Source organism: Escherichia sp. E4930, from assembly GCF_005845405.1.
Lineage (GTDB): Bacteria > Pseudomonadota > Gammaproteobacteria > Enterobacterales > Enterobacteriaceae > Escherichia.
The window spans coordinates 114359-171723 of record NZ_VCDZ01000001.1 but is presented as its reverse complement, the minus strand read 5'-3'; the positions used below and the strand labels follow the sequence as shown (position 1 = coordinate 171723).

Here is a 57365-nt window from a genome sequence, read left to right as displayed (position 1 = left end):
TGCATTAATGACTGTTTCCATCGCCTGCTTTTCTAATTCGCTGCGTTGGATACGTTTATTTGCTAATGCTGTACGCAGCACACCAGCGATGACGATGTGTTTTGGCTCCTGGCCCAGGTCACGCATCTCCAACACCACTTTCCCTACCACTCTGCACATTTCGCGGTACAGTTCATCATCTTTTGTCCGGTTGCCCATTATTAACACCCATTTATCATGCCAGTTATCAGCATATATCAATCTCATCACTTAAACAAAAAACAAACAAAATCAAACAAATAACTCGATAAATTATTATAATTGCATCTGTTGTGTAACGAAGGTATGCACTCTGTCTTTACTCCTGTCATCCTCCGCCTTCCAGCCATCGCCTTCCCGTTGCGCAAACAGCGATGATTTTGCGTAATCTGCTATCGAGGACGTTAAATCTTTGATAACAGTTTATTGTGTATATGCATGAATGTTTTTGAAACGCTGTTTTTGTTTTCCTTTTTGATTAAATTCAGCGTATAATCCGCGCCAATTGACTCTTGAATGGTTTCAGCACTTTGGACTGTAGAACTCAACGACTCAAAAACAGGCACTCACGTTGGGCTGAGACACAAGCACACATTCCTCTGCACGCTTTTTCGATGTCACCTATCCTTAGAGCGAGGCACCATCACTTTCGTAATACCGGATTCGCTTTCCGGCAGTGCGCCCAGAAAGCAAGTTTCTCCTATCCTTCTCAACTTAAAGACTAAGACTGTCATGAAAAAGACCAAAATTGTTTGCACCATCGGCCCAAAAACCGAATCTGAAGAGATGTTAGCTAAAATGCTGGACGCGGGCATGAACGTCATGCGTCTGAACTTCTCTCATGGTGACTATGCAGAACACGGTCAGCGCATTCAGAACCTGCGCAACGTGATGAGCAAAACCGGTAAAACTGCCGCTATCCTGCTCGATACCAAAGGTCCGGAAATCCGCACCATGAAACTGGAAGGCGGTAACGACGTTTCCCTGAAAGCAGGCCAGACCTTTACTTTCACCACTGACAAATCTGTTATCGGCAACAGCGAAATGGTTGCGGTAACTTATGAAGGTTTCACCACCGACCTGTCCGTAGGCAACACCGTACTGGTTGACGATGGTCTGATCGGTATGGAAGTTACCGCTATCGAAGGTAACAAAGTTATCTGTAAAGTACTGAACAACGGTGACCTGGGCGAGAACAAAGGTGTGAACCTGCCAGGCGTTTCCATCGCCCTGCCGGCACTGGCAGAAAAAGACAAACAGGACCTGATCTTCGGTTGCGAACAAGGCGTAGACTTTGTTGCTGCTTCCTTTATCCGTAAACGTTCTGACGTTGTCGAAATCCGTGAGCACCTGAAAGCGCACGGCGGCGAAAACATCCAAATCATCTCCAAAATCGAAAACCAGGAAGGCCTCAATAACTTCGACGAAATCCTCGAAGCATCTGATGGCATCATGGTTGCACGTGGCGACCTGGGTGTAGAAATTCCGGTTGAAGAAGTTATCTTCGCCCAGAAGATGATGATCGAAAAATGTATCCGTGCACGTAAAGTCGTTATCACTGCGACCCAGATGCTGGATTCCATGATCAAAAACCCACGTCCGACTCGCGCAGAAGCCGGTGACGTAGCCAACGCCATCCTCGACGGCACCGACGCAGTAATGCTGTCTGGAGAATCCGCAAAAGGTAAATATCCGCTGGAAGCTGTTTCTATCATGGCGACCATCTGCGAACGTACCGACCGCGTGATGAACAGCCGTCTCGAGTTCAACAACGACAACCGTAAACTGCGTATCACCGAAGCGGTTTGCCGTGGCGCAGTTGAAACTGCTGAAAAACTGGATGCTCCGCTGATCGTCGTAGCGACCCAGGGCGGTAAATCTGCTCGTGCAGTACGTAAATACTTCCCGGATGCAACCATTCTGGCGCTGACCACCAACGAAAAAACGGCTCATCAGCTGGTACTGAGCAAAGGCGTTGTACCGCAGCTGGTTAAAGAAATTACCTCTACTGATGATTTCTACCGTCTGGGTAAAGAACTGGCGCTGCAGAGCGGTCTGGCGCACAAAGGCGACGTCGTAGTCATGGTTTCTGGCGCGCTGGTACCGAGCGGTACTACCAACACCGCATCTGTTCACGTCCTGTAATATTGCTTTTGTGAATTAATTTGTATATCGAAGCGCCCTGATGGGCGCTTTTTTTATTTAATCGATAACCAGAAGCAATAAAAAATCAAATCGGATTTCACTATATAATCTCACTTTATCTAAGATGAATCCGATGGAACCATCCTGTTTTCTCTCATTTTTTTTATCTAAAACCAAGCGTTCGATGTTTCTTTGAGCGAACGATCAAAAATAAGTGCCTTCCCATCAAAAAAATATTCTCAACATAAAAAACTTTGTGTAATACTTGTAACGCTACATGGAGATTAACTCAATCTAGAGGGTATTAATAATGAAAGCTACTAAACTGGTACTGGGCGCGGTAATCCTGGGTTCTACTCTGCTGGCAGGTTGCTCCAGCAACGCTAAAATCGATCAGCTGTCTTCTGACGTTCAGACTCTGAACGCTAAAGTTGACCAGCTGAGCAACGACGTGAACGCAATGCGTTCCGACGTTCAGGCTGCTAAAGATGACGCAGCTCGTGCTAACCAGCGTCTGGACAACATGGCTACTAAATACCGCAAGTAATAGTACCTGTGAAGTGAAAAATGGCGCACATTGTGCGCCATTTTTTTTGCCTGCTCATTACGCCTATTGCGTCGCGCGTAACATATTTCCTTGCTCTGGTTCACCATTCTGCGCTGACTCTACTGCAGACGCATTGCTGGCTACTGGAGTTGCTCCACTGCTTACCGCAACCGGATACCCTGCCCGACGATACAATGCTTTATCGACTAACTTCTGATCTACAGCCTTATTGTCTTTAAATTGCGTGAAGCCTGCAGGCAGTGCGTACGGCATTGTCTGAACGTTCTGCTGTTCTTCTGCCGATAGCGGTCGATGCACTTCAACATAACGCATCCCGTTCGGTTCTACAGAGTATTTTACCGGTTCGTTGATCACTCTTACCGGCGTTCCCGTTCTCACACTGGAGAACAGTGCTTTAATGTCCGGCGCGTTCATACGCATACAGCCTGAACTGACGCGCAAACCGACGCTGTCCGGCGCACTGGTGCCATGAATGAGGTATTCGCCGTTGCCGTGCGCCAGGCGCAGTGCGTAGCGTCCCAGAGGGTTATTCGGCCCGGCTGGAACAACTGGCGGTAATTTGATGCCTCGCTCCAGTGAACGCTGACGAATACCCGCCGTGGGCGTCCAGGTAGGATTGGGGATTTTCTGCCCTACCCGTGTTTCCATCACTGGCGTTTCCAGCCCCTGCAAGCCAATGCCTATCGGGTAGACCTGCACGATATTTTCTCCCGGCGGATAATAATAAAGACGCAGTTCCGCAAGGTTCACAATTATCCCCTGGCGCGGTGCATCAGGTAATAACAGTTGCGAAGGAATGGTTATTGTCGTGCCTGGTTTTGGCACCGGAGCAATTGTGTTATTGGCTTCAAGGATCAACATTGCCGCAGTATCAAAACGACGGGCAATAGCCTGAAGGTTTTTATCCCCCTCTTGCACCGTATAGGTTTGATTTTGCCCAACCAGTCGGCTTCCGGTTGGTGGGAGCGGGTAATCTACCGCCCAGGCTGCCTGAATGGCGCTGAAAGCGCCGATAAGAGTCAGTGTTAGTAAAGACGCGCGTTTCATTGTAAACCTCCTGTATTTGCCGGTGGCTCACGCTGAAACGACGGATGGCGCTTATGTTTACCTGAAACCGAAACACTCCTGTGCAGGCCAGTGTAAACATCGACCACCCGGCAAAGTGAGCCTACCGGATGAAAGCTGTTCCTTTAGTTTAGCTAAGTGCAGCGGCTTTGGCGCGAATTGCGCGAATCATCGCTTCCAGACCTTGTGAGCGTGATGGAGTGAGATGTTGGGTGAGCGCCATTTTTTCAAACCACGGACGCACATCGAAATGGACAATATCCTGCGGCGTCATTTGATCGTAGAGAATAAAAACGACCGCAATAAGCCCTTTCACAATGGCCGCATCGCTGTCGCCCTGCAATTCAATAATTCCCTGCGCATTCTGACGCATTACAATCCATACCTGACTCTGGCATCCCTGAATACTATTTTGCGGGCTTCTGTCTTCGTCGCCTAATTCCGGCAGACGCTGTCCCAGTTCAATAATGTAGAGATATTTCTCTTCCCAGTTGGTGCAGCGTAAAAAGTTACGCAGCAATTTTTCTTTATCCGGCAATACAGCCATAGAGCCTCCCTTTTACCCCAGTAGACGATGAATACGTTGCAATCCAGTTACCAGACGATCCACTTCTTCATGGGTGTTGTACATTGCCAGCGACGCCCGACACATCGCGGGTACGTTGTAATAGGCCATTAATGGCATTGCGCAGTGATGTCCGGTACGCACAGCAATACCGTAGTTATCAAGAAAACTGCCGACGTCATAGGCGTGGTGTTTACCGAGATTAAAGGCAATAACGCCAAGTCTGTCCGGCGGGCCATAGAGCGTAAGATCCGGCACCGCAGCCAACTGCGACAATGCGTAATGCATCAGATTTTGTTCATACTCGGCAATGTTGTTAAGCCCAAGCGCCGAAACATACTCCAGCGCCGCGCCAAGGCCAATAATACCTCCGGTATTGGGCGTACCGGCTTCAAACCGCCACGGCGCTTTGGTCCAGGTAGTGCCTTCACTCAGGCTGACGGTGGCAATCATAGAACCGCCACCTTCCCACGGCGGCATCTCCTGCAACAAGGCTTCTTTGACATACAGCACGCCAATGCCGGTGGGACCATACAGTTTATGCCCGGAGAAAACGTAGAAATCGCAATCCAGTGCCTGAACATCCACCGGATGATGCATCACCGCCTGAGCGCCATCCACCAGCACTATTGCGCCATGCTGGTGCGCAAGCGTGATCATCTCCGCCAGCGGATTTTCCGTCCCCAGCACGTTGGAGACATGGGTAATTGCCAGCAGGCGAGTTTTCTCGTCGAACAGATTGGGCAGTGTATCCAGTTGCAGTGTGCCGTCCGGGTTAAGCGGGATCACACGCAACTCTGCGCCAACACGCGCGCAAAGCATTTGCCAGGGAACAATATTGGCATGATGTTCCATTTGACTAATGATGATATTGTCGCCTGATCTCACGTTGCTGTTGCCCCAGCTATTGGCGACCAGATTGATTCCTTCCGTCGTGCCGCGGACAAACACCAGCTCTTCCGCCGAACGGGCATTAATAAACAGCGATGCCCGCTTGCGCACGTTCTCCATTTTCTCGGTCGCCTGGGCGCTTAAGGTATGAATACCGCGATGCACCGCCGCGTAGCCGTGACGATAAAACTCAGCCTCGGCGTCAATCACCTGGCTCGGTTTCTGCGCACTGGCGGCGCTGTCGAGATAAGCCAGTGGCAGACCGTTCACCTCACGCGAAAGCACCGGAAAGTCGGCCCGCACTTTGTCGACGGAAAAAGTCATCTTGCACCTCCCGGCAGCCGTTGACCGATTCGGGCCAGCACCTGCTGTTTGAGCCCATCATCACGCAATGCTTCCGTCAGTTCGGCGGCAAAGGCGTAGATAATCATCTGCTGGGCATCCTGTTGATTGATCCCGCGCGAACGCAGATAGAACATCTGTTCGTTATCAATACGCCCCACCGTCGCACCGTGGCTGCATTTCACATCATCAGCATAGATTTCCAGCTGTGGTTTGGTATCCACTTCCGCCAGTTTACCCATCAGCAGATTATTGTTGGTCATCTGGCCGTCAGTCTTGATGGCGTGCTGCGCGACGTTGATCAAACCGTTAAACACCGCGCGACCTTTGTCGCTGACGATAGTTTTGTGCAACTGGCGGCTATTACAAAAACCTTTATTGTGTTCCAGCCAGGTGCGGGTATCACACACTTCGTTTTTCACCGGCATCGCCAGGCTATTGATGCGCAGCGTGCTGTTTTCGCCATTGAGTTGCGTACTGGTGTTGTGTCGTAACACGGCGCCGCCAAGCAGGAAACTGTGGCTAAATGCCGTGGCATCGTCTGCCAGCAGCAAGTCATTATGCGCAAAGTGGTGGCTGACCGGGTTTTCAAACGCCAGCTTGATATGCTGCAAGTGGGCGTTCGCTGCGACGTTGATAGTGAACCGTGCGCCAGTGAAATGACGAGCATCATTAAGACTGACAAAATGTTCAATCACCGTTGCTTCGGCACCTTCCGCCAGATCCAGATGATGTCGGTAATGGGCAGTATTCACCTCTTCACCTGCCACGCCCTGGGTGATATGCATTAACAGCAATGGCTTTGCCGGCCGTTGACCGCGCTTCACGGCGATATGCGTCACGCTTTGTGCCAGGCTTTCCGTCAAATGCAGAAACACTTCCGCCTGAATAGCGTCGGGCAATCCCTGACGGTCGTCGTTAACGCTTACATCATACCCGCTGCCTTCAGTTGCATCGCTCAGCGCTGGCATGTAACGTCCATCGACAAACACCAACCGCACGGCGTCTAACGTTAACGCTAAGGCATCGCGTTGTTGCGGGGATATCTCACCCGCAATGCTGACAAACTGGCTATTGGTCAGCCCTTCCAGCGGCGTATATTTCCAGTGCTCATGTTTACGTGTCGGCAGCCCGGTACGCAGCAATTGTTGTAAATGCTGCTGTGCTTCTGGAGAACGTTTCGCCCCTTCAGCTTCAAACAAATGATGCCACTGTTGCAGCGCATTACTGCTGTTCGGTAAGCCAGCCATAACCCTGCTCCTCCAGTTGCTTGACCAACGTGAAATCACCGGATTTCACAATTCGCCCCTGATACAGAACATGGACGTAATCAGGCTTGATGTAGTCAAGAATGCGTTGGTAGTGCGTAACAATGATGAATGAACGCTTGCCGTCACGCAGCGAGTTCACGCCATCGGCGACCACCTTTAATGCGTCGATATCGAGCCCGGAGTCCGACTCATCAAGAATGCACAGTTCCGGTTCCAGCACCGCCATTTGCAAAATATCGTTGCGCTTTTTCTCACCACCAGAAAAACCAACGTTGACCGAACGCGTGAGTAAATCTTCCGGCATCTTCAGGAGAGCAATTTTTTCTTCCATCAAATCCTGAAAATCAAAGCGGTCGAGCGTTTCCTGGCCGCGATAGCTGCGCACCGCATTAAGTGCCGTTTGCAGGAAAAACTGGTTACTGACGCCGGGAATTTCCACCGGATACTGGAAGGCCATAAAAATGCCTTCACCTGCACGATCTTCCGGCGACAGCGCAAGCAAATCTTTGCCTTTAAACTCAACCGTGCCGCCCGTCACTTCATAATCTTCGCGCCCGGCAAGCGTTGCCGATAAGGTACTTTTACCCGAACCGTTTGGCCCCATAATGGCGTGAACTTCGCCGGGACGAACGTCGAGGCTTAATCCGCGCAGGATAGCTTTATCTTCCACGCTGACGTGTAAATCTTTAATACTTAACATGTTTATTCCTTATCCGACGCTGTGTTCAAGACTGATGGCGAGGAGTTTTTGTGCTTCAACGGCAAATTCCAGCGGCAGTTCCGAGAACACGTCTTTGCAGAAACCGTTAACAATCATCGAGATGGCGTCTTCTTCGCTGATCCCGCGTTGCAGGCAGTAAAACAGTTGATCTTCACCAATACGTGATGTCGTTGCCTCGTGCTCCAGTTGTGCGCTGTTATTGCGACATTCGACATACGGGAAGGTATGCGCCCCACAATTAGCGCCAATCAGCATTGAGTCGCACTGAGTGAAATTGCGCGCATTGGTCGCCGTCGGCATGATTTTCACTAATCCGCGATAACTGTTCTGACTATGTCCGGCAGAGATCCCTTTCGAGATAATGGTCGATTTGGTGTTTTTACCGATATGGATCATCTTGGTGCCGGTATCCGCTTGCTGATGACCGCTGGTCAGCGCTACTGAGTAAAACTCACCAATGGAGTTATCGCCGCGCAAAATGCAGCTGGGATATTTCCACGTAATCGCTGACCCGGTTTCTGATTGCGTCCATGACATTTTGCTGTTTTCGCCTTCGCACAAAGCACGCTTGGTGACGAAGTTGAGAATACCGCCGGTGTTGTTATCGCCAGGGAACCAGTTTTGTACCGTGGAATATTTCACCTCGGCGTTTTTATGGATGATGACTTCCACCACCGCCGCGTGTAACTGATAGCTGTCACGCACCGGAGCTGAACAGCCTTCAATGTAGCTGACGTAGCTGTCTTCATCGGCCACCAGAATGGTGCGCTCAAACTGCCCGGTTTTTTCCGCGTTAATGCGGAAATAGGTGGAGAGCTCCATCGGGCAGCGCACGCCTTTAGGCACATAAATAAACGTACCGTCAGAGGCCACTGCCGCATTAAGCGCGGCAAAGAAGTTGTCATTCCCGGGTACCACAGTGCCGAGATATTTCTTCACCAGTTCCGGGTGATCGTGAATCGCCTCGCCAAAGGAACAGAAGATAATTCCCTGCTCCGCCAGTTTTTCGCGATAAGTGGTGGCAACCGAAACAGAGTCGAAAATGGCATCCACCGCCACCTCTTTGCCTTCCCGCACGGGAACGCCTAGCTGCTCAAACGCCGCCTCCACCTCTTTACTTAAAAAGGCGTTCGCGCCAGTTTGCTGCACCGCGCCGGGTTCAGACGCGCAGTTGTCGTCACAATTACCGCACGATGGTGCCGAGTAGTAGCTGTAATCCTGATAATTCAGCTTGTCGTAGTGCGCTTTCAGCCAGTGCGGCTCTTCCATCTCCAGCCATGCGCGGTAGGCGTTGAGACGAAACTCCAGCATCCACTCCGGCTCATTACGCTTCGCCGAAATTGCGCGCACCACCTCTTCGTTTATCCCCTTTGCCAGCTCATCGGTGGCTAACTGGGTGAAGAATCCTTCTTTATAATTCAGCGGGCCGCCGGTCCAGGTTTTGACATCGTCAGTTGCTTCAGTATTACGAGACATAGTACCGCCTATACCCCAAAGCTTTCGCCACAGCCACATTCATTCTGGGCTTTCGGGTTGTGAAATTTGAATATCTGATTGAGTCCTTCGCGAACGAAATCGACTTCCGTGCCATCAATAAACGGCATCGCTTGCAGCGGGACGAACAGCTTCGCGCCGTCACGTTCAAACAGCAGATCATCTTTCTCTGGCTCGCTGACGCTGTCGAGCACATAGCCAAAGCCCGCGCAGCCTGTTTGTTTGACGCCTAAACGCACGCCAACCATGCCCGACTGCTTCGCGACTAACTCACGTATATGCGCCGCGGCTGCGGGTGTTAACGTTAAGCCTTGCCAGGCGAAATCCTGTGGATTAAACGTTCCTGAATGCATGTCCATCGATTTACCTCACTTCATCGCTTTCAGCGGATAACAGCATGTTAGTGATAATGATTATCAGTTCAACCCAGCAAACGCAGGGGCTTTAGCGTAAAACATGCTTTTTGCCTGTATTTAATAAGCATAGACCCTGATGAGAGGGTTAACAGGCATGCTAAGAATTAGGTATCTCATTGTTAGATAATGATTATTATCGAGTGGGTGTTAAGGCTGTGATGGAAAAGAAAAAGTTGTATCGAAAATGACTATTTAAGAGATAGGTAAAAAAGTGGCGAGTTCTGAAATAAGAAAACCCTTAAGTCTGTGCATCACAGGCTTAAGGGTTTCTACCCCATCCGGCGCTTATCTCCGGCACTCAAAGTGGCTTAGCTCTTGAAGGGGCGATAAGAATAATCTCATAAGACTGCGTCGCCGTTTTAACACAAACTGCGATTTGTATTATTTTTGAGCAATATCAGGCAGGTAACAACGGGAGGGCGGTCAGAAAATAATCGTCAGACCTGGACAGATGTTAATCCAGGTCGATGGGCGTTCAGACTATGTTCAGTAGGGATTAATGCACGCCCAGACGCCAGGCGAAGTAGATTTCTTCTTTCAGTTCCGTAGACGAAAGAGTAAGCAGATCAGCAAATTCAAGTTCTAGTTGTTTCAGACGCTTGAGATATTGAGCGGGTGAAAGATTGCTTTGGTCACGGCGTAAAAATTCGATAGCCAGCTGGGTGGGATTAAGTTGAGTAGACATAGCATCCTCGCTTTAGACAAGACCTGCACAGTATACCACCGTTTACTGCGCAGATAATAACCAAAAGCAATATGCATCACACTTTTCTGGTGACAACGTCACAAAATGGCGGTCGTCAATCGTGATGAACAACACAAACGCCCGTTTTCATCGAATATTTCGATCTGCCAGACCTGATGCCGTGAACCGAGATGCAGCGGTTTACAAACGCCGCGTACCCGCCCTTCTCGTGCTGAGCGAACATGGTTAGCATTGATTTCCAGGCCAACCACTTTTTGCTCACCTTCGGTACATAAATACCCGGCAACGGAACCAATACTTTCGGCCAGCACCACGGATGCACCTCCATGCAGTAACCCGAAAGGCTGCTTTGTCCGCGAGTCTACTGGCATTGTCGCTTCAAGGGTGTCATCACCAATATGTTCAAAGCGAATATCCAGCAACCCCACCATGTTTCCTTCACCCATAGCATTCAGTGCTTCCAGGGTGATTTTACGTTTCCAGATCATTTAATAATCTCCAGTAATGCCTGCACGGGATGGCGTACCCCCGTCCCTTCAACCCGTTTAACCTGGCTGCGGCAAGAATACCCGGTCGCCAGACAGCGATTACGCGGCAGACGCTGCATTGCCTGATGCCAGGATAACTCATAGATCCCGAGCGAGTTTTTATGGTTTTTCGCCTCATGTCCGTAAGTCCCTGCCATGCCGCAGCAACCCACGCTGACATTTTCCAGTTTCGCGCCAAAACGGGCAAATATCGCGGCCCATTGTGCTGGCGCCCCCGGCAAGGTGGTAACTTCAGTACAGTGACCAAAGAAATACCATGATTCACCGCTGACTGCTGTCACTGGCTGTGACTGAAGTGCGCTTGCCAGCCATTCATTCGCCAGTAAGACGTTAAACTCGCCACGCGCCTCGCCCAGAGCCAGTTTATATTCATCGCGATAACAGAGCACCAGCGCCGGATCGACCCCCACCATTGGCATCCCCAGTTTCGCCATACGGTTGAGAAAATCCGCCGTCTTTTTCGCCGTCTTCGCAAAACGATTAAGAAAGCCTTTGATATGCTGCGCTTTACCATTCGGTGAGAATGGCAACAGCACTGGCTGGAAACCTAATTTTTCGACCAGACGAACAAAATCCGCCACCACCTGCGCATCGTAATAACTGGTGAAAGGATCCTGCACTACCAGCACCGTGCGTGCTTTCTGTTCTGAACTGAGCGCTTCAAGCTGTTCCAGCGTCATGTTTGCCGAGCGATGCCCCACCATTTGTTGTTGCAGCGACGGCACTGAAAGCAGCGGCAAATCGACCATACCGATGTGTTTTTCCGAGAGTTTGCGCACCAGCGGCTGGTTAATGAAGAAGTTAAAAGTCTTTGGCGCACGCGCCATCAGCGGTGCGTAACTTTCGACCGTTGCCACCAGATGATCGCGCAATGGGCGTAGATAGCGCGTGTGATAGAGTTGCAGGAAACGAGAGCGAAACTCCGGTACGTCAATTTTGATCGGACACTGAGTCGAACACGCTTTACAGGCCAGGCAGCCCGACATCGCCTCTTTCACTTCGTGCGAGAAGTCATATTCGCCTTTATTTGCATGCCAGCTATTGCGCATACGGGCAATTAACGTGCGCAAGCTGACGCCAGACTCTGGTAGCTCTTGCTCCAGTTTTAGAGGGTCAACGCCGCGATCCGCCAGCAAACGTAACCATTCACGCACCAGTGTTGCACGCCCTTTCGGTGAATGAATGCGGTTCTGAGTTATCTTCATTGACGGACACATCGGGCTGCGGGCATCAAAGTTGAAGCACAAACCGTTGCCATTGCATTCCATAGCGCCGCGCCACTGCTGGCGTACCGCGATGGGGATTTGTCGGTCATACGTGCCACGCTTTACCGCGTCCACTTTCATCATTGGCGCGTCAATACCTTCTGGTGGGCAGATTTTCCCTGGATTTAGTCGGTTATGCGGATCAAACGCCGCTTTAACCTTGCGTAGCTCTGCGAAAAGCTCTTCACCGAAAAACGCCGGACTGTATTCGGCACGAAAACCTTTACCGTGCTCGCCCCATAACAAGCCACCGTATTTTGCAGTCAGCGCCACCACGTCATCAGAGATTTGCTTCATCAACATCTCTTGTTGCGGATCGCACATATCCAGCGCTGGACGGACGTGCAAAACACCAGCGTCGACGTGGCCAAACATGCCATAACTTAAACCGTGGCTGTCGAGCAGCGCGCGAAATTCAGCAATATAATCTGCCAGATGTTCCGGCGGCACGCAGGTATCTTCGGCAAATGGAATCGGTTTGGCTGCACCTTTGGCATTGCCGAGCAGGCCGACGGCTTTTTTGCGCATTGCATAAATACGCTCAACACCTGCCAGCTCACTGCACACCTGCCAGCCGATCACCCCTGCCTGCTGGCTGGCAATCAGTTCATCCAGCCGCGCACAGAGTGAATTTACCCGCTCGTCAATCAGCGCCTCATCATCTCCGGCAAATTCAACAATGTTCAGCCCGAGCATCTCTTTGTCTGGCACATTGGTAATCAGTTCGCTGACGGAATGCCAGACAATATCTTCCCGCGCCAGATTCAGCACTTTTGAGTCCACCGTCTCTACCGAAAGCGCACGCGCCTCAACCATAAACGGCGCATTACGTAGCGCGGAGTCAAAAGAGTCATATTTGACGTTCACCAGACGGCGCACTTTAGGCAAGCGCGTAATATCGAGCCGCGCTTCGGTAATAAAGGCCAGCGTCCCTTCTGATCCGGTCAGAATGCGCGTCAGGTCGAACTCGGTCATCTCATCGTTAAAGACATGACGCAGATCGTAACCGGTAAGAAAACGGTTAAGTTTGGGGAATTTGTCGATGATTAATTGGCGTTGCTGGCGGCAACGTTGATAGACAGTGTTGTAGATCCGCCCAATCGTGGTATTGGTTTTACCCAACGTTTCAGCAAGTTCGACAGGTAAAGGTTGCGTATCGAGAATATCGCCCCCCAACAACACCGCCCGCACGCCCAACACGTGATCTGACGTTTTGCCATAGACCAGCGATCCCTGACCTGATGCATCGGTATTGATCATCCCGCCGAGCGTTGCCCGGTTGCTGGTCGAAAGTTCTGGCGCAAAAAAGTAGCCAAATGGTTTCAGGTACTGATTGAGTTGGTCTTTTATCACCCCGGCCTCAACGCGCACCCAGCCCTCTTCAGGGTTAATTTCGATGATGCGGTTCATATGGCGGGACATATCAACAATAATCCCCTGGTTGAGCGCCTGACCGTTAGTGCCGGTACCGCCGCCGCGGGGGGTAAAGATCAGCGATGAATAGCGTTCCTGCGCGGCCAGACGGGCAATTAACGCCACATCTGCGGTTGAACGCGGAAATACCACCGCATCGGGGAGAAGTTGGTAAATACTGTTGTCGGTCGACATTGTCAGACGATCGGCATAACTTGTCGCCGTATCGCCGGTAAAACCTTGTTGCTCCAGCTCTTGCAAAAAATTAAGCACCAGTTGAACGACGCCGGGTGCCTGGGAAATCTGTGGAATCATTATAGTGACCCTTTCCTGCGGTCTGTGATGTAGGTCGATACACTGTTCTTTCAGGCTGCTGCAATAGCGCACTGAAAGGTGATGTTTGTTTACTCTATGGATTTCGAGTTGCAGGAAGGCGGCAAGCGAGTGAACTCCAGGAGCTTACAAAAGTAAGTGACTGGGGTGAACGAACGTAGCCGCTGCACATGCAACTTGAAATACGACGAGTAAATCGTTTGCGTGTTGCCTGAGTTGTTGTACCACATTTTTTTCTAACACGCCCATCAGAATTAAGGGCAGAATCGGCCTGTTAAAAACCGCTGAAATTGCTCATCATTATGCAGGTGAGTTTCGCGTGTTCACGTCGCGTCGACGATTTGACGCACAAAAAAGGTGAAAAGTAGTTATGGTAAATGTTCGTCAGCCCAGGGATGTCGCACAAATTCTGCTTTCGGTGCTGTTTTTAGCCATCATGATTGTGGCATGTCTGTGGATCGTTCAACCCTTTATTCTCGGCTTCGCATGGGCCGGTACGGTGGTTATCGCCACCTGGCCGGTATTGTTACGTTTGCAAAAGATCATGTTTGGCCGTCGCTCTCTCGCCGTTCTGGTAATGACGTTGCTCCTGGTGATGGTGTTTATCATCCCTATCGCCTTACTGGTTAACAGTATCGTCGACGGCAGTGGCCCGTTAATTAAGGCCATCTCCAGTGGAGATATGACATTACCGGATTTAGCGTGGCTTAATACCATTCCGGTGATTGGCGCGAAGCTGTACGCAGGCTGGCACAATTTGCTGGATATGGGCGGCACGGCAATTATGGCGAAAGTCCGTCCTTATATTGGCACCACCACCACCTGGTTCGTCGGGCAAGCCGCGCATATCGGGCGCTTTATGGTGCATTGTGCCTTGATGCTGCTCTTCAGCGCCCTATTGTACTGGCGCGGTGAACAGGTGGCGCAAGGTATTCGCCATTTTGCGACCCGTCTGGCTGGTGCTCGCGGTGATGCTGCTGTACTGCTGGCGGCGCAGGCTATCCGCGCAGTGGCGCTGGGCGTTGTGGTGACTGCGTTAGTGCAGGCAGTGCTTGGCGGTATCGGTCTGGCCGTTTCTGGTGTGCCTTACGCCACGCTGCTAACGGTATTAATGATCCTCTCCTGCCTCGTTCAGCTAGGTCCGCTGCCAGTGTTGATTCCGGCGATTATCTGGCTCTACTGGACCGGCGATACCACCTGGGGAACGGTATTGTTAGTGTGGAGCGGTGTGGTTGGCACTCTGGATAACGTCATCCGCCCAATGCTAATTCGCATGGGCGCAGATTTACCGCTGATTCTGATCCTCTCCGGGGTTATTGGTGGTTTGATTGCTTTCGGTATGATCGGTCTGTTTATTGGTCCGGTACTACTGGCTGTTTCCTGGCGTCTGTTTGCTGCGTGGGTTGAAGAAGTCCCGCCGCCGACTGACCAACCAGAGGAAATTCTCGAAGAGCTGGGCGAAATCGAGAAACCGAATAAGTAATTTCTCATCAGGCGGCTCTGCCGCCTGATTGTTAATCACTGCTAATTGATATTTCATTCCTCCAGTCCGTATTTTCCTGCTTACCGCCATTCAGCTGGCAGTATCTGTCGCAAATCCTTTACAGTTTTTAAACTAATGAGACGAATCTGATCGACGCAAAAAGTCCGTATGCCTACTATTAGCTCACGGTTATAAATCAACATATTGATTTATAAGCATGGAAATCCCCTGAGTGAAACAACGAATTGCTGTGTGTAGTCTTTGCCCATCTCCCACGATGGGCTTTTTTTTAACATTTTTTGCTTCATTACCCCGCCTCTCGTTCTTTCCAATAATGTTGCACAAGATACTGTGACTCTCTTCAAGCCGTAAGCAGGCTGATAATGTTATTTATATTTTATTCTTTTTTTCATGCAGCCATTACACGATGAACGCTTATGAACTCCAGGCACTACGCCATATTTTTGCCATGACCATTGATGAATGCGCGACCTGGATTGCCCTGACGGGCGACAGTGAAAGCTGGCAACAATGGGAGAAAGGAAAAACGGATATTCCTGACGAGATAGTTGAAAAACTGCTGGCAATGCGCCAGCAAAGAAAAAGGCATCTTCACGCCATCATAGAAAAAATAAACAACCGCATCGGCAACAACACCATGCGTTTTTTCCCCAATTTAATCGCATTTCAACATATCTACCCTGAAGGTAATTTTATTGACTGGAAGATTTACCAGTCTGTCGCAGCTGAATTATATGCGCACGATCTGGAACGCCTGTGTTGATATTTTAACGGGATACAACGGACGTCATGACAAAAATAATAAACGGATGCTGACATAACAACAGCAACTTTTTAAGCAATATTGCTAAGTAGATCTTATGAAAAATCCCTACCTCCCTACCGCGCTTGGGTTGTATCTCAATTACCTGGTGCATGGTATGGGTGTCATTTTGATGACTTTAAATATGGCCTCGCTGGAGACGCTCTGGCAGACCAATGCCGCAGGCGTTTCGATTGTTATTTCATCATTAGGTATAGGACGATTGAGTGTCTTGCTTTTTGCAGGATTATTATCCGATCGTTTTGGTCGCCGCCCTTTTATTATTCTGGGTATGTGCTGCTATATGGCCTTCTTTTTTGGCATCCTGCACACCAATAACATCATTATTGCTTATGCTTTTGGTTTCCTGGCGGGCATGGCGAACAGTTTTCTCGATGCTGGTACCTATCCCAGTTTGATGGAAGCCTTTCCTCATTCACCGGGTACAGCCAATATTTTAATTAAAGCCTTTGTCTCCAGCGGGCAATTTTTATTGCCGCTAATTATCAGCCTGTTAGTGTGGGCTGAACTGTGGTTCGGTTGGCCTTTTATGATTGCCGCGGCGATTATGATCGTTAACGGTCTGTTTTTATATCGCTGTACCTTTCCACCACATCCGGGCCGTCGCTTGCCTGTGGTAAAGAAAGCGACCACTTCCGCGGGGCATCGCTGCTCAATTATTGATTTAGCCAGTTACACCCTCTATGGCTATATTTCAATGGCAACCTTTTATCTGGTTAGCCAGTGGCTGGCACAATACGGGCAATTTGTCGCTGGCATGTCATACACCATGTCGATCAAATTACTCAGTATCTATACCGTGGGTTCGCTGCTGTGTGTATTTATTACTGCTCCACTCATTCGTAAAACCGTTCACTCAACAACATTGTTGATGCTGTACACTTTTATCTCATTTATCGCCCTGCTCACCGTCTGCCTGCATCCCACATTTTATGTGGTGATAATATTTGCTTTCGTCATCGGTTTTACCTCCGCAGGTGGTGTTGTACAAATTGGCCTGACGTTAATGGCGGAACGTTTTCCCCATGCCAAAGGAAAAGCAACGGGGATCTATTACAGTGCGGGCAGCATTGCAACATTTACCATTCCGTTGATTACGGCTCATCTTTCGCAAAGAAGTATTGCCGATATTATGTGGTTCGATACCGCCATCGCTGCTATCGGCTTTTTACTGGCGCTGTTTATTGGCGTACGCAGTCGAAAAGAAGCACAACATCCATCATTAAAGGAGAATGTTGCTACGGGCGGGTAATGCAATATTCTTTTCAGGTCATGCAAGATCTTACGGATAAATTACTCTTTCTGCGCTAATTAAGGAAAATCGCGATCAAAAACAAACTATCACATGCAATATTCCTGGAAACATAAACTTTATGCCATGTACCCAGAGAAAATCATCTTCAGTATAGTGATTATGAAAACCGTCGAAATACAACACGGACGGTAACAAAATTATCTTTCAGCAAGGAGCTGTGAAAATGTCTCAAAATAAGGCTTTCAGCACGCCATTTATCCTGGCTGTCCTTTGTGTATACTTCAGCTATTTCCTACATGGCATTAGTGTTATTACGCTTGCACAAAACATGTCATCTCTGGCAGAAAAGTTTTCTACCGATAACGCCGGTATCGCCTATTTAATTTCTGGTATCGGTCTGGGCCGTCTGATAAGTATTTTATTCTTCGGTGTAATCTCCGATAAATTTGGTCGACGAGCAGTAATATTCATGGCCGTTGCCATGTATATGCTGTTTTTCTTTGGTATTCCGGCCTGCCCAAGTTTAGCTCTCGCTTACGGTCTGGCTGTGTGCGTTGGTATCGCCAACTCAGCCCTGGATACCGGTGGATATCCGGCGTTGATGGAATGCTTCCCGAAAGCCTCGGGTTCAGCCGTAATATTGGTTAAGGCGATGATATCGTTCGGCCAAATGCTCTATCCGATGCTGGTGAGTTATATGCTGTTGAATAACATCTGGTACGGTTATGGGCTTATTATTCCAGGCATCCTGTTTGTGCTGATCACGCTGATGCTATTGAAAAGCAAATTCCCAGGTCAGTTGGTGGATGCCAGCGTAGCTGGTGAACTACCGCAAATGAACAGTAAACCGTTAGTCTGGCTGGAAGGTGTTTCATCAGTACTGTTCGGTGTTGCCGCGTTCTCGACCTTTTATGTAATTGTCGTGTGGATGCCCAAATATGCGATGGCATTTGCCGGTATGTCGGAATCCGAGGCATTAAAAACTATCTCTTATTACAGTATGGGTTCGCTGGTCTGTGTCTTTATTTTTGCCGCACTATTGAAAAAAATGGTACGTCCCATCTGGGCTAACGTGTTTAACTCAGCGCTGGCAACGGTAACCGCCGCTATCATTTATCTGTACCCTTCTCCACTGGTGTGTAATGCAGGGGCTTTTGTCATCGGTTTTTCTGCTGCTGGCGGTATTTTACAGCTTGGCGTTTCAGTCATGTCCGAGTTTTTTCCAAAAAGCAAAGCCAAAGTCACCAGTATTTATATGATGATGGGTGGTCTGGCCAATTTTGTTATTCCGCTGATTACCGGTTATCTGTCAAATATCGGCCTGCAATACATCATCGTTCTCGATTTTACTTTCGCGCTTCTGGCCCTGATTACCGCAATTATTGTTTTCATCCGCTATTACCGCGTTTTCATTATTCCTGAAAATGATGTCCGGTTTGGCGAACGCAATCTTAGCACCCCGGTTAAACACAATTAAGCAAAGAAATTAGAGGAGTTAATTATGGATGTTACCGCTAAATACGAATTGATTGGCCTGATGGCCTATCCTATCCGCCACAGTTTATCGCCTGAAATGCAAAACAAAGCCTTAGAAAAAGCGGGATTGCCATTTACCTATATGGCCTTTGAAGTGGATAACGATAGCTTTGCCGGCGCAATTGAAGGCTTAAAAGCCTTAAAAATGCGCGGAACCGGTGTGTCGATGCCTAACAAACAACTGGCGTGTGAATATGTTGATGAATTAACACCAGCGGCCAAACTGGTTGGCGCTATCAATACCATCGTCAATGATGACGGCTACCTGCGCGGCTATAACACCGACGGCACGGGCCATATTCGCGCCATTAAAGAGAGCGGTTTTGATATCAAAGGCAAAACGATGGTGCTGCTAGGTGCCGGTGGTGCCTCAACGGCGATTGGCGCGCAAGGCGCGATTGAAGGTTTAAAAGAGATTAAAATCTTCAACCGTCGGGATGAATTCTTCGATAAAGCCCTCGCCTTCGCACAACGGGTCAACGAAAACACCGATTGTGTCGTCACCGTGACCGATCTCGCCGATCAGCAAGCCTTTGCTGAAGCCCTGGCTTCCGCCGACATTTTAACCAACGGCACAAAAGTGGGTATGAAGCCTCTTGAAAATGAATCATTAGTTAACGATGTCAGTATGTTACATCCAGGACTGCTGGTCACTGAATGCGTGTATAACCCGCATATGACGAAGTTATTGCAGCAGGCGCAACAAGCAGGTTGCAAAACGATTGATGGATACGGCATGTTGTTGTGGCAAGGGGCTGAACAGTTCACGTTATGGACTGGCAAAGATTTCCCTCTGGAATACGTTAAACAGGTCATGGGGTTCGGCGCCTGACAGGCTGACCGCGTGCAGAAAGGGTAAAAAATGAAAACCGTAACAGTAAAAGATCTCGTCATTGGCACGGGCGCACCAAAAATCATCGTCTCGCTGATGGCAAAGGATATCGCCAGCGTGAAATCTGAAGCTCTCGCCTATCGTGAAGCGGACTTTGATATTCTGGAATGGCGTGTGGACCACATTGCCGACCTCTCCAGCGTGGGGTCTGTCATGGCCGCGGCAAAAATCCTCCGTGAGGTAATGCCAGAAAAACCGCTGCTGTTTACCTTCCGTAGCGCTAAAGAAGGCGGCGAGCAGGCGATTTCCACTGAGGCTTATATTGCACTCAATCGCGCAGCCATCGACAGCGGTCTGGTCGATATGATCGATCTGGAGTTATTTACCGGCGATGATCAGGTTAAAGAAACCGTCGCCTATGCACATGCGCATGATGTGAAGGTTGTCATGTCCAACCATGACTTCCATAAAACGCCGGAAGCCGAAGAGATTATTGCCCGTTTGCGTAAAATGCAGTCCTTCGACGCCGATATTCCTAAAATTGCGTTGATGCCGCAAAGCACCAGCGATGTCCTGACGTTGCTTGCCGCTACCCTGGAGATGCAGGAGCAGTATGCCGATCGTCCAATCATCACGATGTCGATGGCAAAAACTGGCGTAATTTCCCGTCTGGCTGGTGAAGTATTTGGTTCGGCGGCAACCTTTGGCGCAGTAAAAAAAGCCTCTGCGCCTGGGCAAATATCGGTGAATGATTTGCGCACAGTATTAACTATTTTGCACCAGGCGTAATAAATAACGTACCGGCGGGAGTAACCTTCCCCGCCGTATTAAAAAAATATTTTTAAAGAGTATTTGATAAAAATATTCTGTGGGTATCTGTGCGCTATTTTTAATTCTCGCACAGATAAATCCATACCTGAATCAGGAAAAAATAATGAAACCTGTAAAACCACCTCGTATTAATGGACGCGTGCCGGTCCTGTCGGCACAGGAAGCGGTAAGTTATATTCCCGACGAAGCAACACTTTGTGTATTAGGTGCAGGTGGCGGTATTCTGGAAGCCACCACATTAATTACCGCACTTGCTGATAAATATAAACAAACCCAGACGCCGCGTAATTTATCGATTATTAGCCCTACAGGGCTTGGCGATCGCGCCGATCGGGGTATTAGTCCGCTGGCGCAAGAAGGCCTGGTGAAATGGGCATTATGCGGCCATTGGGGACAATCACCGCGTATTTCTGAACTCGCAGAACAAAATAAAATTGTTGCCTATAACTATCCACAAGGTGTGCTCACTCAAACATTGCGCGCTGCTGCTGCCCACCAGCCAGGAATTATTAGCGATATTGGTATCGGAACGTTTGTCGACCCTCGCCAGCAAGGCGGCAAACTGAATGAAGTGACTAAAGAAGATCTGATTAAACTGGTCGAGTTTGATAATAAAGAATATCTCTATTACAAAGCGATCGCGCCAGATATTGCCTTTATTCGTGCCACCACCTGCGACAGCGAAGGCTACGCCACCTTTGAAGATGAAGTGATGTATCTCGACGCATTGGTTATTGCCCAGGCGGTGCACAATAACGGTGGTATCGTGATGATGCAGGTGCAGAAGATGGTTAAGAAAGCCACGCTGCATCCTAAAGCTGTCCGTATTCCAGGTTATCTTATCGATATTGTGGTGGTCGATCCGGACCAAACCCAACTGTATGGCGGTGCGCCAGTTAATCGTTTTATTTCTGGTGACTTCACCCTGGATGACAGTACCCAACTTAGCTTGCCTCTTAATCAGCGTAAATTAGTCGCGCGGCGCGCATTGTTTGAAATGCGCAAAGGTGCTGTGGGGAATGTTGGTGTCGGTATTGCCGACGGTATTGGCCTGGTCGCCCGGGAAGAAGGTTGTGCTGATGACTTTATTCTGACGGTGGAAACAGGCCCAATTGGCGGTATTACTTCGCAAGGTATCGCCTTTGGCGCGAACGTGAATACCCGCGCCATTCTGGATATGACTTCCCAGTTCGATTTTTACCACGGCGGTGGTCTGGATGTCTGTTATTTGAGTTTTGCCGAAGTCGACCAGCACGGTAACGTCGGTGTGCATAAATTCAATGGCAAAATCATGGGTACCGGTGGATTTATTGATATCAGTGCCACCTCGAAGAAAATCATTTTCTGCGGCACGTTAACTGCGGGCAGTTTAAAAACAGAAATTGCCGATGGTAAATTAAATATCGTCCAGGAAGGACGGGTAAATAAATTTATCCGTGAACTACCGGAAATTACTTTTAGCGGAAAAATCGCGCTCGAACGGGGACTGGATGTTCGTTACATCACCGAACGTGCTGTATTCACCCTGAAAGAAGACGGCCTGCATTTAATCGAAATCGCGCCTGGCGTCGATTTACAAAAAGATATTCTCGACAAAATGGATTTCACCCCAGTGATTTCGCCAGAACTGAAAATGATGGACGAAAGATTATTTATCGATGCGGCGATGGGTTTTGTCCTGCCTGAAGCGGCTCATTAACAGGAGTATAATGATGGATTTTTCTTTAACTGAAGAACAAGAACTGCTGCTGGCCAGTATTCGCGAACTGATTACAACTAGCTTTCCGGAAGAGTATTTCCGCACCTGCGATCAAAACGGGACATATCCGCGTGAGTTTATGCGGGCGCTGGCGGATAACGGCATTTCTATGCTTGGCGTGCCGGAAGAGTTCGGCGGCATCCCTGCGGATTACGTCACCCAGATGCTGGCGCTGATGGAAGTGTCAAAATGCGGTGCTCCGGCGTTTTTGATTACCAACGGTCAGTGTATTCACAGCATGCGCCGTTTCGGTTCTGAGGAGCAGCTACGTAAAACGGCAGAAAGCACCCTGGAAACCGGCGACCCCGCCTATGCCCTGGCGTTGACGGAACCCGGTGCTGGCTCAGATAACAACAGCGCCACCACCACTTACACGCGTAAAAATGGCAAGGTTTACATCAACGGACAGAAAACCTTTATTACCGGTGCGAAAGAGTACCCGTATATGCTGGTGTTGGCGCGCGATCCGGAACCGAAAGATCCGAAAAAAGCCTTCACCCTGTGGTGGGTTGAGTCCAGTAAGCCCGGCATTAAGATCAATCCGCTGCATAAAATCGGCTGGCATATGCTTAGCACCTGCGAAGTTTATCTCGACAACGTGGAAGTTGAAGAGAGCGACATGGTAGGCGAAGAAGGAATGGGTTTCCTCAATGTGATGTACAACTTTGAGATGGAGCGCCTGATCAACGCCGCGCGCAGCACTGGCTTTGCCGAATGCGCATTCGAAGATGCCGCCCGCTATGCCAACCAGCGTATCGCTTTTGGTAAGCCAATTGGTCATAACCAGATGATCCAGGAAAAGCTGGCACTGATGGCGATTAAGATCGACAACATGCGCAATATGGTTCTGAAAGTGGCATGGCAAGCTGATCAGCATCAGTCACTGCGCACCAGCGCGGCGCTGGCAAAACTGTACTGCGCGCGTACTGCGATGGAAGTCATTGACGATGCGATTCAAATCATGGGCGGTCTGGGCTACACCGATGAGGCGCGCGTCTCCCGCTTCTGGCGTGATGTGCGCTGTGAACGGATTGGCGGTGGTACTGACGAGATTATGATTTACGTTGCAGGTCGGCAGATCCTGAAAGATTACCAGAATAAATAATCTTCAGGCGGCGCAGCTTCTGACAAAAACTGCGCCGCCAGATTTATCCGGCAAGACTTACAGGTTCAGAAAATTCAGATAAGATTTCTTGTTCCGCAAAACAATTTTTAAATTGTTTGCGGTAATCACTGGGAGAACAGCCAACATGGCGCAAAAACAGTTTGGCAAAATGATCGACATTTTCATAACCCACGCGCCAGGAGATTTCTGCCTGCGACAAATCGGTATTGGTCAGCAACCATTTCGCTTCCGTCATACGCCGTTGAATGACGTAGTTAATGGGAGAAATTCGATACTCTTTAGTAAATTCATGACAAATATAACTGACGCTGGCACGAAATTTTTTCGATAACTGTTCTAAAGTGATTTTTTCGCGGTAATTATTATTAAGATAAAAGAGAATATCTTTTATCAGGACATCTTTTTTAATATATCCCTGCTCCGAACGATAGGCATTTTTAAAGTTTTCGTAATAGAGAATCGCTAACGTATAGGAAAATGCATCCCACACTGAAGAGGTGTTGCCATTTTTACTTTGCGGTAAAATCACACTTAATTCATTAAAAAGCGTTTTGATGACCTCTTTTCCCTGCCCTGCGGCAATTACCGGACAGGAATGCGGTTGCAGTAACTGATTTTCTTCTGCGCCCTGAAACTGAAAACCGTATAGCGCACAGGTACAGGTCGTTGCCGGGTCGTTAGCATCTGAAGCTACCGCGTGCAGTCTGCCACGTTCTATCACCACAATGTCATCGGCATGTGCCACATAGAGCGAAGAATCAATGGTAAACCTTGCCACCCCTTTCTTAACATAAATCAGCTCGGTTTCATTGTCATGAACGTGATGTCCCGACTCCCATTTAGGATCGTCACTAAACGCAAAGCGCGAAAGTCGTGGCGTTTTACCGGCGACAAACAGCGTTTCGCTGGCATTATCAAAACAGCGTTGATACATGACAACCTCCCTATTCTATGAGCAAGCAAAAACAATATATGCCGGATAAAATACGGCGTGTATTGCGGTTATACAACCGCATTTAGCGAGAGCTAAACAAGATTATTTACATTGAATGCAAGATAGTACGCCCAGCACAGAAGAATATTTCTGTACATTTCGCTTTTGTTTTAGCGATCGCATTTTTTTTGCAAGATTGTTGGCAAGGAAAACAGATTGCTCCGTCGAAAACCCCGCCCTGCTATCGCACACTATTTTCAGGCCATTTTTACCTTCCATCGGAGATGGTTCCGTATGCGACCCACAGGAGAAATCATGAAAATAATAACCTGCTTTAAGCTGGTGCCTGAAGAACAGGACATTGTTGTCACTCCCGAGTACACCCTCAATTTCGACAATGCCGACGCCAAAATCAGCCAGTTCGATCTCAATGCCATTGAAGCTGCAAGCCAGCTTGCAACAGATGACGATGAGATAGCCGCGCTGACTGTTGGCGGTTCATTGTTGCAGAACTCAAAAGTGCGTAAAGACGTGTTATCCCGCGGACCGCACTGTCTGTATATGGTGCAGGATGCCCAGCTTGAGCATGCACTCCCCCTTGATACGGCTAAGGCCCTGGCCGCGGCGGCAGAAAAGATCGGCTTCGATTTACTGATCTTCGGTGAAGGTTCTGGCGATCTCTATGCCCAACAGGTTGGCCTGCTGGTGGGAGAAATGTTGCAACTTCCGGTGATCAACGCGGTGAGTGCCATTCAGCGTCAGGGGAATACGCTGATAGTTGAACGCACTCTTGAAGATGAAGTTGAAGTGATCGAACTCGCTGTTCCAGCCGTGCTGTGCGTCACGTCCGATATTAACGTGCCACGCATTCCATCGATGAAAGCCATTCTCGGCGCGGGCAAAAAAACGGTACATCAGTGGCAGGCGAGTGATATCGGCTGGAGCCAGGCCACGCCGCTTGCTGAACTGATCGGCGTTCGCGTACCGCCGCAAACAGAACGCAAACACATCATTCTCGATAACGATTCGCCGGAAGCCATTGCCGAGCTGGCGGAACATCTGAAGAAAGCCCTGAACTAAAGCCAACGGAGAAGAAACGATGAGTCAATTAAACAACGTCTGGGTCTTTAGCGATAATCCTGAACGTTATGCCGAACTGTTTGGCGGCGCGCAACAATGGGGCCAACAGGTGTATGCCATTGTACAAAATACCAACCAGGCACAGGCTGTTATGCCTTATGGTCCAAAATGTATTTATGTTCTTGAGCAAAACGATGCACTGCAACGCACTGAAAATTACGCTGAAAGCATTGCTGCCCTGCTGAAAGATAAACACACTTCTATGTTGCTGCTGGCCGCGACAAAACGCGGTAAAGCGCTGGCTGCACGGTTAAGTGTGCAACTGAATGCGGCGCTGGTGAACGATGCCACTGCGGTTGATGTGGTCGATGGTCACGTTTACGCCGAGCACCGTATGTATGGCGGGCTGGCGTTCGCCCAGGAAAAGATCAATAGCCCGCTGGCGATCATTACCCTTGCGCCCGGTGTTCAGGAACCTTGCACCAGTGACGCCTCGCATCAGTGTCCGATTGAAACTGTGCCTTACCTTGCTCCGCGTCATGAAATTCTTAGTCGCGAACGCCGTGCGAAAGCGGCAAGCAGCGTGGACCTGAGCAAAGCAAAACGCGTGGTTGGCGTCGGTCGTGGTCTGGCAGCGCAGGATGACCTGAAAATGGTTCACGAACTGGCAGCGGCACTCAATGCTGAAGTCGGTTGTTCACGCCCGATTGCCGAAGGCGAGAACTGGATGGAGCGTGAACGTTATATTGGTGTCTCCGGCGTGTTGCTGAAATCCGATCTCTACCTGACGCTGGGGATCTCCGGGCAGATCCAACATATGGTTGGCGGCAATGGCGCAAAAGTGATTGTCGCCATCAATAAAGATAAAAACGCGCCAATCTTCAACTATGCCGACTACGGTCTGGTGGGCGATATCTACAAAGTCGTCCCTGCCCTGATTAGCCAGTTGAGTCACTAATTCCCTTTCAACCACATCTCCCGCTGTAAACGCAGCGGGAAGGGAGCATAACGCATGTCGGATGACAAATTTGATGCCATTGTGGTCGGTGCGGGCGTTGCCGGTAGCGTTGCCGCATTGGTCATGGCGCGAGCCGGACTGGATGTCCTGGTGATAGAACGCGGCGACAGTGCCGGATGTAAAAATATGACCGGCGGGCGTCTTTATGCCCACACGCTTGAAGCGATCATTCCCGGCTTTGCTGCATCAGCGCCGGTAGAACGCAAAGTCACACGCGAGAAAATCTCCTTCTTAACCGAAGAAAGCGCCGTTACCCTCGATTTTCACCGCGAGCAGCCAGATGTTCCGCAACACGCGTCTTATACCGTATTGCGCAATCGTCTCGACCCGTGGTTGATGGAACAAGCCGAACAGGCGGGTGCGCAGTTTATCCCGGGCGTTCGCGTCGATGCGTTGGTTCGTGAAGGAAACAAGGTCACAGGCGTGCAGGCCGGGGATGATATTCTCGAAGCCAATGTGGTGATTCTGGCTGATGGCGTTAATTCAATGCTTGGCCGTTCGCTGGGAATGGTTCCCGCCTCCGAACCGCATCATTACGCTGTTGGCGTTAAAGAAGTCATTGGCCTCACGCCGGAGCAAATCAACGATCGCTTTAACGTTACTGACGACGAAGGTGCCGCCTGGCTGTTTGCCGGTTCCCCTTCTGACGGCCTGATGGGCGGCGGATTCATCTATACCAATCACGATTCCGTATCGTTGGGTCTGGTTTGTGGATTGGGTGATATCGCCCATGCGCAAAAAAGCGTGCCGCAAATGCTGGAGGATTTTAAACAGCACCCCGCCATTCGCCCGCTGATTAGCGGCGGCAAGTTGCTTGAATATTCCGCGCATATGGTGCCGGAAGGCGGTCTGGCAATGGTGCCGCAACTGGTTAACGATGGTGTGATGATCGTCGGTGACGCCGCCGGCTTCTGCCTCAATCTGGGCTTTACGGTTCGCGGAATGGATTTAGCCATCGCATCGGCCCAGGCGGCTGCCACAACGGTGATTGCCGCCAAAGAACGCGCGGATTTCTCCACCAGCAGTCTGGCGCAATACAAGCACGAGCTGGAACAAAGCTGTGTCATGCGTGATATGCAGCATTTTCGCAAGATCCCGGCGCTGATGGAAAACCCGCGCCTGTTTAGTCAGTATCCGCGCATGGTCGCCGATATCATGAACGATATGTTCACTATTGACGGCAAACCAAACCAGCCGGTACGAAAAATGATTCTCGGACATGCGAAGAAAATCGGGCTGATTAATCTGCTGAAAGATGGCATTAAGGGAGCAACCGCGCTATGAGCCAGAACGCTACGGTCAACGTTGACGTCAAATTAGGCGTCAACAAATTCCATGTTGATGAGGGCCACCCGCATATCATTTTGGCGGAAAATCCCGACATCAATGAATTCCGTAAATTAATGAAAGCTTGCCCTGCCGGACTGTATAAGCAGGATGACGCAGGAAACATTCATTTTGATTCTGCCGGTTGTCTGGAGTGCGGCACCTGTCGGGTGCTGTGCGGCAACACTATTCTCGAACAATGGCAATATCCCGCAGGCACCTTCGGTATTGATTTTCGCTACGGCTAATCATGCATCCCACAGGCCCGCATCTCGGGCCTGACGTTCTGTTTCGAGAGTTCAAAATGAAAGTGACATTAACGTTCAACGAACAACGTCGTGCGGTGTATCGTCAGCAAGGGTTATGGGGCGATGCTTCGCTGGCCGATTACTGGCAGCAGACTGCATGCGCGATGCCAGACAAAATAGCCGTGGTCGATAATCATGGCGAATCGTACACCTATGGCGCACTCGATCACGCCGCGAACTGTCTGGCAAGCTGGTTACTGGCTAACGGTATTGAATCGGGCGATCGTATCGCTTTTCAATTGCCTGGCTGGTGTGAATTTACCGTTATCTATCTTGCCTGCCTGAAAACCGGTGCGGTTTCCGTGCCGTTGTTGCCTTCCTGGAGAGAAGCTGAACTGGTGTGGGTGCTCAATAAGTGTCAGGCAAAAATGTTTTTTGCACCGACATTGTTTAAACAAACGCGTCCGGTAGATTTAATCCTGCCGCTGCAAAATCAGCTTCCACAACTACAACAAATTGTCGGCGTGGATAAGCTGGCCCCCGCCACCTCGTCTCTCTCGTTAAGTCAGATTGTTGCCAACAATCCCCCGCTGGCCGCCGCAACATCGGTCCACGGCGATGAATTAGCGGCGGTGCTATTTACCTCCGGAACTGAGGGCATGCCAAAGGGCGTGATGCTAACGCATAATAATATTCTTGCCAGCGAACGGGCTTATTGTGCACGGCTTAACCTGACCTGGCTGGATGTCTTTATGATGCCTGCACCACTCGGTCACGCAACGGGCTTTCTGCATGGCGTAACAGCACCATTTTTGATTGGTGCTCGCAGCGTGTTGTTAGATATTTTTACCCCGGAAGCCTGTCTCTCGCTGCTTGAGCAACAACGTTGCACCTGTATGCTCGGCGCAACGCCGTTTGTTTATGACCTTTTGAATCTACTAGAGAAACAGCCTGCCGACCTTTCTGCGCTGCGTTTCTTTCTTTGCGGCGGCACCACGATCCCCAAAAAAGTGGCGCGTGAATGCCAGCAGCGCGGCATTAAATTATTAAGCGTTTATGGTTCCACAGAAAGCTCGCCACATGCAGTGGTGAATCTCGACGATCCTTTGTCGCGCTTTATGCACACCGATGGTTACGCTGCCGCAGGCGTGGAAATTAAAGTGGTCGATGACGCACGCAAGACCTTACCGCCAGGTTGCGAAGGTGAAGAAGCCTCGCGTGGCCCCAATGTGTTTATGGGGTATTTTGATGAACCTGAATTAACCGCCCGTGCGCTGGATGAAGAAGGCTGGTATTACAGTGGCGATCTCTGCCGCATGGATGAGGCTGGCTATATAAAAATTACCGGACGCAAGAAAGATATTATTGTCCGCGGCGGCGAAAATATTAGCAGCCGTGAAGTGGAAGATATTCTATTGCAGCATCCTAAAATTCACGATGCTTGTGTGGTTGCAATGCCCGATGAACGCTTAGGTGAACGTTCATGTGCCTATGTCGTGCTGAAAGCACCGCATCATTCATTATCGCTGGAAGACGTGGTGGCTTTTTTTAGCCGTAAGCGGGTCGCGAAATATAAATACCCTGAACATATCGTGGTGATCGAAAAACTGCCGCGCACGGCCTCCGGTAAAATACAAAATTTTGTTACGCAAAGATATTCTTCAACGGCTGGAACAAACATGCGTTGAGGCATAATTCATAAATAATAAAGCACCTTATACGCAAGGTGCTTTATTCAATCCCGATTAACCACGTCCGACATATGGCATATTATTTGCCATAATCGTTATTTCCAGCACATTCGTGGTTACTGGCAACTGGGCCATCATCTGAATGGCTGCTGCAACATCAGCAACATTCATCATATCTTCCGCTTTAATAGCGCCATCTGCCTGATAAACGCCCTTACGCATCCGATTCGATAATGTCGTTTCCGCATTGCCGATATTAATTTGCCCGCAAGCGATATTAAATTTGCGACAATCAAGGGAAATGGCCTTGGTCAACCCGGTAACAGCATGTTTCGACGCCGTGTATGCCGCAGTATAAAGGCGCGGTGTCAGTGCGGAAATCGACGCATTGTTAATAATGCGTCCTCCCATTGGCTGCTGCGCTTTCATGATTTTAATCGCTTCTTTCGAACACAAAAATGTCGAGTGAATATTGGCGTTAAACACGCGTGTCCACTCAGTAAACTCAACCTCTTCAATACTTTTTGCCGGACTATTATTGCCCGCATTATTGAACAAGAGATCCAGTCGACCAAAACGAACCTTAATCTCGGCAAATAGTGCAACGACAGCGGACTCATCCGTGACATCAGCAACCAGAGGAATAAAGCGTTCCTTGGCTAAACCTTGTGCACATTGCTGTAAGGTTTCTTCGTTACGCGCGGCAACAATAACAGTATATCCAATGTCATAGAGTGCCTTTGCTGCCGCGTAGCCGATACCTTTACTTCCCCCTGTCACCAGGGCAATTTTTGTCATAGCCAGCTCCGCCTATAATAAACTCATGTCGATTTTCACGACTGTTTTTTTGATTTTCTCCACGTTCTCGACTTTATAACATGCCCGATGTACCTCTTCCGGGAAGACCACCACAAACTGTCCTGGTGTCAACGTGATTATCCGATCATTAATACGTTCATCAGCATAAAAAATAACGTCACGGTCGCCCAGGTGGCTTTCTACAACCGAGTTTTCTCCATCATCAAAATCCACACAAATCCGCTCTTCTCCGGCAATTAAGAAATGGACATCAAGATATTTACGATGAACTTCTGGTCGGCATTCATGTAGTGGTTTAGTCATCGGTTCAACCACGGTATAAAATATTGAGTCATCCTGAATAAAAACCTTTTCCCCCACAGGAACACTATTCAGCTCATGCTGTGAAAGATACTCAATGACACGAGCAATGACAGGATGAAATGTCCGCTTTTGTTGTTCACTAAGATACGCGATATCACCATAAATCATATTTCCCGCCTTATTGAGTAACAGGGTAATAACTGGCTGTCCGCTAAAGAAAGCCTGTAAGTTATCAAAAACCAAATCTGCCATTGCATTAAACGTTTCGCTCGTACCACTGGCGATATGTGGCGTCAGGACAACGTTATCCAGCGACATTAATTGTTCTGGCACATGTGGTTCGTTGGCATAAACGTCCAGTGCCGCACCAGCAATGATGTTATTTTGCAGAGCATCAATCAGATCGGTTTCGTTCACCACTGATCCCCGGGAAATACTGATCAAATGTCCGGTTTTCCCCAGAGCCTGCAGCACAGTTTTGTCGATAACGCCGCGTGTACTTACCCCGCCTGGCAGCGTCAGAACGAGGAAGTCCACCGCTTGCGCCAGAGAAACCAGCGAATCATGCGCCGTCCATTCAGGTTTGTTATGCGGTTTTGGGTCGAAATAGTGAATTTCCATTTCAAATGCTGCTGCACGGCGGGCTACAGCATTACCAATGTTCCCCAGACCAACAATTCCGCAACGTTTACCACTCACTTTCGTCGCCATCGGGAAACGCCCTTCGTTTGGCCAACGACCGCCACGAACATAACGATCGGCAATGTTAATACGTCGGGCAATATTGAGTAACAACGCCATGCCAATGTCTGCAACACAGTCATTAAGCACGCCAGGGGTGTTGGTGACGATAACGCCATGCTCCCTGGCTGCCACGATATCAATAGGGTCATAGCCCACACCATTGCTGGCAATAATCTTCAGATTCGGAAATTTTTCAATTAGCGCCCGAGAAGCTCCCATTACCGGATTACCACTGGTCACCAGCGCCTTAATATCCGGCGCGATCTGCGTGTAAAAAGCGTCTGCGTCGGTCAGTTCCCACAGGCGATATGCGGTGAAGGTAGATTCAACTTTAGCCATTAAGCGGTCGCTTAATTTGCCGACGATCGCCACCTGAATATCTTTTAAGTTCATACACTATTCCTTGATTGATGTTTGCCGCAGGCCACTTACCATAGGCCAAGAATTTTCCACCACACCGCCCCCAGTCCGAACCAGATGACAATGTTCAACAACATGACGATAAAGCCCAGCCGCCACCATTCTCGTTGCGAGACATAGCCAGCGCCGTAATAGATGACTGCGGGTCCGTTGCCATAATGCGAAATGCCGCTCATCAGGTTAGTGACGAACGCCAGTGACAGAGCAGCCATCATCGGCGGCGCGCCTGCAGCAACCGAGACGCTGCCAAAAGCGGCATACATCGCCACTACATGCGGCGTACTTCCGGCAAAGAAATAGTGGGAATAGCAGTAAACTATCAGCAACACCGTCAACGTTATCTCCCACGGAATGCCGGTGAACAGAGCCGAGGTTGTGACAGCAAACCATTTGAACAGGCCAAGCTGATTGAGCTTATCAGCCATACAGATCATGACGCCCAGCCAGACCAGAATGTCCCAGGCCCCCTTCTCTGACTGCACATCCTGCCAGGTGATAATCCGGGTCATCAACATTAAACAGACGCCGGAAAGCGCGACAGCGGTCGCATCCAGACCAGTCCATTTCGATGTACTCCAGGCCAATAATGAAAGCAGGAAAATGCCAATCGTCACGCGCTCATCTCGGGTTACCGGCCCCATTTTGATAAGTTCTTCCTGTGCCAACGCTTTGGCTTCTGGCGTCTTTTTGATCTCTGGCGGGTAGAGTTTGTAAATGACCAACGGCATAGTGATAAAAGCGATAATGCCCGGCACCAGTGCGCTTAGCGTCCACATCCCCCATGAGATATCGACAAATAAGGTGCTGGCCGCCAGAGATACAATGAGTGCATTTGGCGCGCTGGCCGTCATAAACATCGAGGATGAGAGACAGTTGGAATGGAACACCGTCTGCATCAGATAAGCGCCAATTTTACGCGGCCCTTGATCCGGTTCAGATCCAAAGCTGTTAGAGACACTGCGAACAATCGGGAACAAAATTCCCCCTGCTCGCGCTGTGTTTGATGGCGTTGCGGGCGCGATAATCATATCGCTTAGCGCCAATGTATAACCCAGACGTAACGAGCTGCCGCCAAATCCGCGAATCAGCAAAAAGGCGATACGCCGCCCCAACCCCGTTTTGATGAATCCTTTCGCGTACAGGAATGCGGCGACAATAAGCCATACCGTGGTGCTGCTGAAACCTTTTAAGGCTTCGCTGGTTTTCATCATGCCGGTCAGCATAATAAAACTGATGGCTATTAACGCGATAGCGCCTACCGGCAACGGTTGCAGAATAAACGCCACCACAGTGGTGATGAATATGGCCAGAATGTGCCAGGTTAAGGGTGTTAATCCGTCAGGGACGGGGGAAAACCATATAGCGAGTGCGACAATCGCACAAATCAGGACTTTCAAATAGCAACTCATATGCAATCCCTGTAGCTGTTTCCCTCCGCTCGCGGAGGGAATTTATCCTGTTTTCTGTACAGCCAGACAAATCAGAAAATCGGTTTTAGTTCGAATAAATTCTCTGAATTACATAATCTGCGCTTATGTCTGAATAACGGTGCGGTAATTTTTCATATCCATATCCCTTTTTATGCTGTGGTTGAAGACAGTATAAAAACGGGACTCGCCAGTGACTTCGTGCAATCCAACGAACTCTGGACGAAAAAATTACGCATATGCTTAAGGAAATTGACGAGTGGTCACATTCGGCTTTGAGAAAAAACAGTATCGAGAATTATTCTGTGGAGAGGATCGCAAACGAATTAAAATCAGAAAGAACACCAGCCAATTATTCAGATGATGCCCGGAAGCTTTTTATATTGCACGAGCGCGTTTGCCCGAAGTAGGTTGATAAAAGGTGGGGATATAGAAATGGACCCGGCGACTGAACGCCGCCGGGTATTTATTTTATTTCTTCAGTTCAGCCAGGCTTAACCAGGTTTGCACCACGGTGTCCGGGTTCAGAGACAGGCTATCGATCCCCTCTTCCATCAGCCATGCAGCAAAGTCTTCGTGGTCAGACGGTCCCTGACCGCAAATGCCGACATATTTGCCCTGTTTCTTCGCGGCACGAATCGCCATCGACAGCAGTGCTTTCACCGCATCGTTGCGCTCATCGAACAGTTCAGACACCACGCCGGAGTCACGATCCAGACCGAGCGCCAGCTGCGTCATGTCGTTTGAGCCAATTGAGAAGCCGTCGAAATATTCCAGGAACTGCTCTGCCAGCAAGGCGTTGGACGGAATTTCACACATCATGATGATTTTCAGCCCGTTCTCGCCACGTTTCAGCCCCTGACGCGCCAGTTCTTCAACCACTGCTTTCGCCTGGTCTACGGTACGCACGAACGGGATCATGATCTCAACGTTGGTCAGCCCCATGTCGTTGCGCACACGTTTCACCGCTTCACACTCCAGTGCGAAGCAGTCGCGGAAGCTGTCAGAAACGTAGCGGCCCGCGCCACGGAAGCCCAGCATCGGGTTCTCCTCATGCGGCTCGTAACGCTCACCACCCACCAGATTGGCGTATTCATTGGATTTAAAATCAGAAAGACGGACAATCACGCGTTTCGGATAAAACGCGGCGCCCAGCGTCGCGATCCCTTCGGTCAGTCGGCCAACGTAAAATTCGCGTGGAGAATCAAAGCCTTTCATCATCTCGCGAATTTCATTTTGTAACTGTGGTTCCTGATCGTCAAACTCAAGCAGTGCGCGGGGGTGAACGCCAATCATGCGGTTGATGATAAATTCAAGACGCGCCAGACCTACACCTTCGTTCGGCAGGCAGGCGAAGTCGAAAGCACGGTCCGGGTTACCGACGTTCATCATCACTTTCAACGGCAGGTCCGGCATGGTTTCCACGCTGGAGCTTTTCACACTGAATTCAAGCAACTCCGCATAGACGTAACCGGTATCGCCTTCGGCACAAGAAACGGTGACGTTCTCACCGTCTTTCATCCGTTCGGTCGCATCACCGCAGCCCACTACCGCCGGAATACCCAGTTCACGAGCGATAATTGCCGCGTGGCAGGTACGACCGCCACGGTTGGTGACGATGGCGGACGCTTTCTTCATGATCGGTTCCCAGTCCGGGTCGGTCATGTCAGTGACCAGCACGTCGCCAGGTTCAATGCGGTTCATTTCGCTGATGTCATGAATGACTTTCACCGGACCCGCGCCGATGCGATGACCGATAGCGCGGCCTTCGGCGATAATCTTACCCTGTGAATGCAGCGTATAACGTTCCATCACCTGACCACGAGAACGCACGGTTTCAGGACGCGCCTGCACGATAAACAATTTACCGGTGTGGCCATCTTTCGCCCACTCAATATCCATCGGGCGACCGTAGTGTTTCTCAATTTGTACGGCCTGTTTTGCCAGTTCCTGCACTTCTTCGTTGGTCAGCGAGAAGATGTCACGCTGTTCCTGCGGTACATCTTCAATTTTAACCTGCTTGCCGTGTTCCTGGGTCGGCGCGTAGACCATGCGGATTTTTTTCGACCCCATGGTGCGGCGCACGATAGCCGGGCGATTCGCTGCCAGTGTCGGTTTATGCACGTAAAACTCATCCGGGTTAACCGCGCCCTGCACCACCATTTCACCCAGGCCCCATGCGGAAGTGATAAACACCACCTGGTCGAAGCCGGATTCGGTATCAATGGAGAACATCACGCCAGAAGATGCGAGGTCGGAGCGCACCATTCGCTGAACACCGGCGGAGAGTGCCACGCCACGGTGATCGTAACCCTGATGCACACGATAAGAGATGGCGCGATCGTTAAACAGAGAAGCAAAGACATGTTTCACTGCCACGAGAACGGCGTCAAAACCCTGAACGTTGAGGAAGGTTTCCTGCTGACCGGCAAAAGAGGCGTCCGGCATATCTTCTGCGGTGGCGGAGGAACGCACCGCAAAAGAGGCATTTTCGTCATCGGCGGAAAGCTGTGCATAGGCTTCGCGGATGGCGTTTTCCAGCTCAGGCTGGAAGGGAGTGTCGATAATCCACTGGCGGATTTGCGCGCCCGCTTTCGCAAGCTGGGTAACATCGTCAATATCCGTTTTATCCAGCAGTTCATAGATGCGCTGGTTTACGCCGCTTTGGTCCAGAAACTGGTTAAACGCGTCGGCGGTTGTGGCGAAACCATTCGGAACGGAAACACCCATTCCGGAAAGGTTAGTAATCATTTCACCCAGGGAGGCATTTTTGCCCCCAACCCTGTCTACATCATTCATGCCGAGTTGGTTATACCAAAGCACCAGCGGTGACGAGCCATTGTTGGACATCGAACAATCCTTTTGTGATAAATGAACGGTTTGAGAAACACATTTCTGCGCATTTATCTTTGCATATTTAACCGGATGAAAAAAACGGTGAATCGTTCAAGCAAATATATTTTTTTACTTTTTAAGACTGATCCCAGCGTTGCGCAAATCCGCTATCTTCAGTAATTTCCACATAAACCATCGGTATAAACGAAAGCGTAAAAATGAAATACTGTTTTCATAAAATATAAAATTGAAGGTTCATTTTATAAACCAGGCATAACCTTCTACGCTTCTGTACGTTTTTAATTTATGCTTTCATAGAATTATGTCTGCATCACGGGAAGAACAAAATGGATAATGCTGTTGATCGCCACGTTTTTTATATTTCTGATGGTACGGCTATAACTGCGGAGGTATTAGGACACGCAGTGATGTCACAATTTCCCGTTACTATCAGCAGCATTACGCTGCCGTTTGTCGAAAATGAAAGCCGTGCACGGGCGGTGAAGGATCAGATTGACGCAATTTATCACCAGACAGGTGTGCGCCCGCTGGTTTTTTACTCCATTGTGCTACCGGAAATCCGCGCCATCATTTTGCAAAGCGAAGGTTTTTGCCAGGATATTGTGCAGGCGCTGGTTGCCCCTCTCCAGCAAGAGATGAAACTGGACCCGACGCCGATTGCTCACCGTACCCACGGCCTGAACCCTAATAATCTCAATAAATATGATGCGCGTATTGCGGCAATTGATTACACCCTCGCCCATGACGACGGCATTTCGTTGCGCAATCTGGATCAGGCTCAGGTGATCCTGCTCGGTGTCTCTCGTTGTGGTAAAACCCCCACCAGCCTGTATCTGGCGATGCAGTTTGGTATCCGTGCGGCAAACTACCCTTTTATTGCCGATGACATGGATAATCTGGTGCTACCCGCGTCGCTCAAGCCGCTTCAGCATAAATTGTTCGGACTGACTATCGACCCGGAGCGTCTGGCGGCGATTCGCGAAGAGCGTCGGGAGAACAGTCGCTATGCCTCGCTTCGCCAGTGCCGGATGGAGGTTGCGGAAGTGGAAGCGTTGTACCGTAAAAATCAGATCCCGTGGATTAACAGTACCAATTATTCGGTAGAAGAGATTGCCACCAAGATCCTCGATATCATGGGCCTTAGCCGCCGAATGTACTAGAGAACTAGTGCATTGACTTGTTTTTTTGTTATCATGCTAACCACCCGGCGAGGTGTGACACACCTCGCACTTGAAATCAGCTGCGATTGGTTTATCGTGATGCGCATCACTTCCCGGTAGTCCTGCCGTTGAAGCAACAAATTTCTGAGACTTGTAATGAACAGAACTGACGAACTCCGTACTGCGCGTATCGAGAGCCTGGTAACGCCCGCCGAACTCGCGCTACGGTATCCCGTAACGCCTGGCGTCGCCAACCATGTCATTGATTCCCGCCGCAGAATTGAAAAAATACTGAATGGTGAAGATAAGCGACTGTTGGTCATTATTGGCCCCTGCTCGATCCACGATCTGACCGCTGCCATGGAGTATGCCACCCGTCTGCAGGCGTTGCGCAACCAGTACCAGTCACGACTGGAAATTGTAATGCGTACCTATTTTGAAAAACCGCGTACCGTTGTCGGCTGGAAAGGACTCATCTCCGATCCGGATTTAAACGGCAGCTATCGCGTTAATCACGGCCTTGAAATGGCGCGTAAATTGCTGTTGCAGGTAAATGAACTGGGCGTTCCCACCGCGACCGAGTTTCTCGATATGGTGACCGGTCAGTTTATTGCTGACTTAATTAGTTGGGGCGCGATTGGCGCACGGACTACCGAGAGCCAGATCCACCGTGAAATGGCGTCAGCCCTCTCCTGTCCGGTAGGTTTTAAAAACGGTACCGATGGCAACACGCGGATTGCCGTGGATGCTATCCGCGCTGCCCGTGCCAGTCATATGTTCCTCTCGCCAGACAAAAACGGTCAGATGACCATCTATCAGACCAGCGGCAACCCGTATGGCCACATTATTATGCGTGGCGGCAAAAAACCGAACTACCATGCCGATGATATCGCCGCAGCCTGCGATACGCTGCACGAGTTTGATTTACCTGAACATCTGGTGGTGGATTTCAGCCACGGTAACTGCCAGAAGCAGCACCGTCGCCAGTTAGAAGTTTGTGAGGATATTTGTCAGCAAATCCGCAATGGCTCCACGGCGATTGCCGGAATTATGGCAGAAAGTTTCCTGCGCGAAGGTACACAAAAAATCGCCAGCAGTCAGCCGCTCACCTACGGTCAGTCGATTACCGATCCTTGTTTAGGTTGGGAAGATACTGAACGCCTGGTCGAAAAACTCGCCTCTGCGGTAGATTCCCGCTTCTGAATGCGTGCCCATTCCTGACGGAATGGGCATTTCTGCGCAACTTGTTGTCTTCTCAACACATTACTGCTTGCTCTGGCTCGCCATAATATTGATAATAAGAATCATTGTTATATAAATTATTATTAATTTCTATGCGTTATACGGATAGCAGAAAACTCACGCCTGAAACGGATGCCAATCACAAGACCGCTTCCCCGCAGCCCATTCGGCGAATTACCAGCCAGACACTGTTAGGTCCGGATGGCAAACTGATTATCGATCATGACGGGCAAGAATATCTGCTCCGTAAAACTCAGGCTGGCAAGCTGCTGTTGACCAAGTAGCCTTTAACTCGAGCAGCTGACTTCAAGCCGTTTACCCCAGTCAGGTGGACGACTGACATAGTCATCATCCCTGTCGCTGAAAGGATTTCGCAACGCTTCATGCAGACGGTGCAATTCCGTCATATCACCCTTTTCTGCCGCCTCAATAGCGCGTTGCGCCAGCCAGTTTCGCAATACCAGCGCAGGGTTAACGCTCTGCATCAGTTGCTGACGTTCACTATCGGCAACTCCGTCTTGTTGCAAGCGCGTCCGATAACGCGTAAACCAGTCATCAAACGCCGCGCGGTCAATAAACTCATTGCGCAGTGGTGAAGCCGCACTGTGCTGCTCGGTCAGACTTAACATGCGGAATGTGCGAGTATAATCACTGCGCTCTTGCGCCATCAGACTGAACAATTCATTCAATAGCGCATTATCCTCTTTTTGCTCCGTCATAAAGCCCAGCTTCTGCCGCATACGTTTTCCATAATGCGTCAACAAAACCTGTTGATAGCTTTCCAGCGCCTCGTTTAACGCGTCGACAGTGATAAACGGCGACAATGTCTGCGCCAGACGCTGTAAATTCCACAACGCAACGGCAGGTTGATTATCAAAGCTGTAACGTCCCTGATGATCAGAGTGATTACAAATAAAGCCCGGTTCATAATCGTCGAGGAAAGCAAATGGACCATAATCCAGCGTCAGCCCGAGAATCGACATGTTATCCGTGTTCATCACCCCGTGAGCAAAACCGACTGTCTGCCAGCTGGCGATTAACGAAGCCGTACGTGCGACAATATCGGTAAACCAGAGGCGGTATTTATCCTCTTCATCCTGAAGATGCGGCCAGTAATAGCGAATGGCGAAGTCAGCCAGCTGGCGAACTTTTTCCGGTTCCCGACGATAGTAAAAGTGTTCAAAGTGGCCAAATCGCAAATGACTCTGCGCTACGCGCATCAGCATCGCTCCTGATTCGACCGTCTCCCGGTAAACCGGCGTATCGCTGGTAACAATGCTTAAGGCGCGTGTCGTCGGAATGCCAAGGTGATGCATTGCCTCACTGGCAAGACTTTCGCGAATTGTTGAACGTAAAACCGCACGTCCGTCGCCCATCCGCGAATAAGGCGTCAGCCCCGCACCTTTCAGATGCCAGTCCATGGTGGTGCCGTCGGCAAACTGTTGCTCGCCGAGTAAAATACCGCGCCCGTCGCCAAGCTGCCCCGCCCAGACACCAAACTGGTGGCCACTGTAGACCTGGGCCAGTGGCGACATACCTGGCAGTAAAGTTTCGCCGCCCCAGACACCCGCGCCACTTTCAAACAACGACGATGGAACACCCAGCGTATTAGCCAGTTCGGCGTTATACCAAATCAACCGGGCATTATTTAAAGGCGTAGGGGAAAGCGATGTATATGTTGCCGGCAATTCATCACGCCAGCGGGTAATAAAAGACAGGGTCATAGATCCTCCTGTTTGATAGTGTAGACGGTTACTCTCGTCTTAAACACCAGCAAACAAGAGGGTTATCGCTGGACCAGCGTTGTTATCTGGCTTACGGGAACTGCGGGCCACAAGCATCCCTGAAAAGCATGGAAACCAAACGGCACCATCTGCGCCAACATCTCCGGTGTATTAATACCAGCAGCAATAATACAATTGCAACAAGGTGAAATTTGCGCATGGAGCGCACGAATAAAAGGCGCGAAAGATTTATGGACTATTTGTTGCTGAATAAAACCTTTATCCAGCATGACGCGAGTGAAAAGCCCATCAAAAACAGCCTTCATTGTACTGTTGCCCGCACCCAAATTTCCCAAAACCAATGGGAAAATTTGCGATAAGTGCAAAAGTTCATAATTATCTTTTCCCTCATTAAGATGAGGATAATTTTCATTAATCATCAATTCAGCAAAAGGAATTTTTAATAGTTTGCTTGCGTAATTATCCCTATCTAATAATAACTTTGCTACTTGTGGCGTTAAATTAATCCAGGCAAAGAGTTTGTGTTGAATAAAAAAATGTTGGCATGATTTTAGTAATTCCAACTTTTCGGCAAATAATTGCCAATGCTGCTCCTCTGAAAGTTGTGCAATAACCCGTGTCGTCGGGATGCGAACCGTACCGTCGTCACTGGAGAAATGGGTTATTAACTCAACCCCAACAAGATTTTGTTGGCTGTCTCTTATCGGTAGAAAATAGTAATCAGAATGATAAAGATTCTCCAGTAAGACCTTCATGGTAACAGCCCCTCTCTACGGATTTTTTTCAACATCCAGATAAAAAGTTTGAGGCCATAAGGCATAACAAATACAGAAGGAATAACTTTCATTTGTTCCATGTTAACCACTTTTTCAGGGGTCCTTTTTTTAGATTATCCTGAGTATAAACGAATATTCCATTTGCGGTATTTTTGTCTGCAAAATACTACTGTATTCAGGAGTTAACAGACGGTGCGGTATCATCACCGTCCATTTATTGGGATACTAGATTCGTCTCGCCTGCCAGAAATTTTTCTGCCAGTAGACATTATCGAGGGAAGAACGCATCACCCCCTTGCTGGTAGAGGCATGAATGAATTGATTGTTGGTATCGTAAATACCCACGTGTAAACCATTTTGCCCGGAACCTGTTTTGAAAAAGACCAGATCGCCAGGCAGCAATTCTTCTTTATCAATTTGGGTACCGATAGCGGCCTGTTGTTTTGTTTCGCGTGGCAACTGCAAGTCGAAACGGTCGCGCATCGTCACAACCACGAAACCCGAACAGTCCACTCCACGTCGAGTCATGCCGCCATAACGATACGGCGTACCATGCCAGCTCTGTAGTTGATCGTTCAAACCAGCAATGACAGTAATGGAGTCAGAAAGCCTGGCGTTTGGCGGCGGCGCTTTATGATGGCTACACCCGGCCAGAAACAGTGCTGTAATTAAAATTAGGCAGAAACGCATTCCGTACGAATCCTCTGTTTTTTATTCTTGCATTAATTTAGCGTCGAAATTACCCGTTTTTCAAGATGCTAATGAAATCAGGTGGTCGAAATCAGCATTCGGTGACCTTCAATGTCCAGACGACGGAAGCTCATGCCATAAGCCTGGGCCAGATTCGGCGGCGTTAGTACTTCATCTCTCCGCCCACTGGCAAGCAGTTTTCCTTGTTTAAGTAACCACGCCCGATGCGCGTGACGCAATGTGTGGTTAAGATCGTGACTGCTCATCACAATCGCCACGCCTTGCTGACATAGCGCGCTCAAAATTTTATCTAACGCGCTTTGCTGGGCAACATCAAGGCTGTTCATGGGTTCATCAAGGAGAAGTAATTGACCTGACGGATTCGCTTGCGGCGTAATTTGTAACACCACCGCAGCAAGACGGACACGTTGCCATTCACCACCGGATAGTTGATTGGTGCTTCGACCGAGTTTGTCATCAAGGGCCAACGCCCCTGCAACATCATTTAGCAGATCGGTTCGCGTTTTATCGTGCTGGTGCATGGTCAGGTAATGCCAGACCGGCATAGCAAACGGCGGCGTCTGCTGTTGTGCAAGATAGGCGCGATGCAGGGCGAGTTTTGTTGCGGGCCAGGTATCCAGTGGTTTACCTGCAAACTGAATGCTTCCCTGACCACTGGTCATCCCCGCCATTCGCGCCAGCAAGGTGCTCTTGCCCGCGCCGTTCGGCCCCACCAGATGCAGGATCTCCCCTGCCCGGACCTCGCCAGAAAGTGGCCCAAGGCGGGTTGATTCCGCTACATCCTGTAACTGCATCACAATAGACATTATTTTGCCAACGCCAGTTTAATGCTTTCCATTACAATAGGATCTTCCGGCGTCATATCCGGGGAAAAACGCTGGATGACCTTTCCGTCTCTACCCACCAGAAACTTTTCAAAATTCCACAAAATATCATCAGGATACAGCGGTGCGCGGCCTTTACTGGCCATTCGCGCGTAGAAACCGCTCTCTTCCGGTGCCACCGCCGTGGGCGCTGCGGCAATCAATTTTTGATATAGCGGATGACGCCCTTCGCCATTGACCTCAATCTTACTGAACATTGGGAACGTCACGCCCCAGGTGGTGGTGCAATAAGTTTTAATTTCTTCATCACTACCAGGTTCTTGTTCAAGGAACTGGTTGCACGGAAATCCCAGCACGACAAAACCACGATCGGCCCAGGCTTTCTGGATATTCTCCAACTGTTCATATTGCGGCGTTAAGCCACACTTTGAAGCGACATTGACAATCAGCAGCACATTACCGGCATATTTCTCCAGCGTGGTCACTTCCCCGTCAATCGTCTTCACTACGGTGGTCAGAATGGGATCTTGCATCGTGTCTCCTGGATAAGGTCAGTAAAAATATTAGCTTTTAATCATAGACCGTCTTTATGCGGCTAACGTCCTGCTTTTAACAATAACCAGATAAACACCGGCGCGCCCAGGGTGGCGGTGACCACACCAATCGGTAACTCTGCGGAAGCCAGGGCCAGTCGAGCAACAATATCGGCAAGCAGCAACGCAGTAGCACCTGCCAGCGCGCAGCCGGGAAGTAATACCCGGTGATCGGTTAATCCGCACAGCCGCAGAATATGCGGGATAACCAGGCCAATAAACCCAATAGCGCCAGCCAACGCCACACTGACACCGACCATCCAACCGGTAGCCGCGACCAGCACATTGCGCCAGAGCCACAGTGGTAACCCCAGTTGTCGCGCCGAGATTTCACCCAGCGCTAACATATTCATTGGGCGGGACTGACAGCAAATCCACAACAACACCGGAATCAAGGCCACCATCAGCCAACTTTGCCGCCAGTCTACACCACCAAAGCCGCCCATCATCCAGTACATCAGTTGGCGTAAATCAACAGACGTGGAAAAGTAGATGGCCCACGTCATTAACGCGCTACAGATGATACCCAGCGCAACACCAGCCAACAGTAATCGGCTGGTTGAAAGATGACGGCGGGCAAAACGCAAGAGAATTAAGGTGATAATAAGCGCGCCAGCAATCGCACACAGCCCCAGCGCCCAGTTCGGTAACTGCCCTTGCCCGAGCAATACAGCGGCGATAAGCCCCACTCCAGCGCCGTTAGAGACGCCAAGCAGCCCCGGCTCCGCAAGAGGGTTTTCAAACAGCGCCTGCATGACCGCGCCTGATAACGCCAGCGCCGCGCCAACCAGCAATACAGCCAGGGTACGTGGCAGGCGAATTTGCCAGACGAACAGTTCGCCACGAGGAGTGAACCAGTCGGTAGGTGAAATCCATTGTTCACCAGCGCAAAGGCTTAAGAGAAGCGCCAGCAGCATCAAAACTGACAGGCATAATAACCAGCGAATATTTTGTCGCTGTTGGTGGCGGGCAAGTGTCAGCATGGTATCCGTTCTGCTGAAGTGTCATTCCGTTGATTTTACGGTGACTCTTCGACAGTGAAAAGAAAAAAGGCCGCAGAGCGGCCTTTTTAGTTAGATCAGATTACTCGTCTTTGGGTGTGGCGTTTTCGACCCGGCTTTTTAACTTCTGTCCGGGTCTGAAGGTCACCACGCGCCGTGCTGTAATGGGAATATCCTCGCCCGTTTTCGGGTTACGTCCCGGGCGTTGATTCTTATCACGCAGATCGAAGTTACCAAAACCAGAGAGTTTCACCTGCTCGCCGTTTTCCAGAGCGCGACGGATCTCTTCGAAAAACAGTTCAACCAGTTCTTTGGCATCCCGCTTGCTAAGCCCAAGCTTATCAAACAGATATTCTGACATTTCAGCTTTTGTAAGCGCCATAGGTTCAATCCCTCAATGATGCCTGGAATCGCTCTTTTAATGCCTCTACACATTTGGCGACGGTAGCGGCAATCTCCTCTTCTTCGAGTGTACGGCTGGTATCTTGCAGGATCAGGCTTATGGCGAGGCTCTTATACCCCTCCGCAACACCCTTACCGCGGTACACGTCAAATAAGTTTACGCCAACTACCTGATTTACGCCAACTTTCTTACATTCGGATAAAATATCCGCTGCGGGAACGTTTTCTGCAACCACAACCGCGATGTCACGACGGTTCGCCGGGAAGCGCGAAATCTCGCGCGCTTGAGGCACCACGCGGTCTGCGAGCTTGTTCCACTCCAGTTCAAACACCAGAGTGCGACCGTTAAGATCCAGTTTACGTTCCAGTTCAGGATGAACAACCCCAACAAAACCAATACGTTCACCTTTCAGATAAATCGCTGCGGATTGCCCCGGATGCAGTGCCGGATTCGCTTCTGCACGGAACTCAACCTCATTCAGTTTACCGGTCAGGTCGAGAACGGATTCAAGATCGCCTTTCAAATCATAGAAATCAACGGTCTCTTTTGCCAGGTTCCAGTGCTCTTCGTAACGGTTACCGCAAATCACACCGGCTAACATCAGATCCTGACGAATGCCCAATGGCGCCTGGGTATCTGGCACGAAGCGCAGACCGCTTTCAAAAATGCGCACACGGTTTTGCTGACGGTTCTGGTTGTACACTACAGTTGCCAGCAGACCTGTCCACAGAGAAAGACGCATTGCCGACATTTCAACGGAAATCGGGCTTGGCAGCAGTAAGGCTTCAACACCCGGGTGGATCATCTGCTGCACTTTCGGATCAACGAAGCTATAGGTGATCACTTCCTGATAGCCTTTGTCGTTGAGCAGCGTTTTCACGCGCTTGAGCGACAGGTCAGCTTCACGGTGAGTCCCCATAATCAGACTTGCCTGTACCGGTTCATCCGGGATGTTGTTGTAGCCGTAAACGCGCGCCACTTCTTCGACCAGATCTTCTTCAATCTCCATGTCGAAACGCCAGCTCGGCGCAACTGCCTGCCACTCGTCTTTGCCTTCGGTCACTTCGCAGCCGAGACGACGCAGAATGTCAGTGACCTGCTCATCAGCAATATGATGGCCGATCAGACGATCCAGTTTGCTACGACGTAAAGTGATGGTTGCACGCTTCGGCAGCGTTGCTTCGTTGGTGATATCAATTACCGGACCAGCCTCACCACCGCAGATGTCGATCAGCAGACGGGTCGCACGTTCCATTGCTTTGTGCTGCAGTGCCGGATCAACACCACGCTCGTAGCGGTGAGACGCATCGGTATGCAGGCCATGACGACGAGCACGTCCGGTGATCGACAGCGGGCTGAAGAAAGCACATTCCAGCAGAACGTTTTGCGTTTCGTCATTCACGCCAGAGTGTTCGCCACCAAAGATGCCGCCCATCGCCAGCGCCTTGTTGTGGTCGGCGATGACCAGAGTGTCAGCATTCAACTTCGCTTCGGTACCGTCGAGCAGTACCAGCGTTTCGCCCTCTTTCGCCATCCGCACCACAATGCCGCCTTCAATGCGATCTTTGTCGAAAGCGTGCATCGGCTGGCCCAGTTCAAGCAGCACATAGTTGGTGACGTCAACGACTGCATCGATAGAACGAATCCCGCAACGACGCAGTTTTTCTTTCATCCACAGCGGAGTTGGCGCTTTAACGTTAATGCCTTTTACTACGCGGCCAAGATATCGCGGGCAGGCTTCCGGTGCTTCTACCGCAATCGGCAGCGTGTCATCGATGGTTGCACCAACCGGGACAATTTCCGGTTCAACCAGTGGAAGCTGGTTCAGCACGGCAACATCACGCGCTACGCCGATAATGCCTAAGCAGTCTGCACGGTTTGGCGTCACACTGATTTCGATGGTGTTGTCATCAAGTTTCAGGTATTCACGGATGTCGGTGCCAATTGGCGCATCCGCAGGCAGTTCGATAATACCGTTATGATCGTCAGAAATACCCAGCTCAGAGAAGGAGCACAGCATCCCTTCAGACGGTTCACCGCGCAGTTTCGCGGCTTTAATTTTGAAATCGCCCGGCAATACAGCACCAATAGTTGCTACCGCCACACGCAAGCCCTGACGACAGTTTGGCGCGCCGCAGACGATGTCCAGCAGGCGATCACCACCGACGTTGACTTTGGTCACTCGCAGTTTGTCAGCATTCGGATGCTGCGCACATTCAACCACTTCACCAACGACCACGCCGTGGAAGCTACCGGCAACCGGTTCTACACCGTCAACTTCCAGGCCCGCCATCGTGATTTGATTCGCCAGCGCATCGCTATCAATCGCCGGGTTCACCCATTCGCGTAACCACAGTTCACTGAATTTCATAATCTATTCCTGCCTTATTTAAACTGTTTGAGGAAACGCAGATCGTTTTCGAAGAATGAACGCAGGTCGGTGACGCCGTAACGCAACATGGTCAGACGCTCCATCCCCATACCGAAGGCGAAACCGGAGTAAACTTCCGGATCGATGCCAACATTACGCAGCACGTTCGGATGCACCATCCCGCAGCCCAGTACTTCCAGCCATTTACCGTTTTTACCCATGACGTCCACTTCTGCAGAAGGTTCGGTGAACGGGAAGTAGGAAGGACGGAAGCGAATCTGCAAATCTTCTTCAAAGAAGTTACGCAGGAAGTCGTGCAGCGTGCCTTTCAGGTTGGTAAAGCTGATGTTGGTATCAACAATCAGACCTTCCATCTGATGGAACATCGGCGTGTGAGTCTGGTCGTAGTCGTTACGGTAAACGCGGCCAGGCGCGATAATACGAATCGGCGGCTGCTGGGCTTTCATGGTGCGGATCTGTACGCCAGAGGTCTGGGTACGCAGCAGGCGGGTAGCGTCAAACCAGAAAGTGTCGTGGTCAGCGCGCGCCGGGTGGTGGCCAGGAATGTTCAGAGCATCGAAGTTATGATAATCATCTTCGATTTCCGGCCCGGTTGCCACGGTAAAGCCAAGCTCACCGAAGAAACTTTCGATACGATCGATGGTACGGGTAACCGGATGCAGACCACCATTTTCGATACGACGACCTGGCAGGGAAACATCGATAGTTTCTGCAGCCAGACGCGCATTCAGCGCTGCGCTTTCCAGTTCGGCTTTACGCGCATTCAGCGCCTGCTGAACTTGCTCTTTCGCTTCGTTGATAACCGCACCAGCTGCCGGACGCTCTTCTGGCGGCAGCTCACGCAGGGTCGTCATCTGAAGGGTTAAGTGCCCTTTTTTACCCAAATATTCGACGCGCACATTGTCTAACGCGGCAACATCTGACGCCTGGCTAATGGCCGCCTTCGCACTGGCAACCAGTTCTGCGAGATGTGACATGGTTTTCCTCATTGTGTCAGTGGTGACACTGGTTCGTTGGACTTAGAGCCTATCCCATCAGGCTATTTTACTTGCCATTTTGGTCCCGGGCAGTGCTCGAAATCCTCACGTACTTAAGTACGCTCCGGTTTCTCCACGCTGACCGTGTCCAGACTGGCTGCGACAATTACGCCTGATGAGACAGGCTTTTTATTTTTCAAAACGCGCATACAAAAAAAGCCTCCACTGGGAGGCTTTCAGGCGCTGTTTTCCGTTTCTCTTCTCACGCGCTAGCCTCCTGGAGTCAGGTGCTAAAGTAAAAAAAGAAGCGGAAAATAGCAGCATTCATTGCTTGCGTTACCTTTTGGTACTTTTCAAAGGACCTTTATTGAAAAGGCTACGGCGATAAAAGTCAATGTTTTGATGGCGTTGAAACGAAAAGAGGGAGACTAGCTCCCTCTTTCAACTGGCTTATGCCAGAGCTGCTTTCGCTTTTTCAACCAGAGCGGTGAACGCTACTTTGTCGAATACTGCGATATCAGCCAGGATCTTACGGTCGATTTCAACAGAGGCTTTTTTCAGGCCATTGATGAATTTGCTGTAAGAAATACCGTTCTGACGTGCTGCTGCGTTGATACGCGCAATCCACAGTTGACGGAACTGACGCTTACGTTGACGACGGTCACGGTAAGCATACTGACCAGCTTTGATAACAGCCTGGAAGGCAACGCGGTATACGCGAGAACGCGCACCGTAGTAACCTTTAGCTTGTTTCAAAATTTTCTTGTGACGTGCGCGTGCAATAACACCACGTTTTACGCGAGCCATATGTGCTCTCCTGTATCTATATTCTAATTAAAAAGTTAAAAAACGTTAACGGCTTATGCGTACGGCAGGCACGCGATTACCAGACCCAGATCGCCTTTGGAAACCATGGCTTTCGGACGCAGGTGACGTTTACGTTTGGTCGCTTTTTTGGTCAGAATGTGACGCAGGTTAGCGTGCTTGTGCTTAAAACCACCTTTACCGGTTTTTTTGAAGCGCTTAGCAGCACCGCGTACGGTCTTAATTTTTGGCATTTTAATAACTTCCACTTCGCATTGTTGATAAACAGAAACAAAGGCGAATCACCCTGTGAGCCGAGGCCCACAGGAATGATTACTTGATGGCCTTACTGTTTCTTCTTAGGAGCGAGCACCATGATCATCTGGCGGCCTTCGATCTTCGTTGGGAAGGATTCGACCACTGCCAGTTCTTGCAAATCGTCTTTCACGCGATTAAGCACTTCCATACCGATTTGCTGGTGCGCCATCTCACGACCGCGGAAACGCAGCGTGATTTTGGCTTTATCACCCTCTTCGAGAAAGCGAATCAGGCTGCGGAGTTTTACCTGATAGTCGCCTTCATCTGTACCAGGACGGAATTTAATTTCCTTAACCTGGATAACTTTTTGCTTTTTCTTCTGTTCCTTAGAAGACTTGCTCTTTTCATAGAGGAATTTGCCGTAATCCATTATACGACAAACCGGCGGCTCGGCGTTAGGGCTGATCTCGACTAAGTCTACTCCGGCTTCTTCAGCTTTCTCCAGAGCTTCTCTCAGACTCACAATACCAAGCTGCTCGCCTTCCAAACCTGTTAAGCGAACTTCCTGGGCGCGAATTTCGCCATTGATACGGTTAGGACGCGCCGTTTGAACTCGTTTTCCGCCTTTAATACCTTATTCCTCCAATTGTTTAAGACTGCGGCTGCGAATCTCTTGTTGCAGCTTCTCGATCACTTCATTTACGTCCATGCTTCCCAGGTCTTTACCACGGCGGGTGCGAACGGCAACTTTGCCAGATTCCACCTCTTTATCACCACAGACCAGCATATATGGGACGCGACGCAAAGTGTGCTCGCGGATTTTAAAGCCAATCTTCTCATTTCTCAAGTCTGCTTTAACACGAATGCCCGCATTTGATAGTTTTTGCGTCAATTCGTTAACGTATTCAGACTGTGAATCCGTAATGTTCATGATAACAACCTGAACCGGCGCAAGCCAGGTCGGGAAGAAACCAGCGAACTCTTCGGTCAGGATACCGATGAAACGTTCCATCGACCCAAGAATTGCACGGTGAATCATTACCGGAACCTTACGCTCGTTGTCTTCGCCTACATAGGAAGCGCTCAGACGAGACGGTAAGGAGAAGTCCAGCTGTACTGTACCGCACTGCCATGCACGATCGAGGCAGTCATACAGGGTAAATTCAATTTTCGGACCGTAGAACGCGCCTTCACCCAGTTGATACTCAAACGGGATGTTGTTTTCTTCCAGCGCAACTGCCAGGTCCGCCTCAGCACGATCCCACATTTCGTCACTGCCAATACGTTTTTCAGGACGAGTGGAAAGCTTGACCACGATCTTCTCGAAGCCAAAAGTGCTGTACATATCATAGACTAAACGGATACATCCGTTAACTTCATCGCGAATTTGTTCTTCAGTACAGAAGATATGCGCGTCATCCTGAGTAAAACCACGCACGCGCATCAGGCCGTGAAGGGATCCTGACGGCTCGTTACGGTGGCAGCTACCGAACTCGGCCATACGCAGCGGCAGATCGCGATACGATTTCAGCCCCTGGTTAAAGATTTGTACGTGACCCGGACAGTTCATCGGCTTAATGCAGTATTCACGGTTCTCAGAAGAGGTGGTGAACATTGCATCTTTATAGTTTTCCCAGTGACCGGTTTTTTCCCACAGGACGCGGTCCATCATAAACGGACCTTTAACTTCCTGATACTGGTACTCTTTCAGTTTAGAGCGAACGAACACTTCCAGTTCACGGAAGATGGTCCAGCCGTCATTGTGCCAGAACACCATACCCGGCGCTTCTTCCTGCATATGGTACAGGTCGAGCTGTTTACCGATTTTACGGTGGTCGCGTTTAGCGGCTTCTTCCAGACGCTGCAGGTACGCGTTGAGGGCTTTTTTATCTGCCCACGCAGTACCATAAATACGTTGCAACATTTTATTGTTGCTGTCGCCGCGCCAGTAGGCCCCTGCCGTTTTCATCAGTTTGAAATGGTGGCAGAAACGCATATTCGGTACGTGCGGACCGCGGCACATATCGACATATTCTTCGTGGAAATAGAGGCCAGGCTGGTCATCATGGGCGATGTTTTCGTCCAGGATGGAGACTTTATAGCTCTCGCCGCGTTTAACGAAAGTTTCACGCGCTTCGTGCCAGCTGACTTTCTTCTTAATGACGTCGTAGTTTTTCTCAGCAAGCTCATGCATCCGCTTCTCGAGTGCTTCGACATCTTCCTGGGTTAACGTGCGGTCAAGATCAACGTCGTAATAGAAACCGTTGTCAATAACCGGGCCGATTGCCATTTTGGTATGCGGCCAAAGTTGTTTAATTGCGTGCCCTAACAGGTGCGCACAGGAGTGACGAATGATCTCCAGACCTTCTTCGTCTTTAGCGGTAATGATCGCCAGTTTAGCGTCGTTTTCAATCAAATCGCACGCATCTACCAGTTCGCCATTAACGCGCCCTGCGATACAGGCTTTCGCCAGACCTGGACCAATGTCCAGCGCAACATCCATGGGGCTTACAGCGTGGTCGTAATGGCGTTGGCTGCCATCAGGAAGAGTAATAACAGGCATGTTATATCCTTATTTGCAGTGGTGACCCACACGAAAGATCACATACAAAGATTCATATGAAATTTATCAAAAAGGTTTGGGCTGATTCCCGCTTCACTCTGCGAAATATGTCACAGCATGCTGATTGGCGATGCCAGACCTACACCCACTTTCTGATAATACCGCTTGGCAGTTTACACGGTAATTGTTATCGGGCAAAGCGACAATCATCATGTTCGATATGATATAAATCAATACAGGCAACACCTGACCCTTTTGTTACACTCGATTATTGAAGACTGGAAATCCCCAGGAAAAACGCATGCCGACAAAACGTTTCAACAAAAAACACTGGAAGATGGTGGTAGTCCTGCTGTCTATTTGCGGCGCGATGCTGTTGCTACGCTGGGCAGCGATGATTTGGGGCTGAATAGTGAGGCGCTATCAACAAACAATGCAGCCAGACCGCATAACACGGTCCGGCACATTATTACATCCTGTAGCCCAGCGATAACGTGGTGCGGCGATCGGTATGTTCCGGCGCAGACTCAGGCGGTTCAGAGTTCCATGTAACGTTGTAGGCGACCTTCAGACCAAAATGTTCATTGATGGCAACATTTAATGCGCTTTCCGAGTTCAGCGTAGTGTCTTCAGCACCAAAAACCGATACACCTTGGGTAAATTTAGCGTTGTCGGTCAACTGCCATGCATAAGCTCCGGAGGCATACCCCAGCGGCTGCGTTTTACTGGCATTATCGGTATATTTGTCGTAACGCACGCCAGGGCCGAATTCAAAACGGAAGCTGTGTACCGGGCCATTTAAAAACTGGCGACCATAACCCGCAGTCAATACATCTCGTTCCCGATAACCGTTATAACAGTCTGTCAGCCAACTTGCCTGACCAAACAGATAATCATAATCAGTTAAATTAAAACGGCTACGACCACCTACTGCATATTTTTCCGAAGAACGCTCATCATTAGAAGAAGTATTGCTGGCATTTCCCCACAGCGACCAGGCAGTCGTCTGCCCATACCAGGTCATGGTGGTATCAGCCGTCAGTGAGGAACTTTTCGTGTTGCCTGATTGTGCAAGATAACCTGCGTTCAGATTACCTTCGAAAGGTTTTTTTGCGCTGGCAGGATCGTCCATGACAGTAAAAACGGAATCATCGGCAGTTGCAGTCAGAGACGCAAACATACCCCCCGCCAGCATAACGATGGCAGGAACTGTCTTCAAAAGCTTCATTTATTAAAAGTCCGTACAACAAAAAAAGAGACCATCGCGGTCCCGGAAACTTTCTTAAGGATCAAAGAGTAGCGTCCCTGGAAAGGTGACAAATTATAAAAAGGAGTGAAAAACTTAGCAATGACTTCTTATTTCATTTTTTGAATAAGCGCGTTGCGAAAACAGATATTTATTTATATATCTTTACCTTATTAATTTTATATAAATATCTAATAAATCATATTGTTAATTCCTTCACTTTCCACTGATTCAGTGCCAGACTGAAATCAGCCTATAGGAGGAAATGATGGTACGTATCTATACGTTGACACTTGCGCCCTCTCTCGATAGCGCAACAATAACCCCGCAAATTTACCCCGAAGGAAAACTGCGCTGTACTGCCCCCGTGTTTGAACCTGGTGGCGGCGGTATTAATGTCGCTCGCGCTATTGCTCATCTGGGCGGGAGCGCGACGGCTATATTCCCGGCCGGCGGCGCGACCGGCGAACATCTCGTCGCTCTGCTGGCCGATGAAAATGTCCCTGTTGCCACTGTCGAAGCGAAGGACTGGACCCGCCAGAATCTGCATGTACATGTGGAATCCAGCGGTGAGCAGTATCGTTTTGTCATGCCCGGCGCAGCTTTAAGCGAAGATGAATTTCGTCAACTTGAAGAACAAGTTCTGGAAATCGAGTCAGGGGCTATTCTGGTTATTAGTGGAAGCCTGCCACCAGGCGTGAAACTGGAAAAGTTAACGCAGCTTATTTCTGCTGCGCAAAAACAAGGAATACGCTGCATCGTCGACAGTTCCGGCGAAGCCTTAAGCGCAGCACTGGCGATTGGCAATATCGAGTTAGTTAAACCTAACCAAAAAGAACTCAGCGCACTGGTAGATCGCGAACTCACTCAACCCGATGATGTGCGTAAAGCCGCGCAGGAAATCGTTAATAGTGGTAAGGCCAAACGGGTCGTCGTTTCCCTTGGTCCACAAGGCGCGTTGGGGGTAGATAGTGAAAACTGCATTCAGGTTGTGCCACCACCGCTAAAAAGCCAAAGTACCGTCGGTGCTGGCGACAGCATGGTAGGGGCTATGACGCTGAAGCTGGCAGAAAATGCCTCGCTTGATGAAATGGTTCGTTTTGGCGTCGCTGCCGGTAGTGCCGCAACACTCAATCAGGGAACACGCCTGTGCTCCCATGACGATACACAAAAAATTTACGCTTACCTTTCCCGCTAATCGAAACATTCCCCCATCGGTTGGGGGAATCACCACAAACCTGTCGGCAACGCGTTTCTGCGACTATGCTAAAAAATCACGTGATAACAAAGAGGTGAATTATGGCTGGTGGCGATCTTGTCCGTTATGTCATTACCGTCATGTTGCATGAAGATACATTAACTGAAATTAATGAGTTAAATAACTTTCTGACACGCGATGGCTTCTCACTGACCATGACAGACGATGATGGGAATATCCATGAACTAGGGACGAATACCTTTGGACTTATCAGCACGCAAAACGAAGATGAGATAAGAGAACTCGTTGCCGGGCTCGCCCAGAGCGCTACAGGCAAAGACCCCGAGATAAGGATCACCACCTGGGAGGAATGGAATAGCAACAAATAAAGATTTTTGGGCAATAATCAGTCTGTGGTGTGCGTTAGCTCGTGTTTTTACACCTTATTCTTGCGCTAACCTTATGATCTGGCAGACAGCATGGGAGAGACATCATGTGGCAGGTAATCAGTCGTCTTTTGAGCGAGCAGTTAGGTGAAGGCGAAATCGAACTGCGTAATGAACTGCCTGGCGGGGAAGTCCATGCCGCATGGCATTTGCGCTATGCAGGACGTGACTTTTTCGTCAAATGTGATGAAAGAGAATTGCTTCCCGGTTTTACCGCCGAAGCCGACCAACTGGAGTTATTGTCTCGCAGTAAAACCGTCACCGTACCCCGGGTGTGGGCAGTTGGCGCTGACCGTGACTACAGTTTTCTGGTGATGGATTATCTCCCTCCTCGGCCGTTGGATGCACATAACGCCTTTATTTTAGGGCAGCAAATTGCGCATCTACATCAATGGAGCGACCAGCCACAATTTGGCCTCGATTTCGATAACGCCCTTTCTACTACCCCTCAACCCAATACCTGGCAACGCCGCTGGTCAACGTTTTTTGCTGAACAACGGATTGGCTGGCAACTGGAGCTGGCAGCAGAAAAAGGGATCGCCTTCGGCAATATCGACGCCATCGTCGAGCATATCCAGCAGCGCCTGGCTTCACATCAGCCGCAACCATCACTGTTACACGGCGATCTATGGTCAGGGAATTGTGCGCTAGGTCCGAATGGTCCGTATATTTTCGACCCTGCTTGTTACTGGGGCGACAGAGAGTGCGATCTGGCCATGTTGCCGCTACATACCGAACAGCCTCCGCAAATCTATGATGGTTATCAATCAGTTTCACCGCTCCCGATCGATTTCCTCGAACGCCAACCGATTTACCAGCTTTACACTTTGCTAAACCGCGCAAGGTTGTTTGGTGGTCAACATCTGGTTATTGCTCAACAATCATTGGATAGAGTGTTAGCCGCGTGACGGGAGTCGATGATAATGGCCGCACCGCGCGGCCTTTGTATTAAATGAAACCGAGCAGAGAAAAGAACACGTATCCCGCAGCAATACAAATGAGCGGCAGGATATAGAGTGAAAAAAACTGCGTGAAGATAGTATGGCGTGGAACGACAATGCGCGACTCGATCTGTTCACGCGTTAACCCCTCTTCCCCTTTAGCCTTCTCCAGAATGAGTTGATCTTCAACGCCTTCGCGCAAGAAGCGCGCCTGACGACTCATGCGTGCTCCAGAGTCTTGCAACGCCAGCCCGACAAAAATCAGGATAAAGATCACCCAGAACATAACGTTCACACCACCATTAAAATTGGGCGTCGGCGAGTTATACCAGAACAGATTCAAAAAAGGCGTATTCGCCTGCATCATATCGATCATGACATGGGCAAAGTCGAGCATTACCGCATTAATGCCTTCCTGGGTTTCTTGCCGGGTATTCATAAACTTCAGCAAGGAAATCAACGTGGAAACAAGTGTTGGTATAAAAATCACCCAACCGAAAATCCTTTTCAAAATAGCAATGCGTCCAGCTTGTTGATACGTCATGAGTTCTCCTTGATTAAGACGCGTCGATTCACTTAGTTTACCTGTAGATATCTGTTTTCGCCCATTCTTTAAAGGCGATATGATAGGCGCTTAATCATAAGCACAGCTTAATACCTTACACATAATGCTCTAAAGGAGAGGTTGTAATGTCAACCCCACGACAGATTCTTGCTGCAATTTTTGATATGGATGGATTACTTATCGATTCCGAACCATTATGGGATCGGGCCGAACTGGATGTGATGGCAAGCCTGGGGGTGGACATCTCCCGTCGTAATGAGCTACCGGACACCTTAGGTTTACGCATCGATATGGTGGTTGATCTGTGGTATGCCCGGCAACCGTGGAATGGACCGAGTCGTCAGGAAGTGGTCGATCGGGTAATTGCCCGTGCCATTTCGCTGGTTGAAGAGACGCGTCCATTACTGCCTGGCGTGCGTGAAGCCGTTGCTTTATGTAAAGCGCAGGGCTTATTGGTTGGACTGGCTTCAGCGTCACCGCTGCATATGCTTGAAAAAGTGCTGGCCATGTTTGACCTACGTGACAGTTTCGATGCCCTCGCCTCCGCCGAAAAATTGCCTTATAGCAAGCCACATCCGCAGGTTTATCTCGACTGCGCAGCAAAACTGGGCGTTGACCCAATCGCCTGCGTGGCGCTGGAAGACTCTGTTAATGGCATGATCGCCTCGAAGGCAGCACGAATGCGCTCCATCGTCGTTCCAGCACCAGAAGCGCAAAATGATCCCCGTTTTGTGTTGGCGAATGTAAAACTTTCATCCTTGACCGAACTCACCGCGAAAGACCTCCTCGGTTAATAAAAAGGGGCGTGGTGACACGGCCCCTGGTTGCTTATCTGAAATCACGTTCAACTGATGATTTTATCATCAAATTATGATGAAGAGTTACACCGTCACCACTTCCGCGCACTGTATAAAAACCCTATACTGTACGTATCGACAGTTTAGTGAGTTTTATCATGACGGCGGAAGGTCACCTCCTCTTTTCTATTGCTTGTGCGGTGTTTGCTAAAAATGCCGAGCTTACACCCGTGCTGGCACAGGGTGACTGGTGGCATATTGTCCCTTCCGCAATATTAACTTGTCTGTTACCGGATATTGACCATCCAAAGTCGTTTCTTGGACAGCGATTAAAGTGGATATCAAAACCCATTGCCCGCGCTTTTGGTCACCGTGGCTTTACCCACAGTCTGCTGGCGGTGTTTGCTCTACTGGCGACCTTTTATCTGAA

At 49.7% G+C, this 57365-nt stretch carries 55 protein-coding genes, 1 other RNA gene, 2 pseudogenes and 1 other annotated feature (2 of these 59 running past the window's edge); of the genes and pseudogenes, 26 read left to right on the top strand and 32 right to left on the bottom strand.

Annotated elements, in window-relative coordinates; genetic code table 11:
- On the bottom strand, nt 1-198 hold the 5' portion of the coding sequence (fumD, locus tag FFT88_RS00870; protein ID WP_000528337.1) for a fumarate hydratase FumD. Its footprint begins 12 nt before the window's first position; only the first 198 of its 210 coding nucleotides appear in the window; it begins with the start codon at nt 196-198; the stop codon falls past the left edge of the window.
- 350 nt (nt 199-548) lie between these two features.
- Between fumD and FFT88_RS25790 the strand changes: the two genes are divergently transcribed.
- From FFT88_RS25790 to lpp, 3 genes are all read left to right on the top strand, one after another.
- Nucleotides 549-743 carry a hypothetical protein gene (locus FFT88_RS25790; protein WP_242664678.1) on the top strand — a complete coding sequence of 65 codons (195 nt, stop codon included), beginning with the start codon at nt 549-551 and terminating at the stop codon, nt 741-743.
- 7 nt (nt 744-750) lie between these two features.
- On the top strand, nt 751-2163 hold the full coding sequence (gene pykF / locus FFT88_RS00865) for a pyruvate kinase PykF (protein WP_064530058.1): 1413 nt from the start codon (nt 751-753) through the stop codon (nt 2161-2163).
- Between the two features lie 310 nt (nt 2164-2473).
- The gene (lpp, locus tag FFT88_RS00860; RefSeq protein WP_000648420.1) at nt 2474-2710 is read left to right on the top strand and encodes a murein lipoprotein Lpp; all 237 of its coding nucleotides are present in this window, start codon (nt 2474-2476) and stop codon (nt 2708-2710) included.
- 63 nt (nt 2711-2773) lie between these two features.
- Here lpp and ldtE read toward each other — a convergent pair whose 3' ends face one another.
- The 10 genes from ldtE to FFT88_RS00810 form a co-directional block, all read right to left on the bottom strand.
- Nucleotides 2774-3778: a L,D-transpeptidase LdtE gene (gene ldtE / locus FFT88_RS00855; protein ID WP_130208226.1), complete on the bottom strand. Its 1005-nt coding sequence runs from the start codon at nt 3776-3778 to the stop codon at nt 2774-2776.
- A gap of 148 nt (nt 3779-3926) precedes the next feature.
- A complete protein-coding gene (gene sufE / locus FFT88_RS00850) occupies nt 3927-4343 on the bottom strand; it encodes a cysteine desulfuration protein SufE (RefSeq protein ID WP_130224699.1) in 417 nt (138 codons plus the stop codon).
- 12 nt (nt 4344-4355) lie between these two features.
- Entirely contained in the window at nt 4356-5576 is a 1221-nt protein-coding gene (sufS, locus tag FFT88_RS00845; RefSeq protein ID WP_135405845.1) for a cysteine desulfurase SufS, read from the bottom strand.
- Nucleotides 5573-6844: a Fe-S cluster assembly protein SufD gene (gene sufD / locus FFT88_RS00840; protein WP_135405844.1), complete on the bottom strand. Its 1272-nt coding sequence runs from the start codon at nt 6842-6844 to the stop codon at nt 5573-5575. Before sufD ends, sufS begins: the two co-directional genes overlap by 4 nt.
- Nucleotides 6819-7565 carry a Fe-S cluster assembly ATPase SufC gene (gene sufC, locus FFT88_RS00835; RefSeq protein WP_000948872.1) on the bottom strand — a complete coding sequence of 249 codons (747 nt, stop codon included), beginning with the start codon at nt 7563-7565 and terminating at the stop codon, nt 6819-6821. The genes sufD and sufC overlap by 26 nt, the downstream gene beginning before the upstream one ends.
- A gap of 9 nt (nt 7566-7574) precedes the next feature.
- Nucleotides 7575-9062 (bottom strand): Fe-S cluster assembly protein SufB, encoded by a 1488-nt coding sequence (gene sufB / locus FFT88_RS00830; RefSeq protein ID WP_097438869.1) that lies wholly within the window; start codon nt 9060-9062, stop codon nt 7575-7577.
- Between the two features lie 8 nt (nt 9063-9070).
- Nucleotides 9071-9439 (bottom strand): Fe-S cluster assembly scaffold SufA, encoded by a 369-nt coding sequence (sufA, locus tag FFT88_RS00825; protein ID WP_135405843.1) that lies wholly within the window; start codon nt 9437-9439, stop codon nt 9071-9073.
- Nucleotides 9440-9992: 553 nt separating this feature from the next.
- Nucleotides 9993-10181 carry a YdiH family protein gene (locus FFT88_RS00820; protein ID WP_088376204.1) on the bottom strand — a complete coding sequence of 63 codons (189 nt, stop codon included), beginning with the start codon at nt 10179-10181 and terminating at the stop codon, nt 9993-9995.
- A gap of 98 nt (nt 10182-10279) precedes the next feature.
- Complete coding sequence (gene menI, locus FFT88_RS00815) at nt 10280-10690, bottom strand: 1,4-dihydroxy-2-naphthoyl-CoA hydrolase (protein WP_130257778.1); 411 nt, start codon at nt 10688-10690, stop codon at nt 10280-10282.
- Entirely contained in the window at nt 10687-13743 is a 3057-nt protein-coding gene (locus FFT88_RS00810) for an FAD-binding and (Fe-S)-binding domain-containing protein (protein ID WP_135405842.1), read from the bottom strand. The genes menI and FFT88_RS00810 overlap by 4 nt, the downstream gene beginning before the upstream one ends.
- A gap of 388 nt (nt 13744-14131) precedes the next feature.
- Here FFT88_RS00810 and ydiK point away from each other — a divergent pair, with 388 nt between their 5' ends.
- From ydiK to FFT88_RS00765, 9 genes and pseudogenes are all read left to right on the top strand, one after another.
- Entirely contained in the window at nt 14132-15244 is a 1113-nt protein-coding gene (ydiK, locus tag FFT88_RS00805; protein ID WP_135405841.1) for an AI-2E family transporter YdiK, read from the top strand.
- 185 nt (nt 15245-15429) lie between these two features.
- Nucleotides 15430-15537, top strand: an RNA gene (gene rprA, locus FFT88_RS00800) — antisense sRNA RprA.
- A gap of 134 nt (nt 15538-15671) precedes the next feature.
- Nucleotides 15672-16028: a YdiL family protein gene (locus FFT88_RS00795; RefSeq protein WP_130208240.1), complete on the top strand. Its 357-nt coding sequence runs from the start codon at nt 15672-15674 to the stop codon at nt 16026-16028.
- Between the two features lie 97 nt (nt 16029-16125).
- Nucleotides 16126-17340, top strand: a complete 1215-nt coding sequence (locus FFT88_RS00790) for an MFS transporter (RefSeq protein ID WP_135405840.1) — start codon at nt 16126-16128, stop codon at nt 17338-17340.
- 226 nt (nt 17341-17566) lie between these two features.
- Nucleotides 17567-18833 (top strand): annotated as a pseudogene (locus FFT88_RS00785) (MFS transporter).
- 11 nt (nt 18834-18844) lie between these two features.
- On the top strand, nt 18845-19711 hold the full coding sequence (gene ydiB / locus FFT88_RS00780; RefSeq protein ID WP_130218929.1) for a quinate/shikimate dehydrogenase: 867 nt from the start codon (nt 18845-18847) through the stop codon (nt 19709-19711).
- A 30-nt stretch (nt 19712-19741) separates the two neighbouring features.
- Complete coding sequence (aroD, locus tag FFT88_RS00775; RefSeq protein WP_135405838.1) at nt 19742-20500, top strand: type I 3-dehydroquinate dehydratase; 759 nt, start codon at nt 19742-19744, stop codon at nt 20498-20500.
- Nucleotides 20501-20645: 145 nt separating this feature from the next.
- Nucleotides 20646-22241 carry an acyl CoA:acetate/3-ketoacid CoA transferase gene (locus FFT88_RS00770; RefSeq protein ID WP_135405837.1) on the top strand — a complete coding sequence of 532 codons (1596 nt, stop codon included), beginning with the start codon at nt 20646-20648 and terminating at the stop codon, nt 22239-22241.
- Nucleotides 22242-22254: 13 nt separating this feature from the next.
- Nucleotides 22255-23406: an acyl-CoA dehydrogenase gene (locus FFT88_RS00765; RefSeq protein WP_135405866.1), complete on the top strand. Its 1152-nt coding sequence runs from the start codon at nt 22255-22257 to the stop codon at nt 23404-23406.
- Between the two features lie 43 nt (nt 23407-23449).
- Here the strand turns inward: FFT88_RS00765 and FFT88_RS00760 are convergent, their stop codons facing one another.
- A complete protein-coding gene (locus FFT88_RS00760; protein ID WP_130208252.1) occupies nt 23450-24361 on the bottom strand; it encodes an AraC family transcriptional regulator in 912 nt (303 codons plus the stop codon).
- A 315-nt stretch (nt 24362-24676) separates the two neighbouring features.
- On the opposite strand from FFT88_RS00760, the gene FFT88_RS00755 reads away from it, so the two are divergent.
- The 5 genes and pseudogenes from FFT88_RS00755 to fadK all read left to right on the top strand — a co-directional run bounded on the left by FFT88_RS00755 (nt 24677) and on the right by fadK (nt 29728).
- Complete coding sequence (locus FFT88_RS00755) at nt 24677-25441, top strand: electron transfer flavoprotein (RefSeq protein WP_135405836.1); 765 nt, start codon at nt 24677-24679, stop codon at nt 25439-25441.
- 19 nt (nt 25442-25460) lie between these two features.
- Nucleotides 25461-26399: an electron transfer flavoprotein subunit alpha gene (locus FFT88_RS00750; RefSeq protein ID WP_135405835.1), complete on the top strand. Its 939-nt coding sequence runs from the start codon at nt 25461-25463 to the stop codon at nt 26397-26399.
- Between the two features lie 54 nt (nt 26400-26453).
- Nucleotides 26454-27743 (top strand): FAD-dependent oxidoreductase, encoded by a 1290-nt coding sequence (locus tag FFT88_RS00745; protein ID WP_135405834.1) that lies wholly within the window; start codon nt 26454-26456, stop codon nt 27741-27743.
- Nucleotides 27740-28033, top strand: a complete 294-nt coding sequence (locus tag FFT88_RS00740; RefSeq protein ID WP_135405833.1) for a ferredoxin family protein — start codon at nt 27740-27742, stop codon at nt 28031-28033. Before FFT88_RS00745 ends, FFT88_RS00740 begins: the two co-directional genes overlap by 4 nt.
- A 56-nt stretch (nt 28034-28089) precedes the next feature.
- Nucleotides 28090-29728 (top strand): annotated as a pseudogene (gene fadK / locus FFT88_RS00735) (medium-chain fatty-acid--CoA ligase).
- Nucleotides 29729-29778: 50 nt separating this feature from the next.
- Here fadK and FFT88_RS00730 read toward each other — a convergent pair.
- From FFT88_RS00730 to ppsA, 4 genes are all read right to left on the bottom strand, one after another.
- On the bottom strand, nt 29779-30522 hold the full coding sequence (locus tag FFT88_RS00730) for an SDR family oxidoreductase (RefSeq protein ID WP_130218913.1): 744 nt from the start codon (nt 30520-30522) through the stop codon (nt 29779-29781).
- Nucleotides 30523-30534: 12 nt separating this feature from the next.
- Nucleotides 30535-31983 carry a YhcH/YjgK/YiaL family protein gene (locus tag FFT88_RS00720; RefSeq protein ID WP_240731048.1) on the bottom strand — a complete coding sequence of 483 codons (1449 nt, stop codon included), beginning with the start codon at nt 31981-31983 and terminating at the stop codon, nt 30535-30537.
- A gap of 35 nt (nt 31984-32018) precedes the next feature.
- Nucleotides 32019-33419: an anion permease gene (locus FFT88_RS00715; RefSeq protein WP_130218907.1), complete on the bottom strand. Its 1401-nt coding sequence runs from the start codon at nt 33417-33419 to the stop codon at nt 32019-32021.
- A 489-nt stretch (nt 33420-33908) separates the two neighbouring features.
- Nucleotides 33909-36287, bottom strand: a complete 2379-nt coding sequence (gene ppsA, locus FFT88_RS00710) for a phosphoenolpyruvate synthase (RefSeq protein ID WP_130208268.1) — start codon at nt 36285-36287, stop codon at nt 33909-33911.
- Nucleotides 36288-36619: 332 nt separating this feature from the next.
- Between ppsA and ppsR the strand changes: the two genes are divergently transcribed.
- The 3 genes from ppsR (at nt 36620) to hemP (ending at nt 38979) form a co-directional block, all read left to right on the top strand.
- Nucleotides 36620-37453, top strand: coding sequence for a posphoenolpyruvate synthetase regulatory kinase/phosphorylase PpsR (ppsR, locus tag FFT88_RS00705; RefSeq protein ID WP_000368046.1), 834 nt, complete (start codon nt 36620-36622; stop codon nt 37451-37453).
- Between the two features lie 156 nt (nt 37454-37609).
- A complete protein-coding gene (aroH, locus tag FFT88_RS00700; protein WP_130218903.1) occupies nt 37610-38656 on the top strand; it encodes a 3-deoxy-7-phosphoheptulonate synthase AroH in 1047 nt (348 codons plus the stop codon).
- Nucleotides 38657-38787: 131 nt separating this feature from the next.
- Entirely contained in the window at nt 38788-38979 is a 192-nt protein-coding gene (gene hemP, locus FFT88_RS00695; RefSeq protein WP_001270810.1) for a hemin uptake protein HemP, read from the top strand.
- Nucleotides 38980-38982: 3 nt separating this feature from the next.
- Here hemP and selO read toward each other — a convergent pair whose 3' ends face one another.
- From selO to thrS, 14 genes are all read right to left on the bottom strand, one after another.
- Nucleotides 38983-40419: a protein adenylyltransferase SelO gene (gene selO, locus FFT88_RS00690; RefSeq protein WP_135405832.1), complete on the bottom strand. Its 1437-nt coding sequence runs from the start codon at nt 40417-40419 to the stop codon at nt 38983-38985.
- Nucleotides 40420-40481: 62 nt separating this feature from the next.
- Entirely contained in the window at nt 40482-41195 is a 714-nt protein-coding gene (locus tag FFT88_RS00685) for an EAL domain-containing protein (protein WP_130224663.1), read from the bottom strand.
- Between the two features lie 246 nt (nt 41196-41441).
- Entirely contained in the window at nt 41442-41906 is a 465-nt protein-coding gene (locus FFT88_RS00680) for an NlpC/P60 family protein (protein WP_130208276.1), read from the bottom strand.
- 77 nt (nt 41907-41983) lie between these two features.
- Entirely contained in the window at nt 41984-42733 is a 750-nt protein-coding gene (gene btuD / locus FFT88_RS00675) for a vitamin B12 ABC transporter ATP-binding protein BtuD (RefSeq protein ID WP_135405831.1), read from the bottom strand.
- The gene (btuE, locus tag FFT88_RS00670; protein WP_130208280.1) at nt 42733-43284 is read right to left on the bottom strand and encodes a bifunctional thioredoxin/glutathione peroxidase; all 552 of its coding nucleotides are present in this window, start codon (nt 43282-43284) and stop codon (nt 42733-42735) included. The genes btuD and btuE overlap by 1 nt, the downstream gene beginning before the upstream one ends.
- Nucleotides 43285-43346: 62 nt before the next feature.
- On the bottom strand, nt 43347-44327 hold the full coding sequence (gene btuC / locus FFT88_RS00665) for a vitamin B12 ABC transporter permease BtuC (protein WP_135405830.1): 981 nt from the start codon (nt 44325-44327) through the stop codon (nt 43347-43349).
- Between the two features lie 100 nt (nt 44328-44427).
- Nucleotides 44428-44727 carry an integration host factor subunit alpha gene (gene ihfA, locus FFT88_RS00660; RefSeq protein ID WP_002440155.1) on the bottom strand — a complete coding sequence of 100 codons (300 nt, stop codon included), beginning with the start codon at nt 44725-44727 and terminating at the stop codon, nt 44428-44430.
- Between the two features lie 4 nt (nt 44728-44731).
- Nucleotides 44732-47119, bottom strand: coding sequence for a phenylalanine--tRNA ligase subunit beta (gene pheT, locus FFT88_RS00655; RefSeq protein ID WP_001524772.1), 2388 nt, complete (start codon nt 47117-47119; stop codon nt 44732-44734).
- A 14-nt stretch (nt 47120-47133) separates the two neighbouring features.
- Entirely contained in the window at nt 47134-48117 is a 984-nt protein-coding gene (gene pheS, locus FFT88_RS00650; protein WP_000018588.1) for a phenylalanine--tRNA ligase subunit alpha, read from the bottom strand.
- A gap of 209 nt (nt 48118-48326) precedes the next feature.
- Nucleotides 48327-48451, bottom strand: a sequence feature (Phe leader region).
- Nucleotides 48401-48445: a pheST operon leader peptide PheM gene (gene pheM / locus FFT88_RS25220; RefSeq protein ID WP_001386830.1), complete on the bottom strand. Its 45-nt coding sequence runs from the start codon at nt 48443-48445 to the stop codon at nt 48401-48403. It overlaps the preceding feature by 45 nt.
- Before the next feature lie 116 nt (nt 48452-48567).
- Entirely contained in the window at nt 48568-48924 is a 357-nt protein-coding gene (rplT, locus tag FFT88_RS00640) for a 50S ribosomal protein L20 (RefSeq protein WP_000124850.1), read from the bottom strand.
- A 53-nt stretch (nt 48925-48977) separates the two neighbouring features.
- A complete protein-coding gene (rpmI, locus tag FFT88_RS00635; protein WP_001124225.1) occupies nt 48978-49175 on the bottom strand; it encodes a 50S ribosomal protein L35 in 198 nt (65 codons plus the stop codon).
- 92 nt (nt 49176-49267) lie between these two features.
- Nucleotides 49268-49810 carry a translation initiation factor IF-3 gene (gene infC, locus FFT88_RS00630; protein WP_001700733.1) on the bottom strand — a complete coding sequence of 181 codons (543 nt, stop codon included), beginning with the start codon at nt 49808-49810 and terminating at the stop codon, nt 49268-49270.
- A gap of 3 nt (nt 49811-49813) precedes the next feature.
- On the bottom strand, nt 49814-51742 hold the full coding sequence (gene thrS / locus FFT88_RS00625) for a threonine--tRNA ligase (RefSeq protein WP_130208286.1): 1929 nt from the start codon (nt 51740-51742) through the stop codon (nt 49814-49816).
- Between the two features lie 301 nt (nt 51743-52043).
- Here thrS and yniD point away from each other — a divergent pair, with 301 nt between their 5' ends.
- Nucleotides 52044-52151: a small membrane protein YniD gene (gene yniD / locus FFT88_RS00620; RefSeq protein WP_064529152.1), complete on the top strand. Its 108-nt coding sequence runs from the start codon at nt 52044-52046 to the stop codon at nt 52149-52151.
- A 60-nt stretch (nt 52152-52211) separates the two neighbouring features.
- Here yniD and FFT88_RS00615 read toward each other — a convergent pair whose 3' ends face one another.
- Entirely contained in the window at nt 52212-52970 is a 759-nt protein-coding gene (locus FFT88_RS00615) for a YdiY family protein (RefSeq protein WP_135405829.1), read from the bottom strand.
- A gap of 286 nt (nt 52971-53256) precedes the next feature.
- Here FFT88_RS00615 and pfkB point away from each other — a divergent pair, with 286 nt between their 5' ends.
- The 3 genes from pfkB to FFT88_RS00600 all read left to right on the top strand — a co-directional run bounded on the left by pfkB (nt 53257) and on the right by FFT88_RS00600 (nt 55540).
- Entirely contained in the window at nt 53257-54186 is a 930-nt protein-coding gene (gene pfkB / locus FFT88_RS00610; RefSeq protein WP_135405864.1) for a 6-phosphofructokinase II, read from the top strand.
- Nucleotides 54187-54287: 101 nt separating this feature from the next.
- Nucleotides 54288-54575: a type V toxin-antitoxin system endoribonuclease antitoxin GhoS gene (gene ghoS, locus FFT88_RS00605; protein ID WP_130218889.1), complete on the top strand. Its 288-nt coding sequence runs from the start codon at nt 54288-54290 to the stop codon at nt 54573-54575.
- A 104-nt stretch (nt 54576-54679) separates the two neighbouring features.
- Complete coding sequence (locus tag FFT88_RS00600) at nt 54680-55540, top strand: fructosamine kinase family protein (protein WP_130218887.1); 861 nt, start codon at nt 54680-54682, stop codon at nt 55538-55540.
- A 40-nt stretch (nt 55541-55580) separates the two neighbouring features.
- Here FFT88_RS00600 and FFT88_RS00595 read toward each other — a convergent pair whose 3' ends face one another.
- Nucleotides 55581-56117 (bottom strand): YniB family protein, encoded by a 537-nt coding sequence (locus FFT88_RS00595; RefSeq protein ID WP_135405828.1) that lies wholly within the window; start codon nt 56115-56117, stop codon nt 55581-55583.
- A 146-nt stretch (nt 56118-56263) separates the two neighbouring features.
- Here FFT88_RS00595 and hxpB point away from each other — a divergent pair, with 146 nt between their 5' ends.
- Together hxpB and FFT88_RS00585 are read left to right on the top strand one after the other, a co-directional pair.
- A complete protein-coding gene (gene hxpB / locus FFT88_RS00590; RefSeq protein WP_130218883.1) occupies nt 56264-56932 on the top strand; it encodes a hexitol phosphatase HxpB in 669 nt (222 codons plus the stop codon).
- Nucleotides 56933-57093: 161 nt separating this feature from the next.
- On the top strand, nt 57094-57365 hold the 5' portion of the coding sequence (locus FFT88_RS00585; RefSeq protein ID WP_064529159.1) for a metal-dependent hydrolase. Its footprint extends 319 nt past the window's final position; only the first 272 of its 591 coding nucleotides appear in the window; it begins with the start codon at nt 57094-57096; its stop codon lies beyond the right edge, outside the window.

Excerpts from the sequence above, each read along its gene's own strand:
- FFT88_RS00760 (WP_130208252.1), bottom strand. The coding sequence starts at position 24,361 with ATGTATCAACGCTGTTTTGATAATGCCAGCGAAACGCTGTTTGTCGCC.
- FFT88_RS00615 (WP_135405829.1), bottom strand. The coding sequence starts at position 52,970 with ATGAAGCTTTTGAAGACAGTTCCTGCCATCGTTATGCTGGCGGGGGGT.
- pykF (WP_064530058.1), top strand. The coding sequence starts at position 751 with ATGAAAAAGACCAAAATTGTTTGCACCATCGGCCCAAAAACCGAATCT.
- pfkB (WP_135405864.1), top strand. The coding sequence starts at position 53,257 with ATGGTACGTATCTATACGTTGACACTTGCGCCCTCTCTCGATAGCGCA.
- FFT88_RS00790 (WP_135405840.1), top strand. The coding sequence starts at position 16,126 with ATGAAAAATCCCTACCTCCCTACCGCGCTTGGGTTGTATCTCAATTAC.
- lpp (WP_000648420.1), top strand. The coding sequence starts at position 2,474 with ATGAAAGCTACTAAACTGGTACTGGGCGCGGTAATCCTGGGTTCTACT.
- pheS (WP_000018588.1), bottom strand. The coding sequence starts at position 48,117 with ATGTCACATCTCGCAGAACTGGTTGCCAGTGCGAAGGCGGCCATTAGC.
- yniD (WP_064529152.1), top strand. The coding sequence starts at position 52,044 with ATGCCGACAAAACGTTTCAACAAAAAACACTGGAAGATGGTGGTAGTC.
- ydiK (WP_135405841.1), top strand. The coding sequence starts at position 14,132 with ATGGTAAATGTTCGTCAGCCCAGGGATGTCGCACAAATTCTGCTTTCG.
- btuE (WP_130208280.1), bottom strand. The coding sequence starts at position 43,284 with ATGCAAGATCCCATTCTGACCACCGTAGTGAAGACGATTGACGGGGAA.
- FFT88_RS00730 (WP_130218913.1), bottom strand. The coding sequence starts at position 30,522 with ATGACAAAAATTGCCCTGGTGACAGGGGGAAGTAAAGGTATCGGCTAC.
- FFT88_RS00740 (WP_135405833.1), top strand. The coding sequence starts at position 27,740 with ATGAGCCAGAACGCTACGGTCAACGTTGACGTCAAATTAGGCGTCAAC.
- FFT88_RS00595 (WP_135405828.1), bottom strand. The coding sequence starts at position 56,117 with ATGACGTATCAACAAGCTGGACGCATTGCTATTTTGAAAAGGATTTTC.
- hxpB (WP_130218883.1), top strand. The coding sequence starts at position 56,264 with ATGTCAACCCCACGACAGATTCTTGCTGCAATTTTTGATATGGATGGA.
- ldtE (WP_130208226.1), bottom strand. The coding sequence starts at position 3,778 with ATGAAACGCGCGTCTTTACTAACACTGACTCTTATCGGCGCTTTCAGC.
- FFT88_RS00795 (WP_130208240.1), top strand. The coding sequence starts at position 15,672 with ATGAACGCTTATGAACTCCAGGCACTACGCCATATTTTTGCCATGACC.
- FFT88_RS00810 (WP_135405842.1), bottom strand. The coding sequence starts at position 13,743 with ATGATTCCACAGATTTCCCAGGCACCCGGCGTCGTTCAACTGGTGCTT.
- FFT88_RS00715 (WP_130218907.1), bottom strand. The coding sequence starts at position 33,419 with ATGAGTTGCTATTTGAAAGTCCTGATTTGTGCGATTGTCGCACTCGCT.
- FFT88_RS00685 (WP_130224663.1), bottom strand. The coding sequence starts at position 41,195 with ATGAAGGTCTTACTGGAGAATCTTTATCATTCTGATTACTATTTTCTA.
- ydiB (WP_130218929.1), top strand. The coding sequence starts at position 18,845 with ATGGATGTTACCGCTAAATACGAATTGATTGGCCTGATGGCCTATCCT.
- sufS (WP_135405845.1), bottom strand. The coding sequence starts at position 5,576 with ATGACTTTTTCCGTCGACAAAGTGCGGGCCGACTTTCCGGTGCTTTCG.
- FFT88_RS00770 (WP_135405837.1), top strand. The coding sequence starts at position 20,646 with ATGAAACCTGTAAAACCACCTCGTATTAATGGACGCGTGCCGGTCCTG.
- FFT88_RS00820 (WP_088376204.1), bottom strand. The coding sequence starts at position 10,181 with ATGTCTACTCAACTTAATCCCACCCAGCTGGCTATCGAATTTTTACGC.
- selO (WP_135405832.1), bottom strand. The coding sequence starts at position 40,419 with ATGACCCTGTCTTTTATTACCCGCTGGCGTGATGAATTGCCGGCAACA.
- FFT88_RS00750 (WP_135405835.1), top strand. The coding sequence starts at position 25,461 with ATGAGTCAATTAAACAACGTCTGGGTCTTTAGCGATAATCCTGAACGT.
- FFT88_RS00680 (WP_130208276.1), bottom strand. The coding sequence starts at position 41,906 with ATGCGTTTCTGCCTAATTTTAATTACAGCACTGTTTCTGGCCGGGTGT.
- thrS (WP_130208286.1), bottom strand. The coding sequence starts at position 51,742 with ATGCCTGTTATTACTCTTCCTGATGGCAGCCAACGCCATTACGACCAC.
- ppsA (WP_130208268.1), bottom strand. The coding sequence starts at position 36,287 with ATGTCCAACAATGGCTCGTCACCGCTGGTGCTTTGGTATAACCAACTC.
- pheT (WP_001524772.1), bottom strand. The coding sequence starts at position 47,119 with ATGAAATTCAGTGAACTGTGGTTACGCGAATGGGTGAACCCGGCGATT.
- aroD (WP_135405838.1), top strand. The coding sequence starts at position 19,742 with ATGAAAACCGTAACAGTAAAAGATCTCGTCATTGGCACGGGCGCACCA.
- rplT (WP_000124850.1), bottom strand. The coding sequence starts at position 48,924 with ATGGCTCGCGTAAAACGTGGTGTTATTGCACGCGCACGTCACAAGAAA.
- FFT88_RS00755 (WP_135405836.1), top strand. The coding sequence starts at position 24,677 with ATGAAAATAATAACCTGCTTTAAGCTGGTGCCTGAAGAACAGGACATT.
- sufB (WP_097438869.1), bottom strand. The coding sequence starts at position 9,062 with ATGTCTCGTAATACTGAAGCAACTGACGATGTCAAAACCTGGACCGGC.
- sufA (WP_135405843.1), bottom strand. The coding sequence starts at position 9,439 with ATGGACATGCATTCAGGAACGTTTAATCCACAGGATTTCGCCTGGCAA.
- rpmI (WP_001124225.1), bottom strand. The coding sequence starts at position 49,175 with ATGCCAAAAATTAAGACCGTACGCGGTGCTGCTAAGCGCTTCAAAAAA.
- ghoS (WP_130218889.1), top strand. The coding sequence starts at position 54,288 with ATGGCTGGTGGCGATCTTGTCCGTTATGTCATTACCGTCATGTTGCAT.
- sufC (WP_000948872.1), bottom strand. The coding sequence starts at position 7,565 with ATGTTAAGTATTAAAGATTTACACGTCAGCGTGGAAGATAAAGCTATC.
- FFT88_RS00600 (WP_130218887.1), top strand. The coding sequence starts at position 54,680 with ATGTGGCAGGTAATCAGTCGTCTTTTGAGCGAGCAGTTAGGTGAAGGC.
- btuC (WP_135405830.1), bottom strand. The coding sequence starts at position 44,327 with ATGCTGACACTTGCCCGCCACCAACAGCGACAAAATATTCGCTGGTTA.
- sufD (WP_135405844.1), bottom strand. The coding sequence starts at position 6,844 with ATGGCTGGCTTACCGAACAGCAGTAATGCGCTGCAACAGTGGCATCAT.
- FFT88_RS00720 (WP_240731048.1), bottom strand. The coding sequence starts at position 31,983 with ATGAACTTAAAAGATATTCAGGTGGCGATCGTCGGCAAATTAAGCGAC.
- FFT88_RS00765 (WP_135405866.1), top strand. The coding sequence starts at position 22,255 with ATGGATTTTTCTTTAACTGAAGAACAAGAACTGCTGCTGGCCAGTATT.
- btuD (WP_135405831.1), bottom strand. The coding sequence starts at position 42,733 with ATGTCTATTGTGATGCAGTTACAGGATGTAGCGGAATCAACCCGCCTT.
- aroH (WP_130218903.1), top strand. The coding sequence starts at position 37,610 with ATGAACAGAACTGACGAACTCCGTACTGCGCGTATCGAGAGCCTGGTA.
- ppsR (WP_000368046.1), top strand. The coding sequence starts at position 36,620 with ATGGATAATGCTGTTGATCGCCACGTTTTTTATATTTCTGATGGTACG.
- menI (WP_130257778.1), bottom strand. The coding sequence starts at position 10,690 with ATGATCTGGAAACGTAAAATCACCCTGGAAGCACTGAATGCTATGGGT.
- hemP (WP_001270810.1), top strand. The coding sequence starts at position 38,788 with ATGCGTTATACGGATAGCAGAAAACTCACGCCTGAAACGGATGCCAAT.
- FFT88_RS00745 (WP_135405834.1), top strand. The coding sequence starts at position 26,454 with ATGTCGGATGACAAATTTGATGCCATTGTGGTCGGTGCGGGCGTTGCC.
- sufE (WP_130224699.1), bottom strand. The coding sequence starts at position 4,343 with ATGGCTGTATTGCCGGATAAAGAAAAATTGCTGCGTAACTTTTTACGC.
- ihfA (WP_002440155.1), bottom strand. The coding sequence starts at position 44,727 with ATGGCGCTTACAAAAGCTGAAATGTCAGAATATCTGTTTGATAAGCTT.